89 protein-coding genes and 1 pseudogene are annotated in these 50,373 nt (G+C 38.7%); 8 read left to right on the top strand and 82 right to left on the bottom strand.

Annotated features, from left to right (window positions below):
* Nucleotides 1-76 (top strand): annotated as a pseudogene (locus ACTHOQ_RS13820) (30S ribosomal protein S4); the annotation flags it as partial.
* Nucleotides 77-150: 74 nt separating this feature from the next.
* Nucleotides 151-396: a hypothetical protein gene (locus ACTHOQ_RS13825; protein WP_440496731.1), complete on the top strand. Its 246-nt coding sequence runs from the start codon at nt 151-153 to the stop codon at nt 394-396.
* 39 nt (nt 397-435) lie between these two features.
* On the opposite strand, the gene ACTHOQ_RS13830 is transcribed toward ACTHOQ_RS13825, so the two are convergent.
* From ACTHOQ_RS13830 to ACTHOQ_RS13975, 30 genes are all read right to left on the bottom strand, one after another.
* Nucleotides 436-1,650: an excalibur calcium-binding domain-containing protein gene (locus ACTHOQ_RS13830; RefSeq protein WP_440496732.1), complete on the bottom strand. Its 1,215-nt coding sequence runs from the start codon at nt 1,648-1,650 to the stop codon at nt 436-438.
* 125 nt (nt 1,651-1,775) lie between these two features.
* Nucleotides 1,776-2,054 (bottom strand): hypothetical protein, encoded by a 279-nt coding sequence (locus ACTHOQ_RS13835; RefSeq protein WP_440496733.1) that lies wholly within the window; start codon nt 2,052-2,054, stop codon nt 1,776-1,778.
* A gap of 111 nt (nt 2,055-2,165) precedes the next feature.
* On the bottom strand, nt 2,166-2,537 hold the full coding sequence (locus ACTHOQ_RS13840) for a YhjD family protein (protein WP_440496734.1): 372 nt from the start codon (nt 2,535-2,537) through the stop codon (nt 2,166-2,168).
* Nucleotides 2,530-2,754 (bottom strand): transcriptional regulator, encoded by a 225-nt coding sequence (locus ACTHOQ_RS13845; protein ID WP_440496735.1) that lies wholly within the window; start codon nt 2,752-2,754, stop codon nt 2,530-2,532. Before ACTHOQ_RS13845 ends, ACTHOQ_RS13840 begins: the two co-directional genes overlap by 8 nt.
* 135 nt (nt 2,755-2,889) lie before the next feature.
* A complete protein-coding gene (locus ACTHOQ_RS13850; RefSeq protein ID WP_440496736.1) occupies nt 2,890-3,060 on the bottom strand; it encodes a hypothetical protein in 171 nt (56 codons plus the stop codon).
* 175 nt (nt 3,061-3,235) lie between these two features.
* Nucleotides 3,236-3,751, bottom strand: a complete 516-nt coding sequence (locus tag ACTHOQ_RS13855) for an ImmA/IrrE family metallo-endopeptidase (protein WP_440496737.1) — start codon at nt 3,749-3,751, stop codon at nt 3,236-3,238.
* 4 nt (nt 3,752-3,755) lie between these two features.
* Nucleotides 3,756-4,121 carry a helix-turn-helix domain-containing protein gene (locus tag ACTHOQ_RS13860; RefSeq protein WP_440496738.1) on the bottom strand — a complete coding sequence of 122 codons (366 nt, stop codon included), beginning with the start codon at nt 4,119-4,121 and terminating at the stop codon, nt 3,756-3,758.
* Nucleotides 4,122-4,327: 206 nt separating this feature from the next.
* The gene (locus ACTHOQ_RS13865) at nt 4,328-5,002 is read right to left on the bottom strand and encodes a M15 family metallopeptidase (RefSeq protein WP_440496739.1); all 675 of its coding nucleotides are present in this window, start codon (nt 5,000-5,002) and stop codon (nt 4,328-4,330) included.
* Complete coding sequence (locus tag ACTHOQ_RS13870; RefSeq protein WP_440496740.1) at nt 4,999-5,280, bottom strand: phage holin; 282 nt, start codon at nt 5,278-5,280, stop codon at nt 4,999-5,001. Before ACTHOQ_RS13870 ends, ACTHOQ_RS13865 begins: the two co-directional genes overlap by 4 nt.
* Before the next feature lie 13 nt (nt 5,281-5,293).
* Nucleotides 5,294-5,698, bottom strand: coding sequence for a hypothetical protein (locus ACTHOQ_RS13875; protein ID WP_440496741.1), 405 nt, complete (start codon nt 5,696-5,698; stop codon nt 5,294-5,296).
* Between the two features lie 132 nt (nt 5,699-5,830).
* Nucleotides 5,831-5,989, bottom strand: a complete 159-nt coding sequence (locus tag ACTHOQ_RS13880) for a hypothetical protein (protein WP_440496742.1) — start codon at nt 5,987-5,989, stop codon at nt 5,831-5,833.
* Nucleotides 5,989-6,288 carry a hypothetical protein gene (locus tag ACTHOQ_RS13885; protein ID WP_440496743.1) on the bottom strand — a complete coding sequence of 100 codons (300 nt, stop codon included), beginning with the start codon at nt 6,286-6,288 and terminating at the stop codon, nt 5,989-5,991. Before ACTHOQ_RS13885 ends, ACTHOQ_RS13880 begins: the two co-directional genes overlap by 1 nt.
* A gap of 13 nt (nt 6,289-6,301) precedes the next feature.
* Nucleotides 6,302-7,090 (bottom strand): hypothetical protein, encoded by a 789-nt coding sequence (locus ACTHOQ_RS13890; RefSeq protein WP_440496744.1) that lies wholly within the window; start codon nt 7,088-7,090, stop codon nt 6,302-6,304.
* A gap of 73 nt (nt 7,091-7,163) precedes the next feature.
* On the bottom strand, nt 7,164-7,304 hold the full coding sequence (locus ACTHOQ_RS13895; RefSeq protein WP_440496745.1) for a hypothetical protein: 141 nt from the start codon (nt 7,302-7,304) through the stop codon (nt 7,164-7,166).
* Nucleotides 7,305-7,347: 43 nt separating this feature from the next.
* Complete coding sequence (locus tag ACTHOQ_RS13900; RefSeq protein ID WP_440496746.1) at nt 7,348-7,482, bottom strand: CD1375 family protein; 135 nt, start codon at nt 7,480-7,482, stop codon at nt 7,348-7,350.
* Nucleotides 7,483-7,755 (bottom strand): hypothetical protein, encoded by a 273-nt coding sequence (locus tag ACTHOQ_RS13905; protein ID WP_440496747.1) that lies wholly within the window; start codon nt 7,753-7,755, stop codon nt 7,483-7,485. It lies immediately after the preceding gene.
* Entirely contained in the window at nt 7,756-8,328 is a 573-nt protein-coding gene (locus ACTHOQ_RS13910) for a hypothetical protein (RefSeq protein ID WP_440496748.1), read from the bottom strand.
* Entirely contained in the window at nt 8,321-8,968 is a 648-nt protein-coding gene (locus ACTHOQ_RS13915; RefSeq protein ID WP_440496749.1) for a putative phage tail protein, read from the bottom strand. Before ACTHOQ_RS13915 ends, ACTHOQ_RS13910 begins: the two co-directional genes overlap by 8 nt.
* On the bottom strand, nt 8,961-10,058 hold the full coding sequence (locus ACTHOQ_RS13920; RefSeq protein WP_440496750.1) for a baseplate J/gp47 family protein: 1,098 nt from the start codon (nt 10,056-10,058) through the stop codon (nt 8,961-8,963). The genes ACTHOQ_RS13915 and ACTHOQ_RS13920 overlap by 8 nt, the downstream gene beginning before the upstream one ends.
* On the bottom strand, nt 10,055-10,465 hold the full coding sequence (locus tag ACTHOQ_RS13925) for a DUF2634 domain-containing protein (RefSeq protein ID WP_440496751.1): 411 nt from the start codon (nt 10,463-10,465) through the stop codon (nt 10,055-10,057). The genes ACTHOQ_RS13920 and ACTHOQ_RS13925 overlap by 4 nt, the downstream gene beginning before the upstream one ends.
* Nucleotides 10,462-10,842 carry a DUF2577 domain-containing protein gene (locus ACTHOQ_RS13930; protein ID WP_440496818.1) on the bottom strand — a complete coding sequence of 127 codons (381 nt, stop codon included), beginning with the start codon at nt 10,840-10,842 and terminating at the stop codon, nt 10,462-10,464. The genes ACTHOQ_RS13925 and ACTHOQ_RS13930 overlap by 4 nt, the downstream gene beginning before the upstream one ends.
* A gap of 1 nt (nt 10,843) precedes the next feature.
* Nucleotides 10,844-11,806, bottom strand: coding sequence for an XkdQ/YqbQ family protein (locus tag ACTHOQ_RS13935; RefSeq protein ID WP_440496752.1), 963 nt, complete (start codon nt 11,804-11,806; stop codon nt 10,844-10,846).
* Complete coding sequence (locus tag ACTHOQ_RS13940; RefSeq protein WP_440496753.1) at nt 11,799-12,485, bottom strand: LysM peptidoglycan-binding domain-containing protein; 687 nt, start codon at nt 12,483-12,485, stop codon at nt 11,799-11,801. Before ACTHOQ_RS13940 ends, ACTHOQ_RS13935 begins: the two co-directional genes overlap by 8 nt.
* Nucleotides 12,478-14,703, bottom strand: a complete 2,226-nt coding sequence (locus tag ACTHOQ_RS13945) for a tape measure protein (protein ID WP_440496754.1) — start codon at nt 14,701-14,703, stop codon at nt 12,478-12,480. Before ACTHOQ_RS13945 ends, ACTHOQ_RS13940 begins: the two co-directional genes overlap by 8 nt.
* Before the next feature lie 59 nt (nt 14,704-14,762).
* On the bottom strand, nt 14,763-15,179 hold the full coding sequence (locus ACTHOQ_RS13950; protein WP_440496755.1) for a hypothetical protein: 417 nt from the start codon (nt 15,177-15,179) through the stop codon (nt 14,763-14,765).
* A 3-nt stretch (nt 15,180-15,182) separates the two neighbouring features.
* Entirely contained in the window at nt 15,183-15,527 is a 345-nt protein-coding gene (locus ACTHOQ_RS13955) for a hypothetical protein (protein WP_440496756.1), read from the bottom strand.
* A 118-nt stretch (nt 15,528-15,645) separates the two neighbouring features.
* Entirely contained in the window at nt 15,646-15,819 is a 174-nt protein-coding gene (locus tag ACTHOQ_RS13960) for a hypothetical protein (protein ID WP_440496757.1), read from the bottom strand.
* A 128-nt stretch (nt 15,820-15,947) separates the two neighbouring features.
* Nucleotides 15,948-16,607, bottom strand: coding sequence for a hypothetical protein (locus ACTHOQ_RS13965; RefSeq protein ID WP_440496758.1), 660 nt, complete (start codon nt 16,605-16,607; stop codon nt 15,948-15,950).
* A gap of 11 nt (nt 16,608-16,618) precedes the next feature.
* Entirely contained in the window at nt 16,619-17,455 is an 837-nt protein-coding gene (locus ACTHOQ_RS13970; RefSeq protein ID WP_440496759.1) for a phage antirepressor, read from the bottom strand.
* Complete coding sequence (locus ACTHOQ_RS13975; RefSeq protein ID WP_440496760.1) at nt 17,452-17,664, bottom strand: helix-turn-helix domain-containing protein; 213 nt, start codon at nt 17,662-17,664, stop codon at nt 17,452-17,454. Before ACTHOQ_RS13975 ends, ACTHOQ_RS13970 begins: the two co-directional genes overlap by 4 nt.
* 206 nt (nt 17,665-17,870) lie before the next feature.
* On the opposite strand from ACTHOQ_RS13975, the gene ACTHOQ_RS13980 reads away from it, so the two are divergent.
* Together ACTHOQ_RS13980 and ACTHOQ_RS13985 are read left to right on the top strand one after the other, a co-directional pair.
* The gene (locus ACTHOQ_RS13980; RefSeq protein WP_440496761.1) at nt 17,871-18,410 is read left to right on the top strand and encodes a helix-turn-helix domain-containing protein; all 540 of its coding nucleotides are present in this window, start codon (nt 17,871-17,873) and stop codon (nt 18,408-18,410) included.
* Nucleotides 18,411-18,949: 539 nt separating this feature from the next.
* Nucleotides 18,950-19,174 (top strand): hypothetical protein, encoded by a 225-nt coding sequence (locus ACTHOQ_RS13985; protein WP_440496762.1) that lies wholly within the window; start codon nt 18,950-18,952, stop codon nt 19,172-19,174.
* Here ACTHOQ_RS13985 and ACTHOQ_RS13990 read toward each other — a convergent pair.
* From ACTHOQ_RS13990 to ACTHOQ_RS14235, 50 genes are all read right to left on the bottom strand, one after another.
* The gene (locus ACTHOQ_RS13990; RefSeq protein ID WP_440496763.1) at nt 19,131-19,388 is read right to left on the bottom strand and encodes a hypothetical protein; all 258 of its coding nucleotides are present in this window, start codon (nt 19,386-19,388) and stop codon (nt 19,131-19,133) included. The genes ACTHOQ_RS13985 and ACTHOQ_RS13990 overlap by 44 nt on opposite strands.
* A 309-nt stretch (nt 19,389-19,697) precedes the next feature.
* Nucleotides 19,698-19,931 (bottom strand): hypothetical protein, encoded by a 234-nt coding sequence (locus tag ACTHOQ_RS13995; protein WP_440496764.1) that lies wholly within the window; start codon nt 19,929-19,931, stop codon nt 19,698-19,700.
* Between the two features lie 212 nt (nt 19,932-20,143).
* Nucleotides 20,144-20,575, bottom strand: coding sequence for a phage tail assembly chaperone (locus ACTHOQ_RS14000; RefSeq protein WP_440496765.1), 432 nt, complete (start codon nt 20,573-20,575; stop codon nt 20,144-20,146).
* Complete coding sequence (locus ACTHOQ_RS14005; protein WP_440496766.1) at nt 20,568-20,936, bottom strand: hypothetical protein; 369 nt, start codon at nt 20,934-20,936, stop codon at nt 20,568-20,570. Before ACTHOQ_RS14005 ends, ACTHOQ_RS14000 begins: the two co-directional genes overlap by 8 nt.
* Before the next feature lie 64 nt (nt 20,937-21,000).
* The gene (locus tag ACTHOQ_RS14010) at nt 21,001-21,477 is read right to left on the bottom strand and encodes a phage tail tube protein (RefSeq protein ID WP_440496767.1); all 477 of its coding nucleotides are present in this window, start codon (nt 21,475-21,477) and stop codon (nt 21,001-21,003) included.
* Nucleotides 21,478-21,491: 14 nt separating this feature from the next.
* The gene (locus tag ACTHOQ_RS14015) at nt 21,492-22,802 is read right to left on the bottom strand and encodes a phage tail sheath family protein (RefSeq protein ID WP_440496768.1); all 1,311 of its coding nucleotides are present in this window, start codon (nt 22,800-22,802) and stop codon (nt 21,492-21,494) included.
* Nucleotides 22,803-23,024, bottom strand: coding sequence for a hypothetical protein (locus ACTHOQ_RS14020; RefSeq protein ID WP_440496769.1), 222 nt, complete (start codon nt 23,022-23,024; stop codon nt 22,803-22,805).
* A complete protein-coding gene (locus ACTHOQ_RS14025; protein WP_440496770.1) occupies nt 23,008-23,454 on the bottom strand; it encodes a phage tail terminator family protein in 447 nt (148 codons plus the stop codon). The genes ACTHOQ_RS14020 and ACTHOQ_RS14025 overlap by 17 nt, the downstream gene beginning before the upstream one ends.
* The gene (locus tag ACTHOQ_RS14030; RefSeq protein WP_440496771.1) at nt 23,444-23,899 is read right to left on the bottom strand and encodes an HK97 gp10 family phage protein; all 456 of its coding nucleotides are present in this window, start codon (nt 23,897-23,899) and stop codon (nt 23,444-23,446) included. The genes ACTHOQ_RS14025 and ACTHOQ_RS14030 overlap by 11 nt, the downstream gene beginning before the upstream one ends.
* On the bottom strand, nt 23,896-24,258 hold the full coding sequence (locus ACTHOQ_RS14035) for a hypothetical protein (protein WP_440496772.1): 363 nt from the start codon (nt 24,256-24,258) through the stop codon (nt 23,896-23,898). The genes ACTHOQ_RS14030 and ACTHOQ_RS14035 overlap by 4 nt, the downstream gene beginning before the upstream one ends.
* Entirely contained in the window at nt 24,252-24,662 is a 411-nt protein-coding gene (locus ACTHOQ_RS14040; RefSeq protein ID WP_440496773.1) for a hypothetical protein, read from the bottom strand. The genes ACTHOQ_RS14035 and ACTHOQ_RS14040 overlap by 7 nt, the downstream gene beginning before the upstream one ends.
* 5 nt (nt 24,663-24,667) lie before the next feature.
* Nucleotides 24,668-24,859, bottom strand: a complete 192-nt coding sequence (locus tag ACTHOQ_RS14045) for a hypothetical protein (RefSeq protein WP_440496774.1) — start codon at nt 24,857-24,859, stop codon at nt 24,668-24,670.
* A gap of 16 nt (nt 24,860-24,875) precedes the next feature.
* The gene (locus tag ACTHOQ_RS14050) at nt 24,876-25,919 is read right to left on the bottom strand and encodes a major capsid protein (RefSeq protein WP_440496775.1); all 1,044 of its coding nucleotides are present in this window, start codon (nt 25,917-25,919) and stop codon (nt 24,876-24,878) included.
* A gap of 16 nt (nt 25,920-25,935) precedes the next feature.
* Nucleotides 25,936-26,295: a hypothetical protein gene (locus ACTHOQ_RS14055; RefSeq protein ID WP_440496776.1), complete on the bottom strand. Its 360-nt coding sequence runs from the start codon at nt 26,293-26,295 to the stop codon at nt 25,936-25,938.
* A gap of 15 nt (nt 26,296-26,310) precedes the next feature.
* On the bottom strand, nt 26,311-26,919 hold the full coding sequence (locus tag ACTHOQ_RS14060; protein WP_440496777.1) for a phage scaffolding protein: 609 nt from the start codon (nt 26,917-26,919) through the stop codon (nt 26,311-26,313).
* A complete protein-coding gene (locus ACTHOQ_RS14065) occupies nt 26,885-27,079 on the bottom strand; it encodes a hypothetical protein (RefSeq protein WP_440496778.1) in 195 nt (64 codons plus the stop codon). The genes ACTHOQ_RS14060 and ACTHOQ_RS14065 overlap by 35 nt, the downstream gene beginning before the upstream one ends.
* A 24-nt stretch (nt 27,080-27,103) precedes the next feature.
* Nucleotides 27,104-27,280 (bottom strand): hypothetical protein, encoded by a 177-nt coding sequence (locus ACTHOQ_RS14070; RefSeq protein ID WP_440496779.1) that lies wholly within the window; start codon nt 27,278-27,280, stop codon nt 27,104-27,106.
* Between the two features lie 33 nt (nt 27,281-27,313).
* Nucleotides 27,314-28,357, bottom strand: coding sequence for a minor capsid protein (locus ACTHOQ_RS14075; protein WP_440496780.1), 1,044 nt, complete (start codon nt 28,355-28,357; stop codon nt 27,314-27,316).
* A 122-nt stretch (nt 28,358-28,479) separates the two neighbouring features.
* Nucleotides 28,480-29,982: a phage portal protein gene (locus tag ACTHOQ_RS14080; RefSeq protein WP_440496781.1), complete on the bottom strand. Its 1,503-nt coding sequence runs from the start codon at nt 29,980-29,982 to the stop codon at nt 28,480-28,482.
* A 13-nt stretch (nt 29,983-29,995) separates the two neighbouring features.
* A complete protein-coding gene (locus ACTHOQ_RS14085; RefSeq protein ID WP_440496782.1) occupies nt 29,996-31,261 on the bottom strand; it encodes a PBSX family phage terminase large subunit in 1,266 nt (421 codons plus the stop codon).
* The gene (locus ACTHOQ_RS14090; RefSeq protein WP_440496783.1) at nt 31,251-31,700 is read right to left on the bottom strand and encodes a terminase small subunit; all 450 of its coding nucleotides are present in this window, start codon (nt 31,698-31,700) and stop codon (nt 31,251-31,253) included. Before ACTHOQ_RS14090 ends, ACTHOQ_RS14085 begins: the two co-directional genes overlap by 11 nt.
* 57 nt (nt 31,701-31,757) lie before the next feature.
* On the bottom strand, nt 31,758-32,348 hold the full coding sequence (locus tag ACTHOQ_RS14095) for a hypothetical protein (protein ID WP_440496784.1): 591 nt from the start codon (nt 32,346-32,348) through the stop codon (nt 31,758-31,760).
* Nucleotides 32,349-32,888: 540 nt separating this feature from the next.
* Nucleotides 32,889-33,152, bottom strand: coding sequence for a hypothetical protein (locus ACTHOQ_RS14100; RefSeq protein ID WP_440496785.1), 264 nt, complete (start codon nt 33,150-33,152; stop codon nt 32,889-32,891).
* Between the two features lie 46 nt (nt 33,153-33,198).
* On the bottom strand, nt 33,199-33,372 hold the full coding sequence (locus ACTHOQ_RS14105) for a hypothetical protein (RefSeq protein ID WP_440496786.1): 174 nt from the start codon (nt 33,370-33,372) through the stop codon (nt 33,199-33,201).
* A 13-nt stretch (nt 33,373-33,385) separates the two neighbouring features.
* Complete coding sequence (locus tag ACTHOQ_RS14110) at nt 33,386-33,601, bottom strand: hypothetical protein (protein ID WP_440496787.1); 216 nt, start codon at nt 33,599-33,601, stop codon at nt 33,386-33,388.
* A gap of 41 nt (nt 33,602-33,642) precedes the next feature.
* On the bottom strand, nt 33,643-34,617 hold the full coding sequence (locus ACTHOQ_RS14115; RefSeq protein ID WP_440496788.1) for a DNA-methyltransferase: 975 nt from the start codon (nt 34,615-34,617) through the stop codon (nt 33,643-33,645).
* A 30-nt stretch (nt 34,618-34,647) separates the two neighbouring features.
* Nucleotides 34,648-35,181: a sigma factor-like helix-turn-helix DNA-binding protein gene (locus ACTHOQ_RS14120; protein WP_440496789.1), complete on the bottom strand. Its 534-nt coding sequence runs from the start codon at nt 35,179-35,181 to the stop codon at nt 34,648-34,650.
* 351 nt (nt 35,182-35,532) lie between these two features.
* On the bottom strand, nt 35,533-35,796 hold the full coding sequence (locus tag ACTHOQ_RS14125) for a hypothetical protein (RefSeq protein ID WP_440496790.1): 264 nt from the start codon (nt 35,794-35,796) through the stop codon (nt 35,533-35,535).
* 69 nt (nt 35,797-35,865) lie between these two features.
* Complete coding sequence (locus ACTHOQ_RS14130) at nt 35,866-36,303, bottom strand: RusA family crossover junction endodeoxyribonuclease (protein ID WP_440496791.1); 438 nt, start codon at nt 36,301-36,303, stop codon at nt 35,866-35,868.
* A gap of 10 nt (nt 36,304-36,313) precedes the next feature.
* Nucleotides 36,314-37,321, bottom strand: coding sequence for a DNA cytosine methyltransferase (locus ACTHOQ_RS14135; RefSeq protein ID WP_440496792.1), 1,008 nt, complete (start codon nt 37,319-37,321; stop codon nt 36,314-36,316).
* A gap of 13 nt (nt 37,322-37,334) precedes the next feature.
* Nucleotides 37,335-37,475: a hypothetical protein gene (locus ACTHOQ_RS14140; protein ID WP_440496793.1), complete on the bottom strand. Its 141-nt coding sequence runs from the start codon at nt 37,473-37,475 to the stop codon at nt 37,335-37,337.
* A complete protein-coding gene (locus ACTHOQ_RS14145; RefSeq protein ID WP_440496794.1) occupies nt 37,456-37,734 on the bottom strand; it encodes a helix-turn-helix domain-containing protein in 279 nt (92 codons plus the stop codon). Before ACTHOQ_RS14145 ends, ACTHOQ_RS14140 begins: the two co-directional genes overlap by 20 nt.
* Nucleotides 37,697-37,885: a DUF6011 domain-containing protein gene (locus ACTHOQ_RS14150; protein WP_440496795.1), complete on the bottom strand. Its 189-nt coding sequence runs from the start codon at nt 37,883-37,885 to the stop codon at nt 37,697-37,699. Before ACTHOQ_RS14150 ends, ACTHOQ_RS14145 begins: the two co-directional genes overlap by 38 nt.
* Nucleotides 37,885-38,226, bottom strand: a complete 342-nt coding sequence (locus tag ACTHOQ_RS14155; RefSeq protein WP_440496796.1) for a nucleoside triphosphate pyrophosphohydrolase family protein — start codon at nt 38,224-38,226, stop codon at nt 37,885-37,887. The genes ACTHOQ_RS14150 and ACTHOQ_RS14155 overlap by 1 nt, the downstream gene beginning before the upstream one ends.
* A gap of 2 nt (nt 38,227-38,228) precedes the next feature.
* Nucleotides 38,229-38,618 carry a molecular chaperone gene (locus ACTHOQ_RS14160; protein WP_440496797.1) on the bottom strand — a complete coding sequence of 130 codons (390 nt, stop codon included), beginning with the start codon at nt 38,616-38,618 and terminating at the stop codon, nt 38,229-38,231.
* A gap of 14 nt (nt 38,619-38,632) precedes the next feature.
* Complete coding sequence (locus ACTHOQ_RS14165; protein WP_440496798.1) at nt 38,633-38,875, bottom strand: hypothetical protein; 243 nt, start codon at nt 38,873-38,875, stop codon at nt 38,633-38,635.
* Nucleotides 38,868-39,482 (bottom strand): hypothetical protein, encoded by a 615-nt coding sequence (locus ACTHOQ_RS14170; RefSeq protein ID WP_440496799.1) that lies wholly within the window; start codon nt 39,480-39,482, stop codon nt 38,868-38,870. The genes ACTHOQ_RS14165 and ACTHOQ_RS14170 overlap by 8 nt, the downstream gene beginning before the upstream one ends.
* Nucleotides 39,479-39,904, bottom strand: a complete 426-nt coding sequence (locus tag ACTHOQ_RS14175; protein WP_440496800.1) for a YkzI domain-containing protein — start codon at nt 39,902-39,904, stop codon at nt 39,479-39,481. Before ACTHOQ_RS14175 ends, ACTHOQ_RS14170 begins: the two co-directional genes overlap by 4 nt.
* 23 nt (nt 39,905-39,927) lie before the next feature.
* Nucleotides 39,928-40,866, bottom strand: coding sequence for a DnaA ATPase domain-containing protein (locus tag ACTHOQ_RS14180; protein WP_440496819.1), 939 nt, complete (start codon nt 40,864-40,866; stop codon nt 39,928-39,930).
* Complete coding sequence (locus tag ACTHOQ_RS14185; RefSeq protein WP_440496801.1) at nt 40,751-41,623, bottom strand: DnaD domain protein; 873 nt, start codon at nt 41,621-41,623, stop codon at nt 40,751-40,753. Before ACTHOQ_RS14185 ends, ACTHOQ_RS14180 begins: the two co-directional genes overlap by 116 nt.
* An 11-nt stretch (nt 41,624-41,634) precedes the next feature.
* Complete coding sequence (locus ACTHOQ_RS14190; RefSeq protein WP_440496802.1) at nt 41,635-42,141, bottom strand: GIY-YIG nuclease family protein; 507 nt, start codon at nt 42,139-42,141, stop codon at nt 41,635-41,637.
* A 58-nt stretch (nt 42,142-42,199) separates the two neighbouring features.
* Complete coding sequence (locus tag ACTHOQ_RS14195) at nt 42,200-42,565, bottom strand: zinc-finger-containing protein (protein WP_440496803.1); 366 nt, start codon at nt 42,563-42,565, stop codon at nt 42,200-42,202.
* A gap of 31 nt (nt 42,566-42,596) precedes the next feature.
* Entirely contained in the window at nt 42,597-43,295 is a 699-nt protein-coding gene (locus ACTHOQ_RS14200) for an ERF family protein (RefSeq protein WP_440496804.1), read from the bottom strand.
* Nucleotides 43,295-43,861 (bottom strand): host-nuclease inhibitor Gam family protein, encoded by a 567-nt coding sequence (locus tag ACTHOQ_RS14205; RefSeq protein WP_440496805.1) that lies wholly within the window; start codon nt 43,859-43,861, stop codon nt 43,295-43,297. The genes ACTHOQ_RS14200 and ACTHOQ_RS14205 overlap by 1 nt, the downstream gene beginning before the upstream one ends.
* Nucleotides 43,862-44,131: 270 nt before the next feature.
* On the bottom strand, nt 44,132-44,386 hold the full coding sequence (locus ACTHOQ_RS14210) for a hypothetical protein (protein ID WP_440496806.1): 255 nt from the start codon (nt 44,384-44,386) through the stop codon (nt 44,132-44,134).
* A gap of 186 nt (nt 44,387-44,572) precedes the next feature.
* Entirely contained in the window at nt 44,573-44,893 is a 321-nt protein-coding gene (locus ACTHOQ_RS14215) for a hypothetical protein (protein ID WP_440496807.1), read from the bottom strand.
* A 377-nt stretch (nt 44,894-45,270) separates the two neighbouring features.
* Nucleotides 45,271-45,405: a hypothetical protein gene (locus ACTHOQ_RS14220; protein WP_440496808.1), complete on the bottom strand. Its 135-nt coding sequence runs from the start codon at nt 45,403-45,405 to the stop codon at nt 45,271-45,273.
* An 11-nt stretch (nt 45,406-45,416) separates the two neighbouring features.
* Entirely contained in the window at nt 45,417-45,683 is a 267-nt protein-coding gene (locus ACTHOQ_RS14225; RefSeq protein WP_440496809.1) for a helix-turn-helix domain-containing protein, read from the bottom strand.
* Between the two features lie 240 nt (nt 45,684-45,923).
* Nucleotides 45,924-46,202, bottom strand: a complete 279-nt coding sequence (locus tag ACTHOQ_RS14230) for a hypothetical protein (RefSeq protein ID WP_440496810.1) — start codon at nt 46,200-46,202, stop codon at nt 45,924-45,926.
* A gap of 41 nt (nt 46,203-46,243) precedes the next feature.
* Complete coding sequence (locus ACTHOQ_RS14235; RefSeq protein WP_440496811.1) at nt 46,244-46,972, bottom strand: Rha family transcriptional regulator; 729 nt, start codon at nt 46,970-46,972, stop codon at nt 46,244-46,246.
* 65 nt (nt 46,973-47,037) lie between these two features.
* Between ACTHOQ_RS14235 and ACTHOQ_RS14240 the strand changes: the two genes are divergently transcribed.
* The gene (locus ACTHOQ_RS14240; protein ID WP_440496812.1) at nt 47,038-47,277 is read left to right on the top strand and encodes a hypothetical protein; all 240 of its coding nucleotides are present in this window, start codon (nt 47,038-47,040) and stop codon (nt 47,275-47,277) included.
* Here the strand turns inward: ACTHOQ_RS14240 and ACTHOQ_RS14245 are convergent.
* Both ACTHOQ_RS14245 and ACTHOQ_RS14250 read right to left on the bottom strand, forming a co-directional pair.
* A complete protein-coding gene (locus ACTHOQ_RS14245; RefSeq protein ID WP_440496813.1) occupies nt 47,243-47,440 on the bottom strand; it encodes a hypothetical protein in 198 nt (65 codons plus the stop codon). The genes ACTHOQ_RS14240 and ACTHOQ_RS14245 overlap by 35 nt on opposite strands.
* An 11-nt stretch (nt 47,441-47,451) precedes the next feature.
* A complete protein-coding gene (locus ACTHOQ_RS14250) occupies nt 47,452-47,700 on the bottom strand; it encodes a helix-turn-helix transcriptional regulator (RefSeq protein ID WP_440496814.1) in 249 nt (82 codons plus the stop codon).
* A 149-nt stretch (nt 47,701-47,849) separates the two neighbouring features.
* Between ACTHOQ_RS14250 and ACTHOQ_RS14255 the strand changes: the two genes are divergently transcribed.
* The 3 genes from ACTHOQ_RS14255 to ACTHOQ_RS14265 are packed head-to-tail and all read left to right on the top strand — an operon-like array spanning nt 47,850 to nt 50,192.
* Complete coding sequence (locus tag ACTHOQ_RS14255; RefSeq protein WP_440496815.1) at nt 47,850-48,281, top strand: helix-turn-helix domain-containing protein; 432 nt, start codon at nt 47,850-47,852, stop codon at nt 48,279-48,281.
* 4 nt (nt 48,282-48,285) lie between these two features.
* Complete coding sequence (locus tag ACTHOQ_RS14260; RefSeq protein WP_440496816.1) at nt 48,286-48,942, top strand: ImmA/IrrE family metallo-endopeptidase; 657 nt, start codon at nt 48,286-48,288, stop codon at nt 48,940-48,942.
* A gap of 59 nt (nt 48,943-49,001) precedes the next feature.
* On the top strand, nt 49,002-50,192 hold the full coding sequence (locus tag ACTHOQ_RS14265) for a tyrosine-type recombinase/integrase (protein WP_440496817.1): 1,191 nt from the start codon (nt 49,002-49,004) through the stop codon (nt 50,190-50,192).
* Nucleotides 50,193-50,373: the final 181 nt, after the last annotated feature.

Raw genomic sequence — 50,373 nt, forward strand, 5'->3', positions numbered from 1 at the left:
CGTACGTTTACCAGAGCGCTCTGAATTATCTGGTGAAATCAACGAACAATTTATCGTAGAGTTCTACTCACGTTAATTTTTTCGAGTTTCAGACATATTCAAACTCAAACCATCAAGCCTTGTATATCAAGTGTTTGGTGGTTTTTTATTATGTTGAAATACTCAAATCCCATCAAACTTATTCGATTATTTGGGGGATGGTTCGGGGGACACGATGAAAGTTTGGGAATTTTCAAGGGAGATACAGCACTTTTTATATGGGGGATGGTTGAAAATCCTTATGTATCAACGTGGGGGACGTTATTTATAGCAGCTGGCGAGTGCAATTATTTTGAATTTAAATATAACAAAGCCTTCCGCATTTTAGTGGAAGGCTTTTGTATTATTTATTTTTAAGCTTATCAATCAAGTTCTGCACAATGATATTCAAATATTTTATTCACATGCGTGTCCATCACCGTCACGGTCAAATTTTTTCTGATAAGCTGGGTGACTTGATGAAACACCTTTCGGATAAACTTTTTTCAATTCAGTACAATTGCTAAAACTTGTTTGTGTTGTAGTAGGAGTAGGTGTTGTTACAACTGGCGGAACATAAGGTTGAGAAACACTATTACCTTCATAAGGTTCGCATGCCCAACCATCATTATCTGCATCATGTTTTGATTCATAAGCTTTATGACCTACCGCTACCCCATCTGGGTAAACTGCATTTAATTCCGTGCAATTTTTGTATAAGCTATTTGGAGTTTCTATTGGCTTTGTTTGAGGCTTCGGTTGAGTATGCTCGGTTTTATTTGGCACAATCATTTCCTTAGCAGAAACCTTATAAGATTTACCATCCGTCTTTATTATAATCGTTCCACTCTCAGCCGTTGAATAAACTTTAGATCCAGCTGCTTTTAGCATTTGCAGGACATCGCTGTGAGGATGCTTATAACTATTATTTTTACCATAACTTAAAATAGTCACTTCCGGTTGCACGGCATCTAAAAAGTATTTAGAGCTACTAGTATTAGAACCGTGGTGCCCAGCTTTTAATATTTGAACTTTTAATGAATCGTAAGAATCAACAAGTAACTCTTCTAAATCTGTGCTTGCATCAGCCATTAGCAAAAATTCTACATCTTTATAACCTACCTTTAACACAATGGAAGCATCATTTGTATCTTTAGCAAGAGGATCTGCAAACAACGTCTGTAAGTAGAAATCAGAAGTCCAATTCCCAATCAGGATTTGTTCAATTTCAGGTTCAATATATTTTATCTTCTTATTTTTTACTAAAGTTAAAACTTGATTATACGTTTCGGTAGTATGAGCTTTTCCACTATTCACGAAATTTTTAACCGAAATAGAATTGAGTACACTTACTAATCCACCAACATGATCTGCATCTGGATGAGTAGCTATAACGTAATCAAGTTTCTTGATTCCTAATGATTTCAGGTAATCTACAAGACCTTTCCCAGCTTTGCGGGGGCCGCCATCCACTAAAATATTCTCACCTTTTGGTGATTGAATTAAAATGGAATCCCCCTGGCCTACATCAATAAATTGAACAACTAATTGCTTTGTACTGGCGCTCACTGCTGGTAGTGAAACCGAGACTATTAACACAAATGCAAACAGTAAACTTAGTATTTTTTTCATATTATCCCTCCTCGTTTAGAGTATATAATTACCTGGTAATATTTACAAGGCAACATATAAAAAAAGCCTCCCACAAAAATAACGTGAAAGGCTTTAAGTATGTCTATTCATGATGTCGCTCCTTCTTACCAAATACGATCTTCGTCCTCTAACGCCCCGACTGCTACTCTCTCGACCATTAGCATTGTTTCTTCTTTACTCTCATAATTAAGAATTGACCCACTTTTTGATTCGTCTTCCGACTTAAAAATTTCATAATCAGCCATATAGACTGTATTTCCACCTGCTTCAAATATTTTCAGATGAATTTCTACATTTGCTTTGTGATTTAAAATAGACATTGTATATACTTCAACTCGATACTCCCCCACCTGTTCCAACAATGAATTTGACAATGCATACATTTCTTTCACCTCCTTATTACCAGTTAATTTACAATAACGAGGCAAGAAATGGAAGCGAATGCCCGAAAGTTTCTTTTTGGACGTGTAGTCGACAAAACACGACAAATCAATTTATACTCCATCTGCTGGTGTGCGATACTCCATGCCAAGTAGACGCTTCATTTCTTCGCTGACCCAATTGCGAAGTGCAAGGTTGGCATAATTGCGTGTTTCCTCCACTCCCCTAAACAAAATATAATATTCTGTAAAAAATTCGTCTGATTTTTTCTTTTCGACCTTGCAACCCTTTTTATATAAATAGTCACGTGCAGCTTTTAGCTCTTTAAAAACTTGATTGATTTTTAAGTCATACCAGGCATCTAGTGCATGGTGCATTTTTAAAACGGTTATATGTTTACGATCTCGTTCGAGTGTTTTTAATGTCATTTCCAAAATGATAAATTTATGAATATCATTGCTAATTTCCATTAAATCTTTATGCATTGAGACCACGCGCCTTACTAATTACAGGCTGAATAGCTAAAATGTTATCAGTTTTAAACGAACGCTTTGCATGCCTTATAAAACAATAGGCCTGCACTGTATCACCGACAATTTTAATTAATTTGATACGGCGCTTAGTAATGGTATCATCTTTAGCCATGTACATGATATCGACGATTTGATTGTGCTGCACTGCCCGCTTAATTTGGTCTTTCATTGCCAACACCTCGTTCTTTTTCTTTCATTATAGAACAAGTGTTCTGTATATAACAACAAGAAAAGGCTGCCATTATGGGAGCCTTTTGTAAATAGTGATGGTTAAAGACTCTGTCGCAAGAGCCTTTAAGAAGCATCACTTCTCTTCGTCTTTTTTCTCTTTGTTACTCTTCTTTTTCGCTTTTTTCTCTAGATACTTTTGTTGTTGCTCTGGAGTTACTTCAAAGCAAAAAGCATCCAATCCTTTTTCGTGTGCAAATAAGCGTTTACCATTTCTTAAAGTAATATACGGAGTACAAATTAACATTTAACATCATCCTTTAGCAATAAAATTATTGCAAAGGACCGCCGGAAGTGATACAGTAAAGATAAATTTCCTAGGTTTAGCTTCACTGTAGCGACAATCACTTTGATTTCCTACACATATTCTATGTCGGCCCTTTGCAAGGGCTTTTTTTAATTGTCCTCATCTATAACACTCCTTATCTATTATTAATTTGAATTATACCTACTTGATATGATACGCCAAATCTATTTACAATTTCATCAACTGATAGTCCGATCGTGCTTTCAGGTGGTAAAAGTATTTCACCAGCAAAAGTATTAGCTTGCCATTCCGGATCTTTATATGGTGGAATACTTTCTCTAATACTGGCTCGAGCTAATGCAATTTTACCCGGACGATGTAACCATAAATGACCTATTTCATGAGCAATTGTGAACCTATCTCGTGGACTTCCTTCTATCGCTCTTTCATATACATCTTCACTTATTACAATCGTTTTAGTTTCTGGATAAGTGACTGCATATTGATTACCCATTTGTTCAAATGGCATAATCAAGTGAGAAAAATCAGGAACTAAATCGTATAATTCATATTCCAAAAATCGAACTACATCGAAGTAGTCCCCAACTTTTAATCCTGCTAATTGCCTTAAGCGATTTGCTAAAACGCGAATTTTCTTTCTCGATAATGGATCTGCTACATAATTACTCATTAATTCACTCCTTATTCTTTAAAGAAAGAAGAATGCTTTTAATAGTATCCTTATCAACTTGGTCCATGTCTTTAAATTCTCTCGCTAAAGCCATAAGCACTTGCTTGTCCTCGTTATCATAGTTACTAAAATCAATTCTTAGTTCTTTTTTCGATTCTTGTATAACCTTCTGTAATTCCTGTTGTTGCTCTTGATCGAGCTCGTAGAAATCTATAATTTTTGTTGGCCATTCTTGAGGAACATTTCTTTTACCATTTTCTACAGCTGATAAATAAGAAGAAGTAACTTCCAATTTATTTGCCATATCTTTTAGTAATTCACCGTTGTCAATTCTCAATTTTCGACAGAATTTTCCGAATTGGGTTAGCACAGTACGGTTCCTCCTTCCTAATATTAAATTGTAGAAACATTTTGCTTCTAAAAATAGAATACAGTATTCGGTTAATTTAGTCAACAAATTTTGTTGATTCATTTAACTACAATTAAATAATTTCTTATTTAAAATAAAATGAAGAAGGATATGCATAAAAAAGCCCGTCACCACTGCATTTATACAGTAGTAACGGGCTTTATAATTTATTTTTGTGCTGTTTTATCCCGACGATTTAAAATCGTCATTTGTAAACCGATTAGACGGTCGGTTGTCATCTCACCATTTTGCAAGGCTTTTAAATGTGACTCGTTAATAAAGCCATCCTTTGCCGCCTGCGCTAAAAAGTCCTCCGTCTCGGTACGGATTGCCGGACTGCCCGGCTGCCAAATGTTGCTCATTATTTTATCCTCCTTTTTATCCTCTACGATCAACTGGACCTTTAATTTACTGTTGGACGGTACAATGACCTGCCCCTCTAATTTATATCCAGCTGGCATACGCCAATTTGATTTAACCTCAAAGTGTGGCCGGTCAATATTTTTTGGCCAATCGCCGCCCCATGTGATACCGAGCTTGCGAGCAATTGCCCCTACTTTATTTAGTGTAGCTAAATCGTATAAAACATGTGGGGGGCCCACTGCAATATCCCAAGCCAAACGGCTGGCATGATTACTGTTGAGCGTCCATGTCACGACTTTGCCTGGACGGGTACGGCCTTGTGCATATAAATATTTTTGGCGCTCTGGACTGCGATATGTCTCGGTGATAAAAATGTTAATAATTCCTGCTTTGAAGCATTCCTGAAACAGGAGACGGCAAGCTGTTTGTGCAGCTGCCGTAAGCTCTGCTAAATCACGGCAAGTTGTGGTTACGCTCATCGTCCATCATCCTTTGGCTTGTCGTATCGCAATGCTTGCCTGCTATCTCCAAACCCCTTAGTCGTTGGATCAATTAAAAAAGTCGCTACAGACACAAATACTGTAACGACCACATATGGGTTTAAGATTGCTTGTTTGGCGAGTGCACCCACCATTGACCATGAAGTTAAATCCTCGGTATTTACGCCAAAGTAGACGCCCACAGGAGCTACAATAGCTAAAAATAGGGCTGCATAAAAATACGGGTTTTTAAAACGCACTTTCCAGTTGATTTTCATAATTAAATTCCTCCTATTTGGTTAAAAAATGCTGTATTACTAAATAAATTCCGCCGCCTGAAGCTCCAAGAACGCTTATTGCTCCACATATTTTAAACAAGACCGTCGCCATGGTATTCCATTTCATCATTTTAAATTCGTGCTGTTGTGATGATCGGCTACTCTGATAGCCCATGGCACTTTGAGTGAGCTCAAATAGTTTTTCCATTTGCCCAACAAGCGTACTGCGTGTTTCTCGATTGTCTTTTAAAACTGTGTTTTCCAACTCTGTATTTTGCAATTTTAAATCTGCCATTTGCCCTGACAAGATGTCTAATTTCAATTGATGGTCCCTGTCGTTCTGTTCCAAAATCGTTATTCGTTCTTCATGATTTTTTACGGTTTCAAACATAGAGACACTTCCTTCGTTTTCCGGCATTGCCCCCTTACCCCCAATCCTTGTGCGATAGTAAAAAGCGCTGTGAGACGCATCGAGAATCTGTTTTTTGTACCATTGTCCATCTCGCACGCGCTCACAGGGCATAAAAAATAACGCTAGCTTCTGCTGCGTTTAAATTCCTTCCGTATTTCCCAAAATATAATTCTCAACCGCGGCGCGATAAGCCTCATTTGTAATGTCATCTAAAACATATACAATCCCCGTCTTTGGATTTAAGCCACCACTTTTAATTCTTTCTGCTGCAATACGCACCACTACTGGATTAACCATTATAAAATCCCTCCAACTTCACTTTCTGCTTGTAATAACAGAGCGTCTTCTAATTCTCGAATACGGCGTTGTTCCTCTGTTTCTATTATCGGCAAAACCTCAAGGATTGGCTCATTTGTAACGGTATTCACACCAATAATCTTATGTGTAAGGGGGTTAATCATCCCGAATGGGACGTCAATAATACCGATTTCCTGAACAGTTTTTCGCGGCGAAACAACGCCTTGCATCTCACTAAGGTGTACAAGTATTTCGCCATCTGTTTTATCATAAAATAACCTTGCGCCAACTTGATTCATATTTAGTCCTCCTTTATATAGGTACATCCCCTAACGCTATCCATGTGACAGTTTTATTAAGAGGTAATGTACCTGTCGACATCTGAATGCTAAACGCACCGTCCGATATAGTTATTTTCGACGGGTACCACCATTGATATTTATCAGTAATGGATGCTTCGGGATTGATGTATGTGTACAAATCCGAATCCTGATCAGGTACATACATAGAATATTGATCTTTCGCTACATACACAGCGGTTTGCAGTGGATATGTCCCGACAACAGCAGCGATAATTATCTTTGGAACAAAACTATAACCCGACACGATTAATTCGCTGCCTGCCACAAATGAATAACCTGTAGCCTGTTTCCTCCCTGTTTGAATCCTAGAGATATTTTGTATAATTGTCGCAAACCCTGCATTTGGAGGTGTATAAACCCCTTTATCGGTAACGGCGTTTGCGACGCCCTTTAATCCGTTATCGATATCTGTAAAAACCTCATTTATTGCAGCAACAATTGAAGTTTTATTGTTTGTTGGCAACTGATTTAAGTCGCCTAACTTTGAATAAGTTCGTTCTAAATCGAGAACAGCCTTATTCCACGCCACACGTTCTCTTGTTGTAATATGTTTTATATTATCTCTAGTATGTTCATCGAGAAATCGCTTTAAGACATCTACTTCGCTTTTCAAAGCAATCGCCCCTAAAGGACCAACAGCATCGTCTATCGCCTTCGCCAGAGCGTTCATATCTTTCGGAACATCAGCAAACATGTTACGGTCAATTAAAGGCAAGCCTAAAATCGGGGTTGTAGCCATCGAATCATCCTTTCTAAAAATAATAAAAAACCGCTAATCTAATGACTAGCAGTTACCTCACAGTTTGGAACGATTAAGCGACTTCTGCGCCTAGAATTTCTAATAAAATTGCTCGTAGATTACCAACGTTAGGCACATCTTCAATTGTGATTTCCTCAGCTAAAATTAAAATTACATACGAACGTGCGATACTTGAATTTTTAGTAAATGTCATTCTGAAAAACCCCTTTGTCATTTTGATTTGTAGTTTAAATAAATTAAATACTGTTGTTAAGAACATTAGTAACGACCTCTTTCAAATTCCGAAAGTCTGGTACATCCTCAATTGTTTTTTCGCCATTCTTAATGAGCAGTACATAATCTTTTACAAGTTTACTTTTTTCGTTAAACATTTACATACCTCCTATTAAAGAAAGCATTGTTTCAAACATTTCCGCATTGGCTCTAGCCATTTCTAATCGAATTTTTTCCGTTTCCGACAATGATGTTGGTAAAGGAGTTGAATCATGTGCATCAATAATTCTTTGCACTAATGTCATATCAGTTCCTTTTTCAAAATCAAATTCATTGTCCTCATTAGGTAATGCTAGAGCATAATTAGCGTTTACTCCTGCATCCTCAAATTCTTGGTGTAGTTTAGTTATATTAATATTTTTTATTATCATTTATGCCACCCTCACTACAGATGCTTCCAATTGTTGCAACAATATAGCGTTACCACTGTTTTGGAATGCCCTGAATTCGATAGTATCTCCAATTCCTAGCTTAACAAGTTTAGAAATATTTAAACCTGTACCTATATCTTGTAACCAACTCCCTGTAACTTGACCAATAACACTTTCATTCTTGTAGATGTATAAGCTACGAACACCAGTTACCGCTCCGGCGTTAAAGTATCCACTAAAAGAAACGTCATAATACCCTTCTTCAGATATTGTAATAACATTATTTGTAATTGAGTTGAAATCATTTGATTGAGTGTTAAACACGACTTTTGTGACATTATTGGGAAGAATAGATTGACCTGCAGTGCTACTTAATATAACTTTTTTGTTTTTCCCGATATAGCTAATTTGGTTCAGATGCGTAGTAAGTTTTGCTTCAACACCAGTTTCCTCGTCAGTAATTTTTGCGATTTCTTGATCGATTATATCCATATTCCTGTTTTGAACATCGACATCGTAAAACTCTTCCTGCGTTGGTTTTTCGAGCTGTAAATTAGGTGTTAAATCAGGCATTTCCGATTCCCTCCTCATCAATTGTGATGTGTTTAAAGTTACTCAATTCTTCATGCGTTGACTGTATCAAGTCACGATGTCTTGCACCGGTAAAGACAACTGGTGTGATTAATAATTCATAGTACTGATATTTCTTTAATGCCTTGTACGGCACATGGTCAATGTCACTGTATAAATAGTACATTGGCGATATATCAAGCACTAAATTTTGTGGTGTAATTTGTTCTAAAAGTAAATTCACCGAATCCACCATACTGGACAACGTCAAATTGATCCGAATCTTGATGAATTTTTCCGAATTGCTAATCGTTAATTCGTAATTATCTTCTCCGAGAACGTTATCTAAAATCTGCATTAAAGTGATGCGCGTATATGGCGCCTGATTGTTGTACTTGGCTAAAATTCTGAATCGACGCACATCTAGCGTATCACTCGCTAAACGGTTTAATTTCAGCATATTTTCGTAACGTGTAGCACCTTCACGGTTAACCGTTACTACGAATTGATTGTTTAATTCGTCATCAATTTTTTGCCACAAGGCGTTCAATATCGGATTTTCCATAGCTGCTATTTCTTTTAGCTCTTTATAGTCCTGCAATACTGGCGGTAAATAACTCATCACATCAACATTTTTAGCCACTCACAGCACCACGTTTCGGGATTGATTCTTTATCAAGTTCGATATTTCCCATATGACCGTTAAGCACCGTATCGCTTATATCGAGTACACCAGGCAGCGCTAACAAACGCGTTTCAATTTGAGAGACACGGACAATGACGCCAGCATGATCTTCTTCATACGTAACAGCCTTTGCCCATTGTTCAGCTAATTCACCGAAATAGGTATCAATAATAGCTAATACATTTAACTGAATAGCATTCCAATCAAAGCCTGTCTGATACGTAATGTTGAGCGCAATATTTATTACCTCTTCATTGACACCCGATACCGTCACAACATGGTCAATCGGAGCCGTACCAACACCCTCACCTTGTAGATTTATTGGATCTACAAACTCCTGAACGGTGTTAATTAATAGTTGTGTTGGCTTGGTGAATTGGGAGCTGATGATTGTAAGCCCAACTGTTCCTGGACCGTATTTGGCCCGATACACACGTACACCGCCGACACCTTCTAACTTACCTACCTTCTCTTTATAATCAGCTCGGTTGCCTCCAAAAGAAGTTGAATCAAAGCTATTAAAATAACGTGTTCGAAAAGCCTCTGTTCCTTCTTCATCTTCACCAGGGATTAAGAGATCAGTTAAAACGGCCGTTTGTAAATTGTTAATGTACTGAATCGGAATTAAATTACCTAAGAAAAGATTGCCGGCATTACCTGGTGTTTCGCATTCAACGATATACTCACCAATTGTGATTTTTTCAATTACCACATAGTTCAGTTCGTCCAAGCTAAAACGAGCTCCCATAGGCACATCAATATTAAATACCGCCTTTAGCTTAGCTTTTGTCGCTGGGTACGGTTTCAGTCCACGCTCTGCTGCACGACGAATTAAATATTCTCGAGGTGCCGTATCTGCATAGACTAGGTCAATTAAATGTTTAAGCGTTGCAATCATTTGCACCGTTTCGAGTGAATTTACAACCGTTGCATTAAATAATGGAGCAGTCTCACGCATATCTAAATTCGGGTCAATACTAGCTACATTGGCACGCTTAATCGCCTGTAAATCCTCAAATGTTGCTTCGAGGCTAAATGGTATCGTCATTGATAAATCACCTCTTTCTCCCCGTCAATTGGTCCGTAAATGGTATGAGCTGTATAGCTTACATGCACCTTATTTTTATGAGTAGATACGTGAAAACTATCCACTTCGTTAATGCGGTCATCTTGCAACAAGCAGTCACGAATGCGTCTGGGCACTTCGCTGGCTACGTAAGATGTTGGCTTACCGAATAGATCCTTTAATTCAGCAAAGTTATTCCATGAATAAATAATGTGATCGTAGCGCTCAATCGAGAGCATTAAAAAAATCGCTTGTTTCATGGCTTCTCGTTCATCGACGAAACCTGCACAGCGACCTTTTTCTACATGTAATTTGTGAGCTTTTGATGGCTCAATAACTTCCTCGAAATCAGCCGTTAAGCCATCATTTTCAATTTGATTGGGAATCATTCAACCACCTCTTTATCGATGATTAAATATTGCTGTCCGCCGTGTGCACGTATCATCGTTACCTTATCCCCAACAATTAATCCGTTATGGATAAGGAACTTTTTACGACCCTTATACTCATGGTTGTGAGACGCGAACGCTTCGTAATTCCCACCGCCCGAGCGATTTTCCGTTAAGTGGTCTACTGTCATTTCAACCTCGTAATCCATCACGGCACGCGTTAATTTGAGCTGTTCTTGCTCTAGTAAAAGCTTTTGGTCAACGCGTACTTTTAATGGCTCTACGGATTCGACGGTGCCGTATACGATGTCTGTTAGCTTTTGTGCATTCACTGCATCCAGTACGACTTTTCGCAAGGCGCGTATAATATCTGACATATCACGCAACAAAATCACCGCCGATCAATTTTAAATCCATTTGATGCTTAGACTCGTAAAAAGAATGTTTTACTGTCTCGACCATCATAAAATTTGCGACCGTCAAGTCCCCTAAATACATTTGCACGCCCAGCGTTGAGCCGCCCCGCACCCGGTAGTCGCCAAATACTTTATTGATGTGCAATTTGCGGGATTTACGGTTATAGAGAGCGAGCAATGCATCGGCCTTCACCTTGCCATTTTCACCCTCGTCTACGCTATCAGTCAGCTGGAGAACACCCCATTGATTCATGTTAGCGCTATCCTGCGCAATAAAGATTTCGCGCTTACCGGTCTTTTTATTTTCTCGCGATAATTTGATTTTGTTGTGCGTATTTTCATCAATTGATGTGGTGTAATCAAAGGTTTCGCCGCTCTCTTCATCCACTAAAATATCGAGCTTTAACTGCTTTATATTGCGATAATTCAACTTGCCGTAATCATCGTAAAGCACAAATAAGTTACCTGTATTCTTAGTCGTAATTGCTCCAGCATTGTCCATGATCGTGAAAAGTTCCTGATTATCCTCAACACGGGACGCGATAACATGCTTTGTATCTGCGATGGCACCACCTTGTAAATTAAAGTCGGCAATCAGCATTTGTAAGACTTGTGCAGCCGTTTTGCTTTTATAAACGTAGGTGTCCTTATTTTTAAAGTAACGGAGCTGGTCGTAAGCAGTAACAGAAATAATGCGATTATTCGAGCGTTTTTTGGTAAACACAAAGCCGTAGAATATTTTTTTGCCGTCGTAATCAAACCGAACGGCATCCCCCTCATAAAAGCCGAGAAGCTCGTCTTTAATTACATTAAACGTTAATTTACCAGGCATCGACTTGCGATGTGTCTCCCATATAATAGGCTCTTGTACGGCACAATCGAAGATACGCCCACGTGACATTATGAGTAATTGATATTTACCCAAGCTTAATCACCTGCCCGACTTTAATTGTATTGGGATTGGAAATATTATTGAGCTTGGCTAATTCCGTATATTTATCCCCGTTGCCTAATTCCTTTTTCGCAATGGCCCATAAGGTATCGCCCGCCTTGACAGTATACGTTTTTGGTGTCTTCTTGCCTGTTGTTGGTCTTGATTTCTCTACGGTAACCTTTTGCTTGGATTTTGTAGCACTTGCCGCATTTGATGCGCTGGAGCTCGTCGATTTAATGTTTAGTTTTTTGGTGCCAAATGGCTGAAATTGCTTGAGGGAAACGGTCGATTTGATGTCAAAGCCATTCTCTGCATCCTCATCGACTGTGTAATCCTCTAGCGACACCGTCATATTTGTATCAAATAATAAAGAGCCATCCGGTTTAAGTCTGTTGACGATAAACTGGAAAGGCTCTTGAGCTACTTTTAATTTTTCCAAATGCTCTAAATAAAAGGACGCCGGTTGAAATCCGGATGGATAAACAGCATACGGGTATTTTACGTTTGGGAACTCTACTTCAAATTCAATGTCAGTGAGGCCGGCCTTTTTTAGCAGATTGACTTCACCTTCATTAATTAAAGTGATCGTTTCATTTTTGTTATTAATTTTCATGGACATGGCAGACGGGGCAATAGGCATCTGCACATCTCCAATAAAAAAGTTATACATCCGTATCGTCCCCCTCTGCTAACACCGCAACTACTTCCTCGACTTTTTCCCCGAATCGATCTACGATGCCGTCAATGTCCGTGTCGTGATGGATGTGGTTTTCATTTTTCATATCTACTTTGATTTCGGCTGTTGTGTATCGGTTGATGGCCTCACGTTCGGCTAGGTCGCGAAGGTATTTCAATTCATTGGCTGTGCCGTCCATCGATTTCGCCATTTTTGCTGTGTTGTCAGCAGTTTTTTTGGCTGCTGGGCTATCTTTGTCGGTACCACCAATTCCAGCTAAAAGTTCATCCCAAGGCAGGTCATCTTCTTCTTTCTTCTTTTCTTCTCGTGGATCTCCACCGAATAGATTTTCTCCCCAGTTATAACCTTTGTCCCAAGCAGCACCTAAATCTTTCATTTCCATTTTAGGAGCTTCCCAGTAATCTTCAGGTGCTTCACCAACCCAGTCACCTAATGCACCTTTAATGTTTTCAATATCACTAGTAATAGATGTGCGATAAGTGAATTCCGCACCTTTACCTAAACCAATAGAAGATGCAATATCCGCAGGTAACAAGTCTATAAACCAATTCCATGCTTTAATAGCTCCATTTACAGCGGATATTATTGCGTTTACGAAACTTGTTGCGAAAGAATCCCACCCTCTAGTCATTGAAGCCGCTTGATCAAGTACGTTACTCGCTAAATTGTAGAACAGTTTTTTAACAGCATACATTGGATGATTCCACACGTTCACGAAAAATTCAACAAAAGAAGCAATAACATTCCATAGAAACGCGAAACGATTATAAATATATGAAACTAATACCATAAATGCTCCTGCGATAATCCCGGTTGCTGAAATAGATTCATCCCTAAAACGATTGACGACACCGATAACTAAATAAAATACAGTCACTAATACTATTACAGCTCCAATTAACCAGCCAATAGGATTAGCTGAAATAGCAATACTTAACGCTGCCATTGCTGCAGTAAAACCATATGTTGCCCACGTAGAAAGGACTGCTGTAGCTACATACCATAAGTTGCGCACCCCTGCAGTAGCCATCAATAGTAAATTTATAGCAACTTGCCGATTACTCCATATCCAAGCAGCTGCATTGGCCGCAAGTGCAGCTGTAACACCGCCAATAATAGGACTAATAATAGACCAATTATCGTAAACAAAGGCGCCAGCACTTGTCACCATATCAAAAGCTACCACTGCAACCCCTGCAAGTGTATACAAGGAATTGGTAATACTACTCACTATCTCTTGAATACGCTCGTCGTTTGCAATTTTATTTATCTTTTGAAGTATTGGTGAGAATGCATCTAATGCATGATTTTTCATTTTGGTCCATATTTGTTCCCAAGTTATCGGCATGGATTCAAAAGCTGCATTTGTGTCTTCTGCTGCATAGAACATTGCGTTTTTAATAATTTCAGCAGTAATTACTCCATCTGCAGCCAATTTCTTAATGTTAGAAGCGTCAATATTAAAAGCTTCCTCCAAGTATCGCTGAATATTAGCTACAATTGGTTGGGCATTATCCAGGATTGCGTTTAATTCCTCTCCTTGCAATCTTCCTGCCGCCATAGCCTGTGTGAGCTGAAGCATAACAGACCTAATTCCTTCTGCTGAAGCGCCGGAATTGGAGAAGGTTTTATTCAACTGTTCAGCGAAAGCAACAATTTCTTGACTGCTATTAAAGGCTGCGGCAGCTTGCAACCCTAGCTTACCAACCATATCAGCCGTAGCTTGATAAGGTGCATACGTTCTTTGCGCACTTTCATAAATCATACGCTGCAGTTGTTCTGTCGTTTGCAATCCGTCGTTCATTAAATCTAAACGCGCTGTAGTATTCGTCATTTCATCCGACAACTCGACAATTCCCTTAACGGACTGAAATGATAAATAGGCTCCTACAACGGCAAGCATCTTACTTAGTAATGCGTTAGCAGAAGAAGTACCACTTTGAATAGAGTTATTAAAGTTGTTTTGTTGAGCATTGGCTTGACTTATTTGTGTTTCTATTTCATTAAACGCTTGCTCAGCGCGCGCTAATTCTCTTCGGGCGATTTCAATGCTTGAAATATCTACCGCACTTCCTGAAGCTCGGTGTAAATGTTCGAAACTATTTATAGTAGCCTGCATTGCTACATTCATCGATTTAAACGCTTGAGATACATTGTCCTGTAATTGTATGGCTGTCCGAATAGTTGCCACATGTCACACTCCTTTCTCCATAATAAAAAGCGCAACTCATGATTGCGCTTTTTAAAAAACTACCTATTTAGTTTGTATTTCTTTATATAAGCAATCCATAAATCTACCGCTTCAATGTACTCGTGTAGAGGATTATTTTCTAATTTTTTTTGGTCCTCCAAACTTGTTAAAATTTGCATCCAAGTTTTCTTACCTTGCAATTTAAATTTCCCTATCGGATAAGTGTTATAACTAAATTCAATGGATTTATTGCTCATTCTTCTTAACTTGACTAGTTTTACTTGATTATTTTGATGTAATTTATAGAGTAGATGCTTAATGAAATCTTCTTCATCTGAATTAATTTCACAATACTTACTGTCGACTAAATCTTTCACTATTCTACCATAGTAAAAATCTGAAATTACATCTTCGTAATTTTTTTTAGGAACTGATGGTTTAGTTTGAATCAAATTATGAAAGAATCTTTTTAACATAAGTTAAAACAACTTTTGCATTAGTAATTTATATATCTTATCATCAATTTCGATTAAACTACGTTTTCTATCATGAAACTCAATTGCAAGCGTGTGAGTTCCTTTGTTTTTAGCCGACAATCCCGCGAGCATGCCTACAGGACCCAATAACACACCACCAACTAAACCTCGCGAAATCCCTGAAACAGCACTTATCCTGTGTTCTTCAGTAACAAGTTCATAACTTTCGACTGTGGACTTATCTAAGTTTAAAATAGTTTTAAATCCAGATACTAAACTAATAACATTAGACAATTTCAAAACCGAACAATTTATATAATCTCCTGCAATTACTTTGTTCTTTGCCATTTTGTATCCCTCCTCCACACAAATATACAGAATGCAGGAAGGAATAACCATATCTTTTACATAATCACCACCCCTTTCAATGAAAAAACACCCTCAGGCGAGGGTGTTAAATTTGCTGTTACGCTACCTTTTCAATTATGTCAATACGTTCTAATATCATCTCGCCCATTTTTCGCACATATTTGTTTTCGCTTTGTACGAAAGTACTATAATCTCTTAGAAAATATAGATCCGTTAAACTCATTTCTTCTAGTTCTTGCTTCCATCTAATAGCTACGTCCATTATCTTCATTGATATTCCTCCTAATTTCGAGGACATCCACTTTTAATTACAACCGTTATCGGTTATAATACATTTGATTAGTTGGAGTGGATGTCACTCGTGATGCCACATTTCGAGCGCCAACTTGAAATGTGGATTTATTTTATTAGTTTTAAATATTTTGGTTTAGGTTTATTAATCTCTGAGACCTCGCCAGTTTGGATGTTTTCTAAAAATTTCTTACCATTAACCCCTTCGTGCATTGTATATGTCGAAACGCCTTGTTCTTCGAGAAATTCTTCCATGATTCCCTTACCTGTTTCTAACTTTCTCAAATCACTAATTACGCCCATTTTTTCCACCATATAAAAACTAATGGTCCAATTTTGGTATTCCCAAAGGAAATTTTCAATTTCTTCACCAATTACTTTATCTTCACCGAAAGCCTCAATGTATTTACGAGTATAAAAGTAATCCTTCCAGCCGTCATTTTCATCAAGATAAATTTTATCGATTGGGAAAATATTTTGGAATTCTCTTGGAGTTAATAAAGCCATCAATGTGTTAACTGCTGTAATTATTGAAAATTTCCCTAATAACCCTTCTTTATCATTACTTCTTGAATCAAAAGTGTTGACCATTTTAGTACCTGACCAAACTAACTTCTTAATAGTATCTTTGTCATATTCTTTAACGGTTGAATACTTTTGCATTGCTGGTTCAAGAGTTTTTATGAAAGCATTGGAATAAAGAGAGAAATAATCGGGCTTTTCTATTTTGATACCTTCAATTACCTTTAATTTAATCGGTGTATTCATTCTATTCTCTCCTATTTTACTTGTTTAAATTCTCGTTCAATCATTGGTAAAATATCGTTTTCTTTTAACAATTCATAAATAAACAAACGCCCTACTTGAGTCCATTTTGTATTCATCCGAACATCTGGCGATCCATCTGAACGAGTGATATTAATTGTATCGGAATGTGTATAGCCTTTAGCTTGATGCTTGGCGTACAACAACCACTGACCACTTTGCTTATATTGTACTTTCAAGACATTCAGCAACTCATTCATTTTTGTCGCTGACATACCATAATCTTTTGAGATTTGACCGATCGTGACTAACCCCTTATTTTTCAAAATGGTGTCAGTATAATCCGCTTTAGGTTTTAATTGTTTAATCGCTGACTTTAAGGAGTCATTCTCGGTAAGTAACTTTCTGTTTGTTTCCAATGTACTAGCCACAGCCTGCTTTGTATGATCATCTAATTGAGGCAACCAAACATCAACAAAGTCAATCGCTCTGTTTTCTTGTACATACCCCCCTGTTTTACGGATTGTCGGCAAAACTTCTGACGTAACCCATCGTTTAAATTTTTTTGCTTGCTCTTTAATTTCTGGGCTATTACCTTGATTGGCAGCTCCGAAAATTAAATTGTACAAACCCGATTCATTAATAAATTTTTTGGGCTGTTTTCCCCCTTTTGTAAGGACTGTATGGACCGTACAGTCCTCTTGGTCAACATGATTATCCACCGCTTTATAGGGATTACTGAAAGTTAAAGCCTTTGCAGCTTCAGTTGCTCCAAACCACTCAATACCCTCAATTGTAAATATCGGCAATTCACCAAACATCGGATGTTCAAACATTTTTAATTCACTCATACAAGTTCCTCCTTTTTAATTTGTATTAAATCCCCAATTTCACAATCAAGATAATCACATACAATGTTTAACGTAGAAAACTGAATACCTTTCGATGTTTCATAATACAACCCTCTAATAGTATTTTTGGATAAACCAGTTTCTTTTTCTACATCTGCCATTTTTTTCTTTTGTTTAGCTAATAATATTCGAAAATTATTTTGAATCATTTCCCCACCTCCCAAAAGTACACTTACACAACTAAAGGTATTACACACAAAACCTTTGTTGTTATTTATAATACTTACAGAAAATCCTATTGTCAACACTTTTATTCCTTCTTACAAAACTTTTAGACTCAAGGAGATTACCAAACGTGCTCTAATCGTTTAGAATGTAGATAACACCAAAATCTAAAAACAAAGGAGCCATTAATTTGATTAAGTGTAATTTAGCCGTTTTGCTAGCTGAAAGAGGTTTAAAAATGGCAGACATAATAAATGACACTCCTCTTTCTAAAACCGCAGTTCGAGGACTCTATTATAATGAATCGAAAGGTATTCAATACGAAACATTAGAAATACTTTGTGATTACTTAAATGTTGGACCTGAAGATTTAATTAAAAAAATTAATTTCAATCACAAGTTAATTAAAAGAACAGTTGATTCTAAAAATATGACTATCGAATATTACATTAGTTTTAATTTAGATAACAAAGAATCCGAACATGTACTTAAATTAAGATTAGAAAAAATTGTTGTTAAAGAAGACGAATATTCAAAACAAGAAATTTTACCAGGCTTATATTTGGATTTTATTTTTACCAAAGATTTTAAGCAAAGTGTGCTTTCACAAATAACGTGGAGCGAAAGAAATAAATTGGAAGATACAATTACAAGCGATTTTATAGCTTCTTTAAATCTTGAAAATCACCCTTTTAGACAAATGCATTATTATGATGATCTAAACTCGTAGCCTACTAGGTTATCTCCGCGAATTCTTTGTAAGCTATTTTAATATTGAAAGATGGTGACCAGGCTAGTGGCAAATTGTCGCTAGCTTTTTTTGTATCCATAGCCTACCAAAAAAACCTTTGTAACACTAGGATGAGATTATTCGACAATCCTTCACCACCAGAAAATAATTCTATGGATACTCACGTTTTATGGGAACCTTTTCCTTCAAGGTGAACGAAATTTCGTTCACCTTTATTTTATTTAAATCCATTGTAGTTCTTTTTCTAAAAGTAAAATTGACAGTATTTGCTCCAAAAATAAGTACAAAAAAGCACCGTAAACAGACTGATAGCTAGATCAGTGTTTACGGTGCTTCCGTATAAAATCGATATTTAATTTGTTAGCAATAAAGTTGCTATAAGCTTTGCCCACTTATGGGCAAATAACTGCTAACAAATATTATTGACTTTAATATAAAGCACCATTATTAAAATGTCAAACTATTTTTAAAACATCCATCCCCTTACTGTATAATATTTACAGGAGGAGGTGAGATAAATGAAAAAGCTTGAAAATGCTATTTTGAGAAATGCACAAAAAAATTATCGCGAAAATAATTCACTAACTAGCTACTTCATATTTCCTGTTGGAGAGGAAAATGAAGCTAGAAGTGCACTTGATAACCTTTATGCTGAAGGTTATATAGAAAGACCTAACAAAGCGTTGAATACAAGTTACGTCACTTTAACCGAGTATGGCGTAGATTTTGTAAACGACCTTTAATTCGAAACCCTACCGTTCTGATAAAATGTTGAACTTTATCTGGAATCGTAGGGCTTTTCCTTGTTAATTCCACCTTTTTGGGACAACCACCTTGACTATCCCCTACACCGAAACCGATAATTTTAATATCACCTAAAATACTTTCTCGAAACCATAACATATAATGCTTTCCATCTTCATCCTTCCAATAGACTTCTTTCAATCGAAAATCCATATTCCGCACTCCCTTCTACCGTTTTTTCTTTTGCCATCAGAAAGGGACGAATTGTCTCTACCTGCAAACTTCTGATTCATACCCGTCAATTTGACGGGTGTAAGAAATTGTAATATTGCAACAGTTATTTTCCACCCGTCTTATCGATGACTGTATAACTTATCCACCCATCTTCATCAACATAAATTTAATTGCACCGCATGGATCTAAAAACGTTAAAGCTTTTTCTGCTGAACACCACTGTTTGTAGGGATGTCCCGAGTTAGGACCCCCTCTGAATCGCAGTGATCCGAAATAGCTTTATAAGGCCTAGCACTCGTTCAGCATTGGCTCCTTGAATACCAAAGGGAATGAAAGTGTGATAGTACATTTGGGTTCTTTTTTCTGCAATTGAATATCCACAAGATACTTTTGTAATTCATGGGGTGTAGTGTTTTCAAATTCTTTAAGCAGCAGCTCGCACGCAAGTAAGTTTGCCTCTGCGGTTGTTGCTTTTGAATGTTTTGCCTCCAATACCCCATCAACTACCTTTCTAATATCCATTATCGCGCCTCCTCTTCTTTATTTCCGTTTCCCTTTCTTCCCAGCTCTTTTCGCTTCTTTCGCCGCTTTTTCATCTGCTGCCATCTTAATCTGGACAGCAGCAATCACAAAAGCCTTTTCCCACTTCGGCAAAGAATCATATTCAGACGGCCACTTATGTAATTTATGCAAACAATAATAAGCAATGTTTGCATCATAGTCGCCGTCCTCAATTAGTTTTTTGCTTCTTCTACTGCCTCTTCCATGCCAACATCAAAGCCGTTAGCATTCTGTACAACTTTTAGATATTCAGCATATTCACCTGGTAAGAGCATCTTTTTAAGCAAGGCTTCTGCACCCATTACTTTGTAAGAATTTTGTAGCTCAGTATCATGCAAATTCGGGAATTTTGTGCATTCTACCGCCAAAGATGTTAAGTATGCATCGTAATCAGTAGTTGGCTGAAACACATTCTTTTTACCTGGTACCGGTAATCGTTTTGTATGTTGTTTACGTAACGCTTCATCACGGTCTGAATCTACTGAAGCTACTTGCCACTTCATTGGTTGTTTTGTTTCGGGGTCTACGAAACGTTTTGAAACTACGTGCTCCTCTGCCTCTGGATTAATTGCGTTTTGGGCTAAAAAGGCTGTTAAATTACTCATTTGTTAACTCCTCCATGCTTTTCTCAATTTTATTTTTTAATGAATCGATGACTTGTTCCACATTTGGTTGCATAATCCGATTGAACTTAGAATCTACTTGCAACTTACCGATAGTTGCAGCTGCTGACAAACTTTGTTTCACTAATATCTCTTTTTGTGAAATATCAATCGATACTGTGCTGTTAGGTTCTAAGCTGATGAAAATATCAATGCCACTTGTTCCTTCGACTACGTTATCTCCTAAACGGTCAGCATTATTTATGAAATGTGTTCCTATTTGACGGTAAATTTCGGCAAAATGTTTTTGTATAGATTCCCCATTGCTAGGAGTTGTTCCTAATACATCTGCAAATTTTGACATCTGCTTCATACCTCCTGATTTTTAATTATAAGAAAAGCCTGCCGAATAAACGGCAAGCTCAATATCAAGACTGCATTGTATTCAAAATAGAATAAACTTCAGGTAATTCGAATGATTCAAAAGTGAAATCGACCGAATCCTCTAAATACTCGGCATCGGCATCTAATAGCGCAACAATGCCGCCGTCCATATTGCAATCTTTTAGAATCGTCGTTTGGCGACCAACCGTTGAACTCGCATCTTCATTAGTGACTTGGATGTCAAAATAAATATCCTCTCCCGTTTCTTGGTAACGATATAAAAGTTCACGGAAGATGGATGTATTATAGTGGAAAGTAGCCGATCCAGTACCTTCTCCACCTGTTGATTTATTCCCTTTTGAAACACGTCCCATGATAGGCACTTGCGTTTTTGTTTTGTCCCAGCGTGCTTCTAAATTGATTAGATTCGCAAACAGATAACGGTTACCTTCAACAGTCACATAAGCCCGCCCCTGCGCACCATGAATGGCGTCACGGGCATGCATTGTTAAATCTGCCATAAAATTTTACCCCCTTATGCCACTGTAGTCGTAATATAAAGTTGCGACATGGCCACCGTTGGCTCAACAACTTCATTTACCACTACTGACTTTTTTGAATTACCCGGCTCAACTAACACTTGATCCGGTAAGAAATTTTGAATAGCACGGATGCTTTGGAGTTCACGACGGTGAGCTACAACATCATTCCATAACGAAATGCGGCCATCTTGGTCATTTGGCACTTTACCAAGATAACGGTTATTAAATAATTGAGCTGTATCAATAGCAATTTGATCGAGTACACGGATAACTTGGTTCATACTGAAATCTTCATTTTTATCAACCGTGAATGAAGTGAACGTATTCACATCTTCAAGCACTCGAACTTCATCACCCACACGATGGAATACATATTTCCCGCCTTTTAAAAGTGCGATAAGCTGTGTTTGTGTTTTGGTTTCGTCCATAGCGAGCTCGAATTCACCGTCGTACTTTTTATTGGTATTGGATTTATTAACAGCAACGCCTGCTTGTGCGCCCGTAGCCCAATAAACTGCGCCAAATACTTCATCACCAACTGCATCGTTTTGCACATCGATGATTCCTTCATGGTCAGTCGCACCGACCTTATGACCAACTAACTGGAATTTACCACCTACCTGGTCACGGATACGTTTTGTATACTCAACGTAAAGTGATTTGATTGCTGGCTCTGTAGATAAACAACCCAGCGTATTAAAGCCGTATGCCTCTAACTCGTCCAATGCTTCTTGATGTGCACCACCTGTAATTGCATCGCCATTGGAACCGCCTGTTAATGGCATGCCAGCCGTAACAACTAATGTCGCAGCTGGTTTAAACGTAACAAAATCATTTGCCGCTAAGTCTGCAGCGGCCGCAACGGTCTGCTCATCCACCACAACCCCATCAAGTAACGTTTTAACGTCAAAATTAGTTGGTTCATCAACATTTGTTTGTACGGTAATTGTAAGAGCATTACCACGTACGCCCGTGTATTTAGCTGTAGCAAAATCATTTTGAGCAGGAACAGCATTTACAGCTAGCTTGTAAAAATACACGGTAATCGCATTTTTGAATACGTCCCGAATGCCTTTTAGCTTGTCGTCCGTATAGTCGTAGCCAAAGATTTTACGGCTATCCTTTTGTAAATCCTCCGTAGTCACAGCAAACACTGCGCCATCAACTCCCCAGTCTAATGGGACGGGCAAACCGACATAACCGCGGTCAGATAAGTTCACAAAAGCACGGGCCGCACTGATAAAATTATGATACGTACCTGGTAATACTTTGTTTTGTGTTAAAAAAGGGCCTCCACCTAACATTTATTTCACTCCTTTATCAAAATCTTTTAAAATCTTGTCCACCTGAGTGAACGTGTATCGCTTGCTATCATCTAGCAATGCATTAAGTGCATCCCGCCGGTGAATATATTTACGGCTTGTTACCAGCTGATCTTTCGTAAATGTCGGTACGACCGACTGAATCGTTTCACTGACTTTTTCAGCAGGTACTGGCCCGACTTTTTCTTTAATCGTTCTCGCCAACTGATACCACCCTTTCTTTATTTAAATAATGATCAAGCGACCCCATGAGCACTTTCACTTCAACTTCTAACAGATCAAAGTCAAAACGCATAAAGTTGTGTGCAATGCCATCGACAACTTCGCTATTAGCTCCACGAGCAAGCATAGTAGCACCGTTTAAGAGCGTGACATTCTTTAATGCCTGTTGTACTTTCAAACTCATATTCGCGCTTTCTGATGCGCCATTGCTCGGGAAATACTGCACATTGAATAATGGTGTAACACGCCATCGGCCACCTATTTTTCGAATATGCTCAAAGCTCAAAAACTGAATAAAAAAACAAGGCGTTTGAAAGCCTTGTGGTATTTCACCTGTATATTTTTTGTAGCTACTACCGAAAGCCTCCTGAAGCTCCCGGGATATAGCGATTGTAATATCCTCAATTTCCATCGAAAGCCTCCTTTAGTAATCGCATGAGTTTTCGCTCTAAAATAGCCGGTGCGGCACGTTCGACCTCGTCAGCTGAAATAGTCATCATAAAGCGGCCGGGCACAAAACCTTTATGATCACGGGTACGTCTTCCGTACTCAACATAGGCCGCATATTCGACAGGGTTTATGACTTCCACCTCATACATATTTCCAACTTTACGAACATTGGATTTAATCGTCCAACCACGGCGTAACGTACCTCCCACATAGCCTTTTACTGGCGTTTTCCATTTAGATGGGTCTGCAACAGGTGTGCGCTTAATCACTTTAGAGAGCATGCGCGCCGCCAACTCTTTTGCAGCGGCTTCGCAGAATTTTTCAAAGCCTGCGCGTTCCAGACGTTCCAATTTCTTTTGCATTTGTTTCAGCTGACGAATATCAATTCTTGCGCCTCTACCCATCATGCCCACCCCCGGAAGATTTCCAAAACGATTTCCTGATGGTCCATAAATACAGCAGGCTCTCCACTATGCTTGTATGCAGCAGTCTTGCCGTTTTGGGTAACAATGACTTTGCTACCTGCAGGGATTTCATACTCATTCCCAAGCGACAACTTAATTTGCTGCACTAAAATAGCACCGGCACCCGTTTGAGATGTAGCGCTAATATTTTTGTGGGAGAGCTTGCATTTTAAACCCTGATGTAAAATAAGTTCCCCTGGCTTACTAATATGAGTAACAGGATCTTCTACTTCACCCCAGCCAATAACATCACACGACCCATTCCATAACGTTTCAAGCGCCTTCCTGCGAGCACTTACCATGTGAGCACCCGGTACTTAACAAAATCAGTTTCATTATGCTGCAGATAATTTAAAAAGGCGTTGAATTTAGCTTCGGGAGTAGTTTTGACATCCACAAGAAACTCAACATCGGTATCGCCGTCTTTAACACGCTTTGCAGCTGTGGAAAAATCTAACGAGCTCAAATCAAGCAAGCCCATCGATTTCTTCGCATACAAAAACTCACCCACTGCCATATCAATAGCAACAAGAGTGAGTCCTTCAGGTACAGCGCTTAAATTGGTTTGGTTCTTAATATGATCCACTGTCTTATTGATCGCAAAATTAAGCAGAAAGTTATCCGTAGACGTTGGTTCATTCGATAAAACGATACCCAATGAAGCCAGCCGTTGTTTAACATCTTCCATTTCCAATTTGACTGACATAGCTATCACTCACTTTCAGTCGTTTTTTTCGTACGTGCCGCAGGTTTCTTTGGTTCTTCGGTTACCGCCAAGCGTTCCATAATCACACCATTAAAATGCTTCTCGTCAATTGTTATTTCTTGTCCAGCCAAAAAGCGCTCTCCCTTATACCTCACCGGAAAAGCGCCACTTTTAACTTTTACTTTAATATTCGCCACTAAATCACCTGCCCACTTAATTTACTTGTGCGATGAAGATATTATCAATCGTTTCAAAGCTTGGCATTACAATTTCAGATACAATTGTTTCAACATTCACTGGATGAGGTTCTTTAACCGTGGTAACCGCCACTCCTGTATTAACAATAGAAACTTCGGCATTCGATTGGCCAGTTAATAAATCGGATTCCTCCGGCGTTGTTCCGTAATACGTATTCCCAAGCGTACCGTCCGGAATAAGCGTAAAGAAATCATCTGGATAAAAGTTTTTAGAAGCACCGCTTTCATCTAAGTATTTCTTATTGTAAACAGCAATCGAAATTCCTAACTTATCTTGCAGGTACTGCTTTAATAAGGCATCCGTTAAAATAATGTTTTGTCCGCCCAACGGATTCATGTCTAATCGAATGCTTGGGTGTTTCAATAGATACCCGAAAGTTTTTCGAGTTAAAATCGCATTTGTAGGGCGCACACCCGTATTATCTTCCACGGTATCTTGCCAACGAATAATATCTTCAATCGGTGTAGCATCCGGATTGCTCCATGCCGCATTACCTGCCAACGCTTCTTTGTGATCGCTTTTCATTTTGTAGTCATAGTCGAAATCTTGGCGATTTGCCGTGATTTTAATTTTACCTGTGCTTAGTAATTGCATAATCATTCGCTCAGGTTGCACATTAGCTCCGTTCACCAAATTAGTGATGTCGTCATAAATATTAGCGATTAATGTCCGCGTCATACTATCCAAGTTAGATGATAGCAAGCGATTTAATTCTTGACGATCTTTCTCACCCACTCGCATTGCCTCACGGAAGAACGGCATTTCCGTTTCGATTTTTTTGAAGCCGATGCGATCGCGTAAAGTAGCTTTAGCATCAAATTCAGATGGCATCAAAGCAACCGGCAATCCCTTCGACCCTTTAATCCAACTTAAATCTAAGCCAAGTTGTTTTTTAGGCGGGAACAGAGTTGCTCCTAAATACGGAATAGTATTAGATGGGTTGTTCTCGTAATACTCCGCAATATTTTTTGCATTTACTAAATCAAAAATTGTTGGCATTAACTTTCATCCTCTCTTATTTCAAAAATGTAATTTGTTTAAGTGCTGCAGCTGCTTCTGTCGATGGTGCTTCGGGTAGCTTATCTAATGCTAAGAAGCCATGAATAAGAGCTGCGCCTGAAGCTGGCCCATAAGTTACATCGGTGTCGTTAAACAGTACACCTTCTGCATTCTCGTCATTTGATTTGACAGCTAATTTTGTATCATCGGTAAGGAAACCACCACCGAGAATTGTACCCGCTGGAACAATCTTTTTTCCTTCCGCATTCGCCGTTACCCCCGCATCATCAACCGTAATTGCAAGGTTCACGTAGTGATCTGGAAACTTTAAAATTTCTTTTTTATTTGTATAAGTTGTTTCTACAAATTTACTCATTAAAATCCATCCCCTTTATTTAAAATAACTGTCGCGAGCTGTATCTAATTGCTCCGTTCCTTTTGAACGTTCTTCGGCAATTTGTTTACCGAAACTTACTTCTCCGCTACCAGCACTTTCTTTTTCACCACCAGCCGGACTCCATCCTTTAAATTCCGTTTTCTTTTCTGTTTTTTCAGGCACAAATAAAAAGGACTTTGATTCTTGCAACGATTTCAGTTGCTCATCAAGCCCCTTTGTTACATTACCTTTATCGTCTAGTTCCACTGTTGCCTTATCCAACAATCCAGCCACTAGATCGACGTCATGTACTTTGCCTGCCAGTGACAATTTTAATGCTGCAGACATACGCTCATCTTTCAATTGCTGCTCATACTGTTCTTTTGCTTGCTTTTGCGACTCCTGCAACTTTGTGATTTCCGCCTGCAATTCCTCATTACCTTTCGCTTTGCCCTGAAGTTCTTTCAATTGCGTTTCATGCGTTTTCACTTGATCTTCAAGTGATTTCTTGGCATTGTTCACCTCGTCAAAGCGCTCTTTCGGGATCATCGCTCCGTATTTATTAACAAGAGCGTCAGCTTGTTCCTCACTAAAGCCCATTGCGATCAAATCTTCTTTCTTCATTATCCCATCCTCCTAATTCGTGTTTTACGAGTAACGACTCGATAGGTTTAAACACTTTCAGTTTAACGTCATAAAGCGCTAAAAAGACGAGAAGTAGGTCCATCATATCTTTCCCTTTATAAATAGGCGTTCGTATGGCAAAAATAAAAAGCCATCCCATAAGTTGAAATGACTTCTAAATAATTTATTCTGTTACAAGTTGTGCGTAAACTAATTTTGAAATTGGTACAATTAACAGATCTTCGCCTTGTTCATTGCTAAAGGTAATCAGACCGTTTGTATCATGTATTCTTGATACATTTTCAACATCAAGGTATTGCATTCCTCCATCACCATAGCTTAATACCACTTCGTAATTCACATTATCACCTCCAGTAACAATATGGTACCATATTTAGGAAACAAACCTCTCTTCCCACTCCGGATATTTTATATTGCTAGAAATGTAATATACCTCACCCTCCTTACCACGGGCAGCACGTTGCGAAAAATCAAATTCATCATCAAAATATGGAGCTGTGGTCGTGCGACAATGAGGATGAAACGGATTGGCTGTTACACCAGGCTCAAAGTCAGCAAGCTTAAATACCTTCCCATCCATTGACTGGCAAATATCGCTTGTTTTGCTATCCAGTGTAGCAATGATTTCATACTGCTCCACATCCAGCTCCTTAAATGCATCCTTTTGCGCCGATGCACTAAAAAAAGCCGATTCGGTCATAACCAAACGGCGTACTTGATTTCTGGTTGCTGAAGAACCCAACTTTTTATGAATGGTGGAAACAATTTTTTCAGGACCAATTCCACGGGCAACCGATTGCGTGAGCTCCGTATGCAGCGTATCGATCAGCATGCCCCTGTCACGCCATATTTTGGCGCTAAAGGTCATGCCGTCAGCTGTCCATGGTTTGCTAATTACTTTAGTTAACAATCGCTCGTCTAATGCCTGGAGAGTAATACCAACTTCAAAAGCCCTCTGTATCTCAAATGCCGTATGATAATACTGCGACTGGTAGCTCTCTTTGATAAACTGCTCAAAGCCTTTAATTTGCCCGTCATAGAGTTTTTCTGCGTGTTGCTGTATTTGTATGCGCAAACTCTCCAAGCGCGAAATATGGACACGTGACGATGCATTCTCGAGCTGTTTCATCCACTGCTGATTCATTGCGTTCTTTTTGCCATATTCAATATATTCATCGACCGTCCATTGAAACTCTTTTAATTCATCGGACTTTAAAAGCCGCTTTGCTTCATCTAACGAAATCTCATTGTTAGCAGCAAACCGGTTGTACCATTTCAATATGTCTTTTTCGAGTTCGTTCATGGCCTTGATGTAAGCTTTTTCAAGATCGGCGTAATAAAAGAGCGAGCGATTGTGCTGGGCATCTTCCAATAACTCAAAACGCTTCTGCCAATAACTACGGGGTTTCTTTGCCATTTAATCACCCTCAATCATTCAATTCAGGCTCAATTCGCTCGACAATTTCACAAAGTCTGCTGCAATATTCATTAGGATTTTCAGCATCAGATTCACTGGACGAATATTCTTCGCTACAATATTTACATTGATTCATCGCGATCACCTACCTGCTTCTGCTCAAATGTAGCACCGTAATTATCATACATATCCATCTGCTGTTGCTGTTCTTCTTCAAGTCGCTTTAATTCAAGCTGCACATCTTTTACATATGGATGTTGAGCTAGACGACTTTGTAATGGCATGTAAGACGACTTCTCCAATACTTCAACAACTTCTTTTTCGTTGATTAAAATATCTCGGTTGAAGATAATATCCACTTTTTCTCCTTCAAAATCACCTTGACCGGTATTGGCTAAATGCTGATTAACGAACCATAACAATTCCTCAAAAGATGCCTGAAACTCGGTTTCAATGCCGTTCGCATCAAGTTCGATATCACTGTACATGGACTGGATATTCATTTGATTTGGATTATTACTCATACGCTCGTCTTTTGCATCATAGCCGCGACCGTTCTCAATCAATGCTTTTTTAAACAGTGCTAGAATGGCTTTGTAGTTGTCAGCATTTACTGTAACCGTTAGCGTTTCAATGCCACCCTTTGAACCATCAGCAGAACGTACTTTAACGGCACCATATTGAGAAAGGTTACGTCTGAACTCGCCAAGGTCCTGCCCATCATAGTTATGCACCACCAAAATCGTATTGCGCGCATCTTCCTGCATATTGTTCTCGAAATCTGAAAGCATGATGTTAATGCCATCCTGCAACGATTTAACACGTTTTATCAATGGAATCTCTTTGCTGTTGAATTTAAAAGGGACCAACGGTACACGCTGCCAATTTACCTGAAGCTTATCTTCGCCATCGTAAACGGTGATGTATGCTCTGGATTCGTTCATAACCTCCGGAACCAAACGGCCATTAAACCACTCGTAATATTCTACGCCACTGACACTGTAAACTTCGACCTTTTCAATTACCACCTCTTTATCACCCTCATAAGCGACAGTCGAATAGAAGCGAATAGCAAAATCTACTTGAGTCCGCTCTGAATCCTTCCAAAAAGGAATAATTTCATGAGGCTCAAAGCGTTTAATTACGAAATTACCCCAATCATCATAATGCGGAAACAGCCAGCCGATGCCCTTATTTAACGCATCTTGCCCTACCTGCTTCAATGTACGATGAAAACGACGATTAAAAATGGATTCAAGTGCTTTTAAATACTGCTGATTTTCGGATTCCAATGTAATGGGTTTCCCCAGTTGGTAGTTCACCTTTTGATCCACAATCTTTGCGTATTGGTTGTCAAGAATTTTATTATTGGGAAGATTCCTATTGATTTCTAAACGTCCACCTTTACCAATGACCTTTCGCTCACGCTTTAGAATGTCTTGCTCGCCTTCGTAATAAAGCTCACCTGTTAACATCCACTGACGCTTTTCGGATGCTTTAAATTTATTGATTTCATTTTCAAGCAACTTGATATTACTGATAATTTTTTTTGCTCCTGAAGCGATACGCTCATTTAATATTTCCGTATCAGTAATGGCCCCTTGATAGGGGAATAAGTTTGTCATTTACATCACCTCTCTAATTAAAACTGTAAGTAGACTGGCGCATATCGCCTTCAAAGGCATAGCGAGTAGCATCAATTGTATGATTATCTTTATCCTCCAAGCGTGGAATCGGATTGCCGTCTTTATCAGTCTGATAATCAATATTTTCAAATTCCTTTGCAATGTTTGGTGTACGTAATGGATCAATATAAATAGCATCTAAGTCATCCAGCCATTCCTCACCATATTCAACGCTATCCGGCCCTTTCTTAACGCCATATATCCTCGGCACTCCTAATTCATCTCGTAATTCCGCAATGGATTTCGGCTCCGCAGAATCTGCTGCTATACGATCCGCTTGATAACCTTTATCTTTTAATCGTTGAGCAAGCTTGCGATTACTGATTTTCACACCATATATTTCATCAATGGCGTATATAGCGTTTTTCTTTTTGTCATAGTGCCATCGGACAAATGCTAACGGATCCGTAGCATAACCGAAATCGACTGCATTTCGAATGTTATCGAATGAAGCAACCATTTCGTCGGTAATGCTACCTTTCTCTATTTGTAAGTTATCGAAAGGTACGACACCTGAGCCAATTGCTTCTCCGAGGTATTCCCAGCGATAGCGCATTTCGTTACGTTCTTTAGCTGCTTCTGCTTCATCGATAAATTGCTTAGAAATGAAGGGATTATCCAGATAAGTAGAATGATGAACAAATGTATTTTCAGGCTGAAACGAGCTCTCGTATTTCTTATTCACCCATGATTGCTTTCGTTTTGGTGGATTGTATGAATAAAAAAACTTATAAAAAAGACCATTCTCCAGTTCGCCACGTAATAGCGAGTTGGTAATGGTCGTAATTTCATCTTCACTTTTAAATTCAGCCATTTCTTCTACCCAAGCAAAAGCAAATGGGAAATTTGCACTTTTTAATGATTTAATACGTGACGGATCCTGCGCACCTCTGAAAATCATATAGTTACCCCGTGGCATGTAGGTTACTCGCATCGGCGATTTATTGATTTTGAACAAGTGAGACACACCCTGCTCGTGGATTGCCCATTTTATCTGCTCGAATATAGATGTTTCAATCGTGTTATCGACTTTACGAATACCGACTGCATTTACTGGGTAGCGCATTAGTAACTGCACAAAAACATGGGCAATGTCCGATGATTTACCCGAACCACGCCCGCCTTTGCAAACTACGTGAAGAATATCTTTAGCTAGTGCTGCATTCCATAATGGATGAAAAGCTTTTGGTATGAGTTCTGATAACTTTTTAACTGCCATTATTATCACCGCTTATATCGTCAACGAATATTGGTGTAACAGTAGCGTTAATTTCTTGCTTATCAGTAAATAGAGCGTATCGTTTTCCGATTAATTCGGCTGCACGAATACGTTCGGCTGTCGTAGGAGGCATATACTCCTCAATTACTTGTGCACCTTCTCCGATACCACGCAGAACCGCTGATCTAGCCTCTCCACGTAATACAGCAGTTAATAATTCCATTACTTCTTCTTGATCCGCAATACGTTGAGATTGGATTTCCTTCATGCGATTTTCTATATAAGCAGAAACATTAGTATTTTTTAGTAATTTGTCTGTATTCTGCGCTGCGTACTTTTGGCTATATCCAGCCTTTATTGCAGCTTCTGTCGCATTTCCCAATTCGATGTAGTAATCAGCAAACGCTTGTTGCTTCAATGTTAATTTCTTCTCAATCAATGGCATCACCTCATTATGCTAGTTGCTTTGTGAAATAAAAAAAGACGCGACAATTCGTCACATCTTCACTCTAAAACTTTCCGCAAGATCCTCATATTCTTTTTCATATGCTTGTAATATTAAGCTAGATTTATTATAGATTTCTTCCATCTTTTTTTCAAAAGTATCAACTTCATTCCTATTAACATAGACTGTATAATCCGTTAACAACGTATAGTACTTCATAGTCATTTTATACATTTCAGGACTGATATCTAATGATATTTCTGTAGCCAACTCTTCTGTATCGTCATAAAATTTCATTATAGCATCTCTAGTTTCATTTAAACTTTTTTCTTTTGTTAAGTTCGATAAAAAGTATCCGAAACTGAGGTATTTATTTAGTTTCCAACATTTTTTTATTTCATCAGGCAACTTTACGTATCTATCTTTCGCTATTTGATGTTCTATATTATATCCAACACCTCGCCAAGTTAAATAACCACCTATTACCGCACCGATGAAACCCATAAACCCAGCAAGCAACGTGGCACTACCTTTGTAAAAATAATGTATAGTGCCAGTCAAAGTTACTAACGTTATTGTAAAAATAGCGAACAGCAAAGCATTTAATATTAAATCAAGTTGTTTATCTTCTTTTTCTTTCAAAATATCACCTCGCTACTATGATAGCCCCTTTGATGACTTATATCTTTAATAATATTTTGCTCTCAATAGCACGCACTACTCAAAGCCCTAATCCATCATAGGTTTAATTTCCCCACCACAAGGACAAACACGATGATACACCTTCTTAACATTCAAATGCCCGTTCCGTGTCCGTCCAGTGGCCTGCTCCTTTAACTGAGCCGGTCTATCACACTTCTCACATTTCAAAGTCGTCAACATAAATAACACCCCTTTCATATCCCTTGAGAAACCTTTTTTTGACTCTTCCACCGAGCTGGTAGAGGATGTGCTGTATAGCGAATAACTGACAAACAGAGTGCAGGTGCCGTAGACTTGCCAACAACACCTGTTGAGTGCTTGTCTATTTTATGTACAGAAAAAGGAGCACCAACATCCGGCGCTCCTCGGTAAAACTATTTCTCGAATACTGTAGCCTCTCATTTTTATTTTGTGGTAAAAATAAGTGCTCTTATATATAGGGTAATCGTATGGCAAGATTTTGTTCGAATTGCTTAGTAACTACCGTTCAAGCATTTCATCTGTAAAGCACTGAATACATTTACCGTTTTCAAAGATTTTTTCTTCTTGTTCACACACTTTGCACTCCGCAACGATTGGTCGTTCTAAAATATCCAGTCGCCAATTTTGATGTTCTCCATGAGTTCCTGTGTTAATAGTTACATTTGAAATACCCACATCGTAACCTTCCTCATAAAAGAATTTTGAAATTTTACGTGCTATATCGTAGTTTCTTACATATGCAATATCTATTAATTTACTCATACTTCAACTCCTACGCAATTTGGTTCTTATAATGTTCGAATGTTGATTAATCTTCATCAGATTTTTTAAATACTTGATTACAGAACTCTTCATAGTTTAAAGAGTAGAAAAGTTGTTCTGGTGTTCCTTCATGGTGATTCATGGATATAGCTGCTGTTATGCCTTCGTTAAAAGCTTCCATTACGACATGCTCTAATTCTTTTTTATTTAAATACGGCATTACGTTCTCCTATCTACGCATAATGGTTCAATCTTGTATAAGCCGAATCTTCTTTTTCAAATGAAAATCCTCTTGTGATACCGTTCTTTTCTTTTTTTGTTAAGAAATCAAATGAGTTAGATTCCTTTTTATCAGTAGAACGTACATTATGTTCAACAATATATATTTCATTTTCATCTAAAGCTAAAATTCTTTGCCCTTTTTTAATTTCTGAAATTTTATTTTTCATTACTCACGTTTCCTTCCTTCTCAAAATGTTCGGAATGTTTATCAACCTAATTCGTGAATCAGTTCCAACTGCACTTCACTCAATCTCTTTTTTGCAATTTTTATATACTCTGGATTGAGTTCTATGCCGATAAAATTTCGGCTATGTTTTAGTGCCATCAAACCTGTTGTTCCAGAACCAAAGAATGGATCCATCACAACACCATCTATCGGACAACCTGCTAGGATACAAGGCTCAATTAATTCCTCTGGAAAAGTAGCAAAATGTGCTTCTTTCAACGGTTTTGTTGTTACAGTCCATACGGAGCGTTTGTTACGTTTATCTCTTATAGCTCTAAAAGCCTCATGACCATATTTACCGTTAAACGAGCCTTTAGCTTTATCGATACGACGTTGTTTTTGGGGTTGTCCTATCGCACCATCTGAACCTCTAACATCCTGTGTACCGTAAATAGCAGGTTCTTTAATTGCTTCGTGATTGTAGTAATAATGAGGTTGCTTGCTCATTAAAAAAATATACTCATGTGATTTTGTCGGTCGATCTTTCACACTCTCAGGCATTGCATTAGGTTTATTCCAAATGATGTCCTGTCGTAAGTACCATCCATCCGCTTGTAATGCAAAGGCTACACGCCAAGGCAAACCGATTAAATCTTTTGGTTTCAACCCATTAGGGACATTGTTAATTTTTGTTTCTTGTCCATTGGGATTTGGAACATACACATGCTTTTGCTTATCTTTTTGAGACCATGCACCTTTTCCACTGCCTGCATAGGCATCTCCAAGATTTAGCCAAACCGTACCATCGTCTTTCAGGATCCGTTTAATTTCTCGAAACACATCTACAAGTGCTGAAACATATTCTTCAACAGAATTTTCAAGTCCTATTTGTTCATCCATACCATAGTCACGTAGCCCCCAATAAGGAGGACTTGTGACAACTGTATTTATACTTTCGCCAGATAGTGTTTTTAGCACCTCTAGACAATGCCCTTGATAGATTTTATTAAGTTCCACATCATCACTCCTCCACATAATTGTTCAACCTTACGCAATATCATCAAACAAACTCTCCTGCGTGCCATGCGTAATATTTGCATGAATCTTGCGTTTGGCCCGGCTGTAATAACTCTGCACCGTGCTCTTACTAATATCTAGCATTCTTGCAACCTTGCTGAATGGAAGACGCTCGGCTTCAATTGCAACAAACACCGCTTTTTCATCTGCCGTTAATCCTTTTAAAGCACAATTCACCTTTTTCTTATTTTCCTCAGCTTTTCGCCAGTCTGCTTTAAATCGCTGTTGATCTTTATGTGATTCTAAGTAATTCTGCAAATTCGTTATGCTCTCCAACATTTCAAACTCGTTATTGGCATAAGCCATATACGTTTGCATATGGTACGGATCCATCGGAAATGCGTCCACTCGAGTAGCTGCCCGATACTCTGCAGGGTCATAACCTGTTTCCATCCATTCAATTGCCTGTTTGACTTCACGGAACATTTCTCCGCTTGTCACGCCCTCGCCCTTCATTTTCCCTAACAACTGCTTGTACTCCTCTAATAAATCTGCGAAATACATAAGACTGCCCCCTTATGCTATAATTTACTTGTGATGGATAAATTACGCAGTAGGGAAACCGTAGCATGGCGAGTGCTACGGTTTTTGTTTGTTATACAAGCCCAGCATTGTTATAATGAGCTTGTATAATTTTGCTGACTTGAGCGTGGAAACTCAGGTCTTTTTTTATGTCTTAATTCTCTTAATACGTTTTACAATCAGCTTTTTCTGAATCGCTCGTCTCATTCGATCTGATTGTTCTTCGCATCTCAAACAGAATTCTTTGTGTGTCAGTTCTTCACAAATCCCACAATGCCTTAGCGGTTTCATTTTTTACTCCTTCCTATGCATTTTGTTCGGATTGCTTAGTAGTTATCCTCGAATAGTTGCCGTCATAATGAACGGCTTACCTGATTTACCCCATCTCATAGCTTCTGTTGCAACATAATCGATTTGTTCTTCTTTCAAGTTATTAATAAAGCTCGTACAATACATTGGCTCACCATCTACATTGGCTTCTGCATCTTGTAAGTAAAATTGCATAGCCATTTGAACATCGTTTTCTTTGCATATTTTCAAAATTTGAGCCATCAATGGAGAAATTTGTTCGTCATAAACTTTTTCTTTATCATACATATTGGTTCTCTCCTTTTTACTTCACATTTTTGTTCAATTACTTAATAAGCCAATCCATCAAAAAATCTATTAAACTAGCAAAAGCCCTATGCTTTTTATGGTTTCTATTCTTACTTCTGCCCGTGGCTGCATGTCATAAAATTTCCGTACCACCATCTCCACGATTTGTGCATCATCATGCCAAATGATTTTACTGCAGCCGTCCTTAATGCCCTTTACTAAATTATCTAAGTCCGGCTTGGTTGTCGGTCGTAATTCTCCTGATGCAATAAGTGCCTGTTTTGGCTTTGTGTGGTACTTCTTTGGTGGAACGATATAAACATCCACTTCTAACTTTAAAGGGGCTACAATGAGCGCCTGTGGCTTATTTTGCCATGCTACGAGCTTGACCACTTCTTTGTATGCACGTGACTTTGGTGGGTCTACTGCTTTAACACCTTTTCCTGCTCGACTGAATTTCGGTCTCTCTTGAGCCTGCGTCGCGCCTGGTATTGTAAATTTAATCATGTTGTCCCTCCTAACAAACGAACTGCAATTGTCCTTTGGTTTCTTCAAAAAGTTCTTTCGCATAATCCCCGGAAATAATAAGCTCAAATATAGCCTCTAATACATCTACTACAATGCTGTTGCCGAATAATGCATAAATCACTGAATTTCGTTTACCTGGCTTTCCAGGAAACTCTTTTAGCAGCTTTTTATAATCGCTGTCGTCATAACCTAATAATCTGCATACTTCCAACTCCGTTAAATAGCGATAACCCTGTGCGCATTTAATATAGCCAGCGTTTGGACAACGGTCCTGGCGCTCTGTAATGGTGTAACAGAACTCCACTATTTCATCGAGCCGGCGTTTGTAAGTGTCTGACGGCTTAACCGGATTAATTTCAGAGATCTTATTAAGCATTGAAGGAATTGTAATTAAATATTGTTCCGGTACTTCATCATCGAATTTGTATTCCAGCAATTCGCTGATATGCCGCATTGTTTTTCTTTTCAGTTTTCTAAAGTCGAATGCTTTCTCTCCTAAAATACTGACGCAAAATACTCTTTCTCTGGCATGAGGTATGCCAAAATCACGAGCATCCAGTACATCAAACGAATTGGTGTAACCAAGTTCACTCATTTCATGGAGATATTGATTGAAAGCGCCGATCATCCCTTTATCCAGTACGCCTTTTACATTTTCCCAGACAACTATTTTGGGTTGCCATGATCCCATTTCTTTTATTATTCTTAATGTTTCATGCATTAATGAAGATTGGGTCCCGCTGCCTTTTTCGCCCCCTTCGCGTTGCCCTACACGACTAAACGATTGGCATGGACTACCATGAACTAATATGTCTGGTTTCAAGTTCCACCCTCGAATATCTTGCGGTGAATATTTAAAGGGATTGAGTGCGTTATATGCACGCACTCGATTTGGTTGTATTTCTACATAATCAATTTTTTTGGTTGGAATACCTAACTTTTTCCACGCCTTATCATCTGCAGCAATACCACCGAAAAGTGATAACGTTTGAATCATTGCCCTATACCTCCTAAGCCACTCGTATACCGTTTTTATTGAATGGCAATTGTCGATAGCCCTCGACTTTTAATATTTTCAATTCGTGTTTCGTGAAATAGCCCACTAAAACCAGTTTGTCTTGATCCATACGCTTAACCAGCTCCACGTACATCATACGTAACTCCTCTCAGGTCATTTAGTAAGTCCTCAAACTGCTTGCCCGTGTCAAAAACCAATGAATCGATTGAGATGTCGTAAAACTCGCATAGTTTCGCGACCTTGATTAAATTCGGTTCGCCTTTACCGCCTTCAATACGCATAAGAGAATTAATGTGCATCTCTGTTACACTTGCTAAGTGTTGAAGGGTGTAGCCAAGTGCATTTCTCACCGACTTAAGACGCTCGCCGATTTGCACTTGTAAGCTCGTCATCTTGTATCACCTCGTCGATCGTCACTTGATTACGCTCAAATTCAGCGTCTGCCAGTTCCTGCTGATGTTTTTTGTAGCAAACTGGACCAAACCCTAGCTCCATGCTTTTACTTGTTTTTAACTGCCTGTTGCAGCGTCCACATAGTTTCATTAGTAACCACCTGCCTTTTTCACATCAACTCTATTAATGCTTGCTTCGGTACTAAAGCCATCTGGGTAGCGTCGTTTAAGTTTTTCGATATTTTCTGTGGCTACTTCTTCCAATGACAGACCTGCTGATGTAGCAATTTGAGCAAGATACCAAAGTACATCGCCCAATTCTTTTTTAATCTCTACCTGGTCAATTACGTGATCGTGAAAGACTGCCTTTTTAATTAAGTCGCCAACTTCACCTGCTTCACCTGTTAAACCTAATCCCCAATTTGCAAGGGCGAAATCCTGGTTATGATTAGCCGTGCGTTTAGCTAATTCTTGGTACTCATTTAATTTCATCCCTACACCCCCAGCAACTGCCCATAAGCAGCCCCATATTCTTGCGCAAACAGCGCGTGCTCATCCATTGGCTTAAACAACGGAACCACCTTGCAACGTTTCGGTAATTCCGAATAGATGGCGCACTGTACGTCCTCATGCGCTACAATGCTAAAAATGGATACCCCAATCAGCTGGGCCGCCTCAAGCGACTGATCTAAATAAACGGCAAATGGTACATAGCGCACAACGTTCATAAAATCGCCGGTGTGTGTCATTTTGATTTCGATGGGCTCGGCTGATGCGATGGTTTCATTTTCATGTTTAAACTGAATGCCGCCCGCTGGTATCTGGATAGTTTTGTATTCAATATGTTCGAAGATTTCGTCTATTTTTAAGAATGCTAGATTCATTCTTGTTTCCTCCCTTATGATGCTCGACAGCTTATTGATGCCGCCTCACGCTGTATTGGCTTGCTCATAAATATAATTTTCGGATGCCACTGACTGTAAATGCTACCGGGCATCAGGTAATTGTAATAAGCCGTTTCAACGTCATCTTCGTCATAACAAAACGTATGATGGACTTTTATAGCGTTTTCGTCGTACCAATCGATACGTGCAAACTCATTATTTTCGTAGCCGATTCTGTCGATAAATGGATTAGTCATTAGATTCACCTGCCAATGCTTTGCGTGCCGTAGCATGTATCAATGTTTCGTAACCGTCACAATTCGGCGCCTCATCTTCCAAAATGATAGTTAGCGCTTCACGTAACTGCTCATTTTCCGCCTGAACACGCTGAGAGCCTTTTCTTTCACCCTCCAGCTGTCTATCGCGTTGTCTGATTAATGCGTTAAAATATCCGCCGAGTGCTTCAATCTCCATTCGTGCTTTTACCTCGGCTAGTTCAGTGCGGTCTAGGTGGTCTTTTAATTCTGTTGTCGCCATTCTTCTTCCAACAGCAACGCTATGCCAATGATTTCGACTCTGCTTCATGCGCTCATATTCATCTTGCAAACTAGTAACTTGTTGAAGTAATGCTGGTACATCTTCACGAGCATTAGCGATAAATTCAGCGTTGTCCTTATTTATATAAACCGTCACACCATCTATGCCATGTTCCGTTGTAACAATTGGTACACCCGCTTTTAGCTGGCCATGCTCCCAAGCAGTACCAATTTGCATGCCGAATTCTTCACTTTTTACAACTTTCCACGGTCCATCTGTGGCGTACTTTGCTCGCATTTTAATCACCTGTAACTGTTCCTCTGTCATCCCAAGCCCTCCAATTCCTTGTGTATTTCAGCTAACCGCTTTTTGCTTCGCTCTATTTCAGACTGATCTTTCTGCTGCATGGCATAGCTCAAACTAGCTAATTCGTAATCTTGTTCGACTAGTAGTTCCTCGGTAGTCGTTTTTCCGATAGATTCGAATATCGCTAAAAGTTTGTCGTAATTTTCGTTGAACGAAGTCGAGATATGCTGCCATTCGGGTTGCTCTTCCACCTCGAAACCATATTTAAGCGCATGACTTAAAGCAGTGACCGACAACTCATTAAGGGCATTCCACTGTGACCATTCGTGCCCCTTGTTTATTACGTTTTGATGCATTTCAACTAAATAATCAGCGTCTCCGTAATGACTTAGCGCTTTGTTGATAGCGTCGATTTGCGCCTGAGTGAGTTTTATCTTCTCCACATTTATCCTCCAATCGAGAGCGCCTAAGCGCCCTCATTCTTTCCAAATAATAAATTTTCAAATTCACGATTTTCCTGCTCAGCTTCTTCATCACGAACGGATTCTTCCGGCATTAACACCTCATAACACATCTTCTTCACTCGACTGGCAATAATGCCTTTCGGGAAATGTTCTTTCAATTCATCGATGGTTTTATTGGATGTAATGATGGTTACTGCACCCTTGTCCATGCGATGATCTAAAATCCGTCCAATTAAATCCTCGGTAAAATCCTTTTCAGTGCTTACGGCCAAATCGTCAATGATTAATACATCCACATTCCGGAATGCTCGGAGCACATCTTCCTCCGTACTCTCTGAATCTTTTTTATATGTTTTCCGTATTTGTGGCGAAATGTCGGTAGCTTTTAAGAACAGTACGCTTTGCTTATGCAATTTGATTAAGCCGTTTGCTATGCTACTGGCTAACCTTGTTTTCCCACTACCTTTTGTGGTGCTATATAAATAGAGTCCGTTTTTCTTGAAGGATAAAAGCTCCTTGTATTTCTCTACGTAATTAACGGCCATTTGCTTAGCAATTCGTGCTGCTGTTTGGCTTTCAGGTTTTTTATAGCAATCTATCCCGAAGCCATGTACTTTAGCTTTGCTGTACTTACCTGGAATGCCAGACGATGTTACCTTACGTTCAAATTCCGATTGATCTACACATTTACATTTTTCCGTCCACTCAATTTCATGGTCTTTCATGTAATATTTCGTAGGGTTTTCAATGGCATCTGCTTTTTTCGTCCAGTTAATAAAATGCAACACTCCACTTCCGTCACATTCAGAAAAAGCACATTTATCATTAGGAACCGTTTGTAGTTGAATCCCCATCTGGCTGTAAGAAGCCTTTAAGGCGTTCAGTCTGTTGGCGAAGTCGCTCCTCTGCATCAACTCTTGTAGAGCTTTGTTGTCTTGGATTGATTCCATTTGTTTTGCCACCTTTCTGTGCTTCAAATTGCGCACGTGCTGCATGTACTGCTTCCAATGTTATTAAGTTACGGTTAAACCAATCTTTTAAAATCTTTTCAACGTAATTCCAGCGAATTGAATTGTTTTCAACAGCAATCTGCATAGCGTAAATAACATGTTCTTCCGATAAATCATCAATCCAGTTATTTAACTTGTCTGATACAAAGCTGCTAAGCACACCGAACCCATTTTCTTGGTAGAAGATGAAAGGATTTTGAGAGCCTTTTTCTTCTTCTTTGTTATTACTGTTGTTATTAGTAATACTGTTATTATTAAAAGAACTGTTATTATTAGTGCTAACGTTTTGCCGTGCTGGTAAATCACCATCATGGTGTTTTGTATGGTTGGTTTTTACCATCCTGCTGTTTTGTATGGTTGGTTCAGGAACTAACTGTTTGATGGTGTAAACGTTCTTCCCGAACTTACCTTCTTGTGGGCTTTCCCGTTCGATTTCAATGTAGCCACAATCAACAAGCATATTTCTGTGTTTTCGTAATCTAGCTTCCGATATGCCTAAGTCCGAACACATTAAACCGACAGAAGGGAATGCGGTTTCTGAATGCCCAGCATAAGATGACATGTATGCATAAATCGCCTTCGCTTCAATGGATAGCCGTTTGTCCTTCATAACCATTTTTGGTGAAAGACCATATCCGTTCTTTAAAACACCTTCCATTTTGACGCTGTCATGCGTTCCCTGAGTCATTGCCCTTCACCTCATTTTTGATATCTGTTAATAAAGTCGAAAATTTCTATTTCATCTATTGAAAACCATTCACTATTAATCTTGTAAGCTTCAAAGAATTGATGGGCATAGCGTTCTAAACCTTCTGGATCATCTGTTTCAATGGAGCCGATTAAAGTTAAAGGGAAAGGTGAAGCTATACGTAGTTGACTCAAACGACCTTGTAAATTTCTTGTATAGCCAATCTTTATCCCGTGCCTTTCATAACTCAAGAAGTAAACAACACCCGGTTTCTTAGGTTTCTTTTGGTGATTTTCAGCTACATATTTACGCGTCTCTACCATACGACGCTCTACTGCGCCCTCGTTATATTTTCTGATTGCATAATCGCTGTGAACTTTATAAAGTTCATTCATAACCTTTTTCAATTCTTGCCATTGATCCTGAGTCATTAAGTGTCCACTGGCATCTGACAAGTGACTAAATTTCTCGCCGTCAAATACCGTATGAAACGCTGTATCTACCCTTACGATGCCCATTGCCCTAGCCCTCCTAAAATCTTTTTACTGATAGAGTCATTGCCCTGACTCTCCTAAACTAACGAAGCCCTCGATATTCTTTAATTTTGTCAATTAACAAGCGACACTGATCTTCATTAAACATCGCGATATGCGCCTCTTCTGGCGCTAAATCCATAAGCTTTTGCATTAAACGATAAGCCCCATTGCGCCCCATTTTGCGATGCTTACCTTTCCATAACGGATCAAAGATTGAGTGTGCCGTCATGCGTAGTAAACGTAGTTGTTTATTGGCCAGCGTCCCTTTTGGTGTTTTACCTTTGCCATGTGTACCTACATAAGCGTCGCATGGGTAACAGACATAAATATTGATGCCGTAATCTTTGCCGTAAAATTGCTTGCTGCTCGTAAATTCGACTGGACCTGTGCAGTATGGGCATTCCATATAATCCCTCGCTATCTAAAAGCTTGGGGCATTAAGCCCCTTGCTCCATTTTTTGTTGTGCTTGTTTTTGTGCTGCCGCAACCTGCATCATGCCAATAGCTTCTTTAATGACGTTGTCCGTCTTTTCGTTTTCAGCAAGCCACATGATATATTGGTTATCTTCTCGCCATAATTGGCTTAGAGTTTTTCCTTTATGTTTGCCGAAGGATAATGCAATTGCGCCTGCCTCTTTTGCATCTTTCGGCATTGGTACAGATGAACGTTGGCCACCACTATTACTGTTACTCTTTGAATAATCGTACGTATTGCCACTAGCGCCGTTCGCATCATCATCTTTTTCGGTAGCAATCCCCAACATTGCCGATAAGCTATATCGCTTCATGTAAGTGATTTGACCCCCAAAATCTTGCATACCACCAGCTGCAGGGAATTTTAATGCATAAGATTTTACCCACTCCCCCGAACTGTGCAAAAACATTGTCTCTACACACGCTAACAAGCCATTTTGACCAATTTCGGTATAACTGTTTTGCACGATTGCAATGCCGTGCTCTTTATAAACTTCACGCACTGCCTCAAAAATGCCGTTTAAGTCGGTATAATCAAAAGAATAAGAGCCACCACTTTTTGTGTTAACTTTCACCGTCGCATTATGCTTAGGCGTTTCAATTTGTGACCATGCTTTTGCGATAGCTGCAGAAACCTCCGAATTACTCCCTGAAAAAATCATTAGTCACTCACCTCTACTTTGAAGGAGACTGTTTCCGGTTTTACTGCTACACCTGGCACTACTTGTCCATCTGCATCAACTACAATTAATTCACCGTCAGATTCAACCACACGGAGCGTTTTCTTTAACTCTGCCCATTTAAGCTTTTCCTTCGTTTCGACCTCTACAAAGTCAAGCTCGTTTGTTTTGGCGTATTCAATTAATGCCTGTTCATCTGCTTTTTCCGGTTGTGCTTTGCTTGTTGTCGATTTTGCTACGCCATATGGTGTTTTAATGGATTTTGCTTTCGGATCGTTTGCTAATACTGATGCATGGTATTCACTGATTTTATGAGAGAAGAAAGCTAAATCATCTTGATATGCAGCACTTTCTTTCTTCTCCCAATCAGCAATACGCTCGCGTTCCGCATCTGCCAGTTGCTTCACTTCATTTAATTTCGCTTGAATGGCACTCATTTTACGAAACGCCCAGTTCAGACCGTTTAAATCCGTAATAACGAATACTTTTCGTTCCTGCTGGTGTTGTTCTTCCAGTTCGAATAATTCTTGCTCCTGTAATTTGTTCATATAAAGAACCTCCTGATAGGTTGTATTTGATAAAACTAAGCCCATGAGTTAAACTGGAATAAATTATTTGGTCATGGGCCTAATCCAAACCGCTGCTCGTAACAGCGGTTTTCTTATGCAATGATTGGGTAATTATCGTGATAAACTTCTATTAAAGTGATCAGCTGCTCGTAACAGCTCACGTTTAATCTACCAATTGTGTGAAAGAATCATATAAACCACTGAACGTTTTACCGATGCCACTGTACGTTGTGTTTTCAACCTCAATCATCACGCGATCTCCTCTAACCAATTTGATACATCGCTTGTAACGGCGAAAATTTTGACGCCGCTGATCATCACATAAGTGCGACTGATATTCGGCTTGGTTTCATTGGTTACTAAATTGCTGATTTTCTCCAATTCGGTTTCGTCATAAATTTGAATACGTGTTCCTTGACTATCGCAATCAACTGAAATTACTGATTTCAAATGATAATTTGCGATGATTGCTGCAGCATTTTTCAAACCTTCTACCATTGACATAAAATCACTCCTTATTTTTTAATGCGCTCTTGCCAATCCAGATAAGACGGCGTAACACGCTCATTCATGATCCGCTTGCATTTACCGCAGAACGTCAGATTTTCGTACCAGGTATAATAGACAATCTCCCCCGGGCTAAAATCCTTTCGGCACTCGCCGCAATTATCGTGTGCTGACTCTTTCAAACTATTCAGCTCCTTTCATATCTGCTAATACACCAGCACGCCAACAACTTTCACAAAGTACATTTTCTTTATAAGTTTCCGGGTAAGGAATAACCTTTCCGCGTCTTTTAAACTCCCTGCTGACATCGCCGCAACATTCACATTCAACATACTCAATTTTGCTTGCGCCCCAAGTTGGTTCAAATTCTGCTTGTAATTCAAATTCTTCGCCGCAGTAACCGCACTCCCAGTCGGTCTTGTTGTCGTTGTCTAAATCCTGCAATGCGTCCGATACATCATTTTCACGTTCGCAATATGGACACTCGACTTTATTACCCCACATATTTTCACCTGCTTTCCGATGGTTGACCACCAATCCAACTACAATACGGTCATCGCCGCTGGGGCTAAATGCTGTCGCTCGCTCCTACATGCAGGTCATGGCGTACTGGGCTCGGTATTATAGGCAGATTGCTAATCCCATCAAGCAACCCTCAATACTCCACGAGGACCGGCTAACCAACCGATTGAGGACTGCTTGACGAGAGCGAGATTCTTCTCGCACTGTCTGATAAAATTTGATATAATATAAGTAGAATTTGTGGTAAATTCCTGAGCCGTTGATCGTTGCATCGATTAACGGTTTTTTATTTGCCCTGAGCTGAGTAATAAACGTTGTTGCGTTGATAAATTGGACCAACGATATAACCATCTGATCAATTAAAACCCTCCCATTTGATAGATTGCGTAGCCTGCGAACAGTAAGCTTGCTGCTACTATTATTAAGACGGCCACGTCTGACGCTCCCACTTTTGCATCTTCTTCAAAAAAGTAATTGCGTACTGCTTTTAACATTCCGTAACCCCCTAAAAGATTGAAAATCGAATGAATGCTGGTACTAAAGATAAAACCTGTGAAGCTTGTGCAAAAATTTCTGTTCCGAATAAAACGACTGCTGCCTGCACCTCGCAATTTGTCGCTATGACCCAATCCTTGAAAGTCCCCAGCGTGATCTCCTGCTCGTCATTTTCAATTTTCGATATTGCTGTACGAGACTTAAATATTTTGTCAGCGAGTTGTTGCTGCGTTAGCTTCGCCTGTTCGCGAAACTGCTTTAAATGTACACCTTGCATTGTCTATCTCCCCCTGTGTTCGAAATTCGAACATCAGCTTTTGATGGTGCCAATGTTCGCAGATAGAACACATTTATTTGTAAAATAGTTATATACTTACATTAAGCAAGACAACTTAACTTGCTATTGAGCCATTGCCCTGGCTCTTCTAAATCTGCCGATTGCCCTCGGCTGTATGATTTATTAGCAGTCCATTGCCCTGGACTGCTGCTCTTTATTAGCACTCGCCAGTGTTAATTTTTAAAAGTTTTCATTAATTACTTCATCTAAGGCTTGTTGGACCTCGGGATAAAACCAACGTCTTTTTCCTCTCTCACCTTTTCGGCGCTCATGAATGCGAACTTTTGCATCAAATAATAGCGGCGCCAATTCGTTAGGTGACATGCTATACATCTTACAAAGATGTTTTTCAGTGACCATACGTAGTGTTGGTGTAAGGTAAGAATCAATTTTTCGTTCTACTGTTTTTTCGATGATTTCATTGTTCACTTGCACTTCAACTGTGGCTAAAGCTCCCATCTTCATACCTCCTATCCGTGGCGCTTGTATAGCGCCTTTCTTTAATCAACTAAACGGAAATTTCCTTGTCTGTTACATGCTTCGATTTCAATTTCTAAAGCAGCACTCGGACGCCATTTTGAAATAAAATAAAGCGCTTCATCGAATTTCGCTTTAGGTAATTCCCCATAACGTGGCAACTGGAAATAGGTATTAAATTCTTTCCAAATAGAACGGAAAGTTTTGCTGCTTAAAGCTTTGTAAGCTTTAGTATCAAAGCCTCCTAGCGCATCAATCGCTTTGCCTTTAGCAGCTGATTGAATAGCCTTCTGCTGAATGCCGTCAATTCGCATAGAATCTTTCAAATAAGTTACATCCTCTTTAATACCTTTGATTTCCTGGTAGTTCATAAGGGATGTTTGTAAAGCTAGTTCAACCGGATCTTGTGATTGCTGTTCCTGTTTTTCAATAAACTTTCTCATACGCTTGAATTCTTGAATGAATCTTACTTTCATCTTCATCGCTTCTGGTGTCACATAAGACATAACGACAAGAGTAAACGCATCTTCGGTCATGTTGAATTTTGGATACCGTTGTTTATTTTGCGGATGCTGATAATGGGTCTCTTGAAAGTTCAAGGCACCCCATTCTTTCTCGCCAGCTTCAGCTAATTTACTGATTTGATTTTTGATATCGTTCGTCACATTAAAATGTTCTTTTCTAAACACTTCTGAAATAGTTAAGCTGTCTGTCACAACTTGTTGATTTTCAATGAATACTAATTGATTCATGGCAAAACCTCCTAATTATTGTTACTCCAATCTGGTAAACTGTTAATAGATTGGAGGTGTTGAAAATGTTGCAAGTTTACGCAAACTTATTAGGTAATTGGGTCAACCTTTCCGATGATGATAACTGCCGTATGGGCCCAAAAATGACTCGCCCCTTTATATGGTGGGAAGAAAATGCAGAACTATGGAGCCCACTTAATAAAGAAAAGGAACATACGATGTATCAATTGGATTACGTAATGATTCATTACAAAGGCAAGGACTACAGAATCAGTCCGATTTATCTGCAAATCGTCGAAGGTTAAATTCAACACCTAATCTACGTTTTAACTCTTTAGGGTCGTCAAGCGTCACCTTGGCGGCTCTATAGTTAAATTCCGTATCAACTACTTGTTTAATTCGAGTCCATTCTGAACTTGTAAGACCGGTAAGTTGTTCAGCAATAACTGCGACTTTTTCTTTTTCCACATTCATTCCTCCTATGCCGTCTTATTACCTTTTGGTAAATCTGTATCAAAAATAAAAACCTCGTTAAAGGATAAATCTTTATATTCTGTTAATACACCTGAAATGAATTTCCCCCCTGGGTTACGTTTACCATTTAATACCCGATTTACTGTACTATGAGCGACGCCTATATTTTTTGCGAACTCTGCTTCTGAAATACCATTGATCTTTAAGTAATTGCGAAGAATATTACTATCCAAAAAGATTGCTTGTTTTGACATTTATATCACCTCTTTACCTTTTGGTAATTACCTTATGGCAATAATATATCACCGTTTTTACCTTTTGGCAACACTTTTATATAAAAATTCTCTATTTTATTTCCTTTTGGTAATTTTAAATTTTACAATATAGATTAAGGAGGGGTATGATGACTGATTTTGGTGCTTATATAAAAAAGATTAGGGATTCTAAAGGAATGACCCTTAATCAAGTGGCAATGTATGCAGAAATAAGCGCTGCACAATTATCTCGTATCGAAACTGGTAAGCGAGGTACACCAAAACCTCAAACAATCGAAAAGATAGCACAAGCATTAAAAGTTGATTATAACGATTTGATGCAAATCGCTGGTTATTTGAACGAAGAAGATATTACACATGAAGTTATTATTGCTGACAAAAAAATTACTTTAAGTGAAGATGACTTTAAGATATTGCAAGAATTAAAAAAACATCCAATAGCGTTTGAGGATTTAAAGTCGGATCCAGAAAAGAAAATTAAACAGATGATTGGTTCATGGGATAAAATAAAAAAATTATTATCAGAAATCGATGAAGATGATAAGGATTATTTGGAGTGATGGTATGGTGCTTGGAGACTTCCTTATTTCTAAAAATAAAGATAGGTATGAATCGTATGTAAATGAGATTTGTAACAAGTTAAACATTAAGTCTTTATTAGAAATAGATTTATATGATTTATGCGATAAATTCGGGATGAAAGTAAATCTCGAATTAGTGAGTGATGGGCTAAATACTGCAGTATCTTCCGGGAAAGGCAGACGAGGGATAATTACTCTTTGCATTGCAGAAAATGAACAAATCGAAAGAATTAATTTAGCTCATGAATTCTCTCATTTATACTTACACAATCACTCGCAATTAAATATTGATTCAGTTGAAATTAATAAAAATGAATTAGAGGCATTTAAGTTAGCTTCTAACATTTTGATACCATCCAATGAATTATTAAAACTTTCAGTAGATCCGGAACTTAATACAACCTACATAATCGCTGAAGATGTAGCGAAACATTTTAATGTTACTCTTGAATTTGCTTATCAAAGATTACTATATTTTCAGGATAACTATAAATTCGGTCGCCATGAAGAGGATGCATACTTGTACACTATGACGAAATCATTCGATATGAGTTATAGCAAACCTAGACCAATTAAAATCAAATATATGGATCTTGTAATATTAAAAAATTCAAATTTAAATAAAAAAATACATTTATAGGAGGTGATGTATCGAAGCTGTCTCTTTTTGCACTCGCCAGTGACGAGAGGACAGAAAAAATGACAACTTATAAAATGAATAAATGTGTGAAAGATAAAGAATTGTTTTGGTATTTTGATTCGAACAAAAATAAATTGTTCGCATACAGGCATCGATACTATGACTCCTTCGGTCGTCGTAAAGAAAAATCTGCTCGGGGCTTTACTTCTGAAAACATAGCCTTCCGTGAATTGCTTCGAATTAAGAGTGAAGTTGCTGCAGGTAATACGAAACTTATTGAAAATGAAAATCTCACCATTAAACAATGGGCCATCAAGTGGCTTGAAGCAAATGAAAATACGTGGAAAGTAACGACGATTAATCAACGTCGAAAGATTGTTGAACAGCAAATCATTCCTTTGCTCGGTGATCAAAAGCTTGCCAAGTTGGACAAAGAGACTTATAAAACACTTTATATTAAAGGACTTATAGCCAAAAAATATAGTACAAGTACGATAAAGCTGTACCATCGCATTTTCAAAGTAATGATTAATGGTGCTGTTGATGCCGAAATTATTACACGTAATCGATTCACGAAAATTCAAATCGCTGGGGATGATAGCGAGAAGAAAGATGTAGTCGGCGATAATGTTTATAACGCTGAAGAACTAGCCTTGTTTCTTAGATGCGTGAACAAAGATGAAAACATAACAGTCTGCACAGTATTTGCCCTACTTGCTGCTACTGGGATGCGTCGTGGAGAAGTTGCTGCATTGAGGTGGAAAGACATTGATTTCGAAAAATCTACTATTAATATAGGAAGAACTCGAGATCGGTATGGCGAGCGTAAAGCGAAAACAGAAAACAGTATTCGTACTTTGAATGTTGATGAATCACTTATGGCCACCTTAAAAAAATATAAAGCATGGTCCAAACAATATTTATTAGCTCACGGGAAATGGCGCAATGAAAAAGAGTTTGAAGTTAGCTTTGCTTTAATCTCCTATCAAACATGCGAAGCAATTTCTGATACGTATATCAGTCAGTCACTACAGCGTGTAATCAACGCTAATAAATTAAAGACAATTACACCGCATGGATTTCGGCATACGTTTGCAACAATATTAATTAATAACGGAGTACCTGTTACAACAATAGCAAAAATGTTGGGTAACACTACAAAAATGGTTATGGAAGTATATTCACATAGTTTTGAGGAAAATGAAAAACGTGCTGCACAAGTAATTGCAGATGTTATGAAATTTGCCTAAATTTTGCTGTTCTCCCCCCGGATTGGGGTAACTTTTGGGGGACGGAAAATGAAAAACTACGCTTAACCCTTGTCAATACAACAACTTGATGAATGGGTATGTCTTACTCACGTTAATAAAATTGCGTTGCATTTAGCAATACTAAAAGCCCTAGAAACGTTGTATATCAAGCGTTTCAGGG

It is taken from the genome of Solibacillus silvestris, from assembly GCF_051967575.1.
In the GTDB taxonomy this organism is placed as follows: domain Bacteria; phylum Bacillota; class Bacilli; order Bacillales_A; family Planococcaceae; genus Solibacillus; species Solibacillus silvestris_B.

Excerpts from the sequence above, each read along its gene's own strand:
- ACTHOQ_RS14185 (WP_440496801.1), bottom strand. The coding sequence starts at position 41,623 with ATGACTCAGGGAACGCATGACAGCGTCAAAATGGAAGGTGTTTTAAAG.
- ACTHOQ_RS14100 (WP_440496785.1), bottom strand. The coding sequence starts at position 33,152 with ATGAGTAAATTAATAGATATTGCATATGTAAGAAACTACGATATAGCA.
- ACTHOQ_RS14190 (WP_440496802.1), bottom strand. The coding sequence starts at position 42,141 with ATGGGCATCGTAAGGGTAGATACAGCGTTTCATACGGTATTTGACGGC.
- ACTHOQ_RS14120 (WP_440496789.1), bottom strand. The coding sequence starts at position 35,181 with ATGTATTTCGCAGATTTATTAGAGGAGTACAAGCAGTTGTTAGGGAAA.
- ACTHOQ_RS14240 (WP_440496812.1), top strand. The coding sequence starts at position 47,038 with ATGTTGCAAGTTTACGCAAACTTATTAGGTAATTGGGTCAACCTTTCC.
- ACTHOQ_RS14145 (WP_440496794.1), bottom strand. The coding sequence starts at position 37,734 with ATGACGAGCTTACAAGTGCAAATCGGCGAGCGTCTTAAGTCGGTGAGA.
- ACTHOQ_RS14230 (WP_440496810.1), bottom strand. The coding sequence starts at position 46,202 with ATGGGAGCTTTAGCCACAGTTGAAGTGCAAGTGAACAATGAAATCATC.
- ACTHOQ_RS13910 (WP_440496748.1), bottom strand. The coding sequence starts at position 8,328 with ATGCCTGATTTAACACCTAATTTACAGCTCGAAAAACCAACGCAGGAA.
- ACTHOQ_RS13825 (WP_440496731.1), top strand. The coding sequence starts at position 151 with ATGTTGAAATACTCAAATCCCATCAAACTTATTCGATTATTTGGGGGA.
- ACTHOQ_RS14110 (WP_440496787.1), bottom strand. The coding sequence starts at position 33,601 with ATGAAAAATAAAATTTCAGAAATTAAAAAAGGGCAAAGAATTTTAGCT.
- ACTHOQ_RS14105 (WP_440496786.1), bottom strand. The coding sequence starts at position 33,372 with ATGCCGTATTTAAATAAAAAAGAATTAGAGCATGTCGTAATGGAAGCT.
- ACTHOQ_RS13975 (WP_440496760.1), bottom strand. The coding sequence starts at position 17,664 with ATGATTCAAAATAATTTTCGAATATTATTAGCTAAACAAAAGAAAAAA.
- ACTHOQ_RS14200 (WP_440496804.1), bottom strand. The coding sequence starts at position 43,295 with ATGATTTTTTCAGGGAGTAATTCGGAGGTTTCTGCAGCTATCGCAAAA.
- ACTHOQ_RS13855 (WP_440496737.1), bottom strand. The coding sequence starts at position 3,751 with ATGAGTAATTATGTAGCAGATCCATTATCGAGAAAGAAAATTCGCGTT.
- ACTHOQ_RS14195 (WP_440496803.1), bottom strand. The coding sequence starts at position 42,565 with ATGGAATGCCCATACTGCACAGGTCCAGTCGAATTTACGAGCAGCAAG.
- ACTHOQ_RS14080 (WP_440496781.1), bottom strand. The coding sequence starts at position 29,982 with ATGACAAACTTATTCCCCTATCAAGGGGCCATTACTGATACGGAAATA.
- ACTHOQ_RS13995 (WP_440496764.1), bottom strand. The coding sequence starts at position 19,931 with ATGGATATTAGAAAGGTAGTTGATGGGGTATTGGAGGCAAAACATTCA.
- ACTHOQ_RS14085 (WP_440496782.1), bottom strand. The coding sequence starts at position 31,261 with ATGGCAGTTAAAAAGTTATCAGAACTCATACCAAAAGCTTTTCATCCA.
- ACTHOQ_RS14000 (WP_440496765.1), bottom strand. The coding sequence starts at position 20,575 with ATGAGTAATTTAACAGCCTTTTTAGCCCAAAACGCAATTAATCCAGAG.
- ACTHOQ_RS13835 (WP_440496733.1), bottom strand. The coding sequence starts at position 2,054 with ATGTATGCATTGTCAAATTCATTGTTGGAACAGGTGGGGGAGTATCGA.
- ACTHOQ_RS14005 (WP_440496766.1), bottom strand. The coding sequence starts at position 20,936 with ATGTCAAAATTTGCAGATGTATTAGGAACAACTCCTAGCAATGGGGAA.
- ACTHOQ_RS13900 (WP_440496746.1), bottom strand. The coding sequence starts at position 7,482 with ATGTTTAACGAAAAAAGTAAACTTGTAAAAGATTATGTACTGCTCATT.
- ACTHOQ_RS13880 (WP_440496742.1), bottom strand. The coding sequence starts at position 5,989 with ATGGTTAATCCAGTAGTGGTGCGTATTGCAGCAGAAAGAATTAAAAGT.
- ACTHOQ_RS13985 (WP_440496762.1), top strand. The coding sequence starts at position 18,950 with ATGAAAAAGCTTGAAAATGCTATTTTGAGAAATGCACAAAAAAATTAT.
- ACTHOQ_RS13865 (WP_440496739.1), bottom strand. The coding sequence starts at position 5,002 with ATGAGCGTAACCACAACTTGCCGTGATTTAGCAGAGCTTACGGCAGCT.
- ACTHOQ_RS14235 (WP_440496811.1), bottom strand. The coding sequence starts at position 46,972 with ATGAATCAATTAGTATTCATTGAAAATCAACAAGTTGTGACAGACAGC.
- ACTHOQ_RS13870 (WP_440496740.1), bottom strand. The coding sequence starts at position 5,280 with ATGAAAATCAACTGGAAAGTGCGTTTTAAAAACCCGTATTTTTATGCA.
- ACTHOQ_RS14125 (WP_440496790.1), bottom strand. The coding sequence starts at position 35,796 with ATGTATGATAAAGAAAAAGTTTATGACGAACAAATTTCTCCATTGATG.
- ACTHOQ_RS14220 (WP_440496808.1), bottom strand. The coding sequence starts at position 45,405 with ATGTTAAAAGCAGTACGCAATTACTTTTTTGAAGAAGATGCAAAAGTG.
- ACTHOQ_RS13950 (WP_440496755.1), bottom strand. The coding sequence starts at position 15,179 with ATGTTAAAAAGATTCTTTCATAATTTGATTCAAACTAAACCATCAGTT.
- ACTHOQ_RS14215 (WP_440496807.1), bottom strand. The coding sequence starts at position 44,893 with ATGTGGGGTAATAAAGTCGAGTGTCCATATTGCGAACGTGAAAATGAT.
- ACTHOQ_RS14250 (WP_440496814.1), bottom strand. The coding sequence starts at position 47,700 with ATGTCAAAACAAGCAATCTTTTTGGATAGTAATATTCTTCGCAATTAC.
- ACTHOQ_RS14065 (WP_440496778.1), bottom strand. The coding sequence starts at position 27,079 with ATGGGATGGCTTTTTATTTTTGCCATACGAACGCCTATTTATAAAGGG.
- ACTHOQ_RS14055 (WP_440496776.1), bottom strand. The coding sequence starts at position 26,295 with ATGAGTAAATTTGTAGAAACAACTTATACAAATAAAAAAGAAATTTTA.
- ACTHOQ_RS13895 (WP_440496745.1), bottom strand. The coding sequence starts at position 7,304 with ATGACATTTACTAAAAATTCAAGTATCGCACGTTCGTATGTAATTTTA.
- ACTHOQ_RS14265 (WP_440496817.1), top strand. The coding sequence starts at position 49,002 with ATGACAACTTATAAAATGAATAAATGTGTGAAAGATAAAGAATTGTTT.
- ACTHOQ_RS14130 (WP_440496791.1), bottom strand. The coding sequence starts at position 36,303 with ATGATTAAATTTACAATACCAGGCGCGACGCAGGCTCAAGAGAGACCG.
- ACTHOQ_RS14170 (WP_440496799.1), bottom strand. The coding sequence starts at position 39,482 with ATGACAGAGGAACAGTTACAGGTGATTAAAATGCGAGCAAAGTACGCC.
- ACTHOQ_RS13955 (WP_440496756.1), bottom strand. The coding sequence starts at position 15,527 with ATGGCAAAGAACAAAGTAATTGCAGGAGATTATATAAATTGTTCGGTT.
- ACTHOQ_RS14210 (WP_440496806.1), bottom strand. The coding sequence starts at position 44,386 with ATGTCAATGGTAGAAGGTTTGAAAAATGCTGCAGCAATCATCGCAAAT.
- ACTHOQ_RS14135 (WP_440496792.1), bottom strand. The coding sequence starts at position 37,321 with ATGATTCAAACGTTATCACTTTTCGGTGGTATTGCTGCAGATGATAAG.
- ACTHOQ_RS14205 (WP_440496805.1), bottom strand. The coding sequence starts at position 43,861 with ATGAACAAATTACAGGAGCAAGAATTATTCGAACTGGAAGAACAACAC.
- ACTHOQ_RS14015 (WP_440496768.1), bottom strand. The coding sequence starts at position 22,802 with ATGTTAGGTGGAGGCCCTTTTTTAACACAAAACAAAGTATTACCAGGT.
- ACTHOQ_RS14140 (WP_440496793.1), bottom strand. The coding sequence starts at position 37,475 with ATGTACGTGGAGCTGGTTAAGCGTATGGATCAAGACAAACTGGTTTTA.
- ACTHOQ_RS14075 (WP_440496780.1), bottom strand. The coding sequence starts at position 28,357 with ATGGCAAAGAAACCCCGTAGTTATTGGCAGAAGCGTTTTGAGTTATTG.
- ACTHOQ_RS14260 (WP_440496816.1), top strand. The coding sequence starts at position 48,286 with ATGGTGCTTGGAGACTTCCTTATTTCTAAAAATAAAGATAGGTATGAA.
- ACTHOQ_RS14050 (WP_440496775.1), bottom strand. The coding sequence starts at position 25,919 with ATGCCAACAATTTTTGATTTAGTAAATGCAAAAAATATTGCGGAGTAT.
- ACTHOQ_RS13845 (WP_440496735.1), bottom strand. The coding sequence starts at position 2,754 with ATGAAAGACCAAATTAAGCGGGCAGTGCAGCACAATCAAATCGTCGAT.
- ACTHOQ_RS13990 (WP_440496763.1), bottom strand. The coding sequence starts at position 19,388 with ATGGATTTTCGATTGAAAGAAGTCTATTGGAAGGATGAAGATGGAAAG.
- ACTHOQ_RS13930 (WP_440496818.1), bottom strand. The coding sequence starts at position 10,842 with ATGTCAGATATTATACGCGCCTTGCGAAAAGTCGTACTGGATGCAGTG.
- ACTHOQ_RS14010 (WP_440496767.1), bottom strand. The coding sequence starts at position 21,477 with ATGGCAGATTTAACAATGCATGCCCGTGACGCCATTCATGGTGCGCAG.
- ACTHOQ_RS13840 (WP_440496734.1), bottom strand. The coding sequence starts at position 2,537 with ATGCATAAAGATTTAATGGAAATTAGCAATGATATTCATAAATTTATC.
- ACTHOQ_RS14030 (WP_440496771.1), bottom strand. The coding sequence starts at position 23,899 with ATGATGGGTAGAGGCGCAAGAATTGATATTCGTCAGCTGAAACAAATG.
- ACTHOQ_RS13905 (WP_440496747.1), bottom strand. The coding sequence starts at position 7,755 with ATGATAATAAAAAATATTAATATAACTAAACTACACCAAGAATTTGAG.
- ACTHOQ_RS13885 (WP_440496743.1), bottom strand. The coding sequence starts at position 6,288 with ATGAATCAAGTTGGCGCAAGGTTATTTTATGATAAAACAGATGGCGAA.
- ACTHOQ_RS13960 (WP_440496757.1), bottom strand. The coding sequence starts at position 15,819 with ATGAAGATAATGGACGTAGCTATTAGATGGAAGCAAGAACTAGAAGAA.
- ACTHOQ_RS13830 (WP_440496732.1), bottom strand. The coding sequence starts at position 1,650 with ATGAAAAAAATACTAAGTTTACTGTTTGCATTTGTGTTAATAGTCTCG.
- ACTHOQ_RS13965 (WP_440496758.1), bottom strand. The coding sequence starts at position 16,607 with ATGAATACACCGATTAAATTAAAGGTAATTGAAGGTATCAAAATAGAA.
- ACTHOQ_RS14060 (WP_440496777.1), bottom strand. The coding sequence starts at position 26,919 with ATGAAGAAAGAAGATTTGATCGCAATGGGCTTTAGTGAGGAACAAGCT.
- ACTHOQ_RS13970 (WP_440496759.1), bottom strand. The coding sequence starts at position 17,455 with ATGAGTGAATTAAAAATGTTTGAACATCCGATGTTTGGTGAATTGCCG.
- ACTHOQ_RS13850 (WP_440496736.1), bottom strand. The coding sequence starts at position 3,060 with ATGTTAATTTGTACTCCGTATATTACTTTAAGAAATGGTAAACGCTTA.
- ACTHOQ_RS14155 (WP_440496796.1), bottom strand. The coding sequence starts at position 38,226 with ATGAAATTAAATGAGTACCAAGAATTAGCTAAACGCACGGCTAATCAT.
- ACTHOQ_RS14255 (WP_440496815.1), top strand. The coding sequence starts at position 47,850 with ATGACTGATTTTGGTGCTTATATAAAAAAGATTAGGGATTCTAAAGGA.
- ACTHOQ_RS13940 (WP_440496753.1), bottom strand. The coding sequence starts at position 12,485 with ATGTATAACTTTTTTATTGGAGATGTGCAGATGCCTATTGCCCCGTCT.
- ACTHOQ_RS13925 (WP_440496751.1), bottom strand. The coding sequence starts at position 10,465 with ATGATTCCCAATCAAATTGAAAATGATGGCTTAACGGCTGATTTCGAG.
- ACTHOQ_RS14035 (WP_440496772.1), bottom strand. The coding sequence starts at position 24,258 with ATGGTAAGTGCTCGCAGGAAGGCGCTTGAAACGTTATGGAATGGGTCG.
- ACTHOQ_RS14165 (WP_440496798.1), bottom strand. The coding sequence starts at position 38,875 with ATGACTAATCCATTTATCGACAGAATCGGCTACGAAAATAATGAGTTT.
- ACTHOQ_RS13875 (WP_440496741.1), bottom strand. The coding sequence starts at position 5,698 with ATGCCGGAAAACGAAGGAAGTGTCTCTATGTTTGAAACCGTAAAAAAT.
- ACTHOQ_RS13920 (WP_440496750.1), bottom strand. The coding sequence starts at position 10,058 with ATGACGATACCATTTAGCCTCGAAGCAACATTTGAGGATTTACAGGCG.
- ACTHOQ_RS13890 (WP_440496744.1), bottom strand. The coding sequence starts at position 7,090 with ATGGCTACAACCCCGATTTTAGGCTTGCCTTTAATTGACCGTAACATG.
- ACTHOQ_RS14160 (WP_440496797.1), bottom strand. The coding sequence starts at position 38,618 with ATGAATCTAGCATTCTTAAAAATAGACGAAATCTTCGAACATATTGAA.
- ACTHOQ_RS14040 (WP_440496773.1), bottom strand. The coding sequence starts at position 24,662 with ATGTCAGTCAAATTGGAAATGGAAGATGTTAAACAACGGCTGGCTTCA.
- ACTHOQ_RS14225 (WP_440496809.1), bottom strand. The coding sequence starts at position 45,683 with ATGCAAGGTGTACATTTAAAGCAGTTTCGCGAACAGGCGAAGCTAACG.
- ACTHOQ_RS14025 (WP_440496770.1), bottom strand. The coding sequence starts at position 23,454 with ATGGAAATTGAGGATATTACAATCGCTATATCCCGGGAGCTTCAGGAG.
- ACTHOQ_RS14150 (WP_440496795.1), bottom strand. The coding sequence starts at position 37,885 with ATGAAACTATGTGGACGCTGCAACAGGCAGTTAAAAACAAGTAAAAGC.